General features: G+C 59.7%; 52 protein-coding genes and 1 tRNA gene (1 of these 53 cut by a window edge). 25 read left to right on the forward strand and 28 right to left on the reverse strand.

Annotation, left to right across the window (positions count from 1 at the left end; all coding sequences use genetic code 11):
• Nucleotides 1-250: 250 nt before the first annotated feature.
• Complete coding sequence (locus O2S87_RS00005; RefSeq protein WP_475406898.1) at nucleotides 251-1279, reverse strand: glycosyltransferase family 4 protein; 1029 nt, start codon at nucleotides 1277-1279, stop codon at nucleotides 251-253.
• Nucleotides 1280-1430: 151 nt separating this feature from the next.
• Between O2S87_RS00005 and O2S87_RS00010 the strand changes: the two genes are divergently transcribed.
• Complete coding sequence (locus O2S87_RS00010; protein ID WP_475406739.1) at nucleotides 1431-2108, forward strand: 2,5-diamino-6-(ribosylamino)-4(3H)-pyrimidinone 5'-phosphate reductase; 678 nt, start codon at nucleotides 1431-1433, stop codon at nucleotides 2106-2108.
• A gap of 66 nt (nucleotides 2109-2174) precedes the next feature.
• Nucleotides 2175-2507 carry a thioredoxin gene (gene trxA / locus O2S87_RS00015; RefSeq protein ID WP_475406740.1) on the forward strand — a complete coding sequence of 111 codons (333 nt, stop codon included), beginning with the start codon at nucleotides 2175-2177 and terminating at the stop codon, nucleotides 2505-2507.
• A gap of 102 nt (nucleotides 2508-2609) precedes the next feature.
• Here trxA and O2S87_RS00020 read toward each other — a convergent pair whose 3' ends face one another.
• Together O2S87_RS00020 and O2S87_RS00025 are read right to left on the reverse strand one after the other, a co-directional pair.
• Entirely contained in the window at nucleotides 2610-2747 is a 138-nt protein-coding gene (locus O2S87_RS00020; protein WP_475406741.1) for a hypothetical protein, read from the reverse strand.
• A 74-nt stretch (nucleotides 2748-2821) separates the two neighbouring features.
• Nucleotides 2822-5317, reverse strand: a complete 2496-nt coding sequence (locus O2S87_RS00025; protein ID WP_475406899.1) for an ATP-dependent DNA helicase — start codon at nucleotides 5315-5317, stop codon at nucleotides 2822-2824.
• A 250-nt stretch (nucleotides 5318-5567) separates the two neighbouring features.
• Between O2S87_RS00025 and tbsP the strand changes: the two genes are divergently transcribed.
• Together tbsP and O2S87_RS00035 are read left to right on the forward strand one after the other, a co-directional pair.
• Nucleotides 5568-6386 (forward strand): transcriptional regulator TbsP, encoded by an 819-nt coding sequence (tbsP, locus tag O2S87_RS00030; protein ID WP_475406742.1) that lies wholly within the window; start codon nucleotides 5568-5570, stop codon nucleotides 6384-6386.
• A 61-nt stretch (nucleotides 6387-6447) separates the two neighbouring features.
• The gene (locus O2S87_RS00035; protein WP_475406743.1) at nucleotides 6448-8166 is read left to right on the forward strand and encodes a YcaO-like family protein; all 1719 of its coding nucleotides are present in this window, start codon (nucleotides 6448-6450) and stop codon (nucleotides 8164-8166) included.
• Between the two features lies 1 nt (nucleotide 8167).
• Here O2S87_RS00035 and O2S87_RS00040 read toward each other — a convergent pair whose 3' ends face one another.
• A complete protein-coding gene (locus O2S87_RS00040) occupies nucleotides 8168-9268 on the reverse strand; it encodes a mechanosensitive ion channel family protein (RefSeq protein WP_475406744.1) in 1101 nt (366 codons plus the stop codon).
• Between the two features lie 191 nt (nucleotides 9269-9459).
• Between O2S87_RS00040 and trmB the strand changes: the two genes are divergently transcribed.
• The 4 genes from trmB to O2S87_RS00060 all read left to right on the forward strand — a co-directional run bounded on the left by trmB (nucleotide 9460) and on the right by O2S87_RS00060 (nucleotide 13915).
• A complete protein-coding gene (trmB, locus tag O2S87_RS00045) occupies nucleotides 9460-10509 on the forward strand; it encodes an HTH-type sugar sensing transcriptional regulator TrmB (protein WP_475406745.1) in 1050 nt (349 codons plus the stop codon).
• A 116-nt stretch (nucleotides 10510-10625) separates the two neighbouring features.
• Nucleotides 10626-11870 carry a PAS domain S-box protein gene (locus O2S87_RS00050; RefSeq protein WP_475406746.1) on the forward strand — a complete coding sequence of 415 codons (1245 nt, stop codon included), beginning with the start codon at nucleotides 10626-10628 and terminating at the stop codon, nucleotides 11868-11870.
• A 184-nt stretch (nucleotides 11871-12054) separates the two neighbouring features.
• Nucleotides 12055-12636 (forward strand): MogA/MoaB family molybdenum cofactor biosynthesis protein, encoded by a 582-nt coding sequence (locus tag O2S87_RS00055; RefSeq protein ID WP_475406747.1) that lies wholly within the window; start codon nucleotides 12055-12057, stop codon nucleotides 12634-12636.
• Between the two features lie 214 nt (nucleotides 12637-12850).
• Nucleotides 12851-13915, forward strand: coding sequence for a Gfo/Idh/MocA family protein (locus O2S87_RS00060; protein ID WP_475406748.1), 1065 nt, complete (start codon nucleotides 12851-12853; stop codon nucleotides 13913-13915).
• Here the strand turns inward: O2S87_RS00060 and O2S87_RS00065 are convergent.
• Entirely contained in the window at nucleotides 13912-15969 is a 2058-nt protein-coding gene (locus O2S87_RS00065; RefSeq protein ID WP_475406749.1) for a DEAD/DEAH box helicase, read from the reverse strand. The genes O2S87_RS00060 and O2S87_RS00065 overlap by 4 nt on opposite strands.
• Before the next feature lie 119 nt (nucleotides 15970-16088).
• Here O2S87_RS00065 and O2S87_RS00070 point away from each other — a divergent pair, with 119 nt between their 5' ends.
• Nucleotides 16089-17276 carry a CBS domain-containing protein gene (locus O2S87_RS00070; protein ID WP_475406750.1) on the forward strand — a complete coding sequence of 396 codons (1188 nt, stop codon included), beginning with the start codon at nucleotides 16089-16091 and terminating at the stop codon, nucleotides 17274-17276.
• Between the two features lie 51 nt (nucleotides 17277-17327).
• Here O2S87_RS00070 and O2S87_RS00075 read toward each other — a convergent pair whose 3' ends face one another.
• Both O2S87_RS00075 and O2S87_RS00080 read right to left on the reverse strand, forming a co-directional pair.
• Nucleotides 17328-17501: a hypothetical protein gene (locus O2S87_RS00075; protein WP_475406751.1), complete on the reverse strand. Its 174-nt coding sequence runs from the start codon at nucleotides 17499-17501 to the stop codon at nucleotides 17328-17330.
• A gap of 43 nt (nucleotides 17502-17544) precedes the next feature.
• Entirely contained in the window at nucleotides 17545-18213 is a 669-nt protein-coding gene (locus O2S87_RS00080; RefSeq protein WP_475406752.1) for a hypothetical protein, read from the reverse strand.
• 232 nt (nucleotides 18214-18445) lie between these two features.
• On the opposite strand from O2S87_RS00080, the gene O2S87_RS00085 reads away from it, so the two are divergent.
• Together O2S87_RS00085 and O2S87_RS00090 are read left to right on the forward strand one after the other, a co-directional pair.
• A complete protein-coding gene (locus O2S87_RS00085; RefSeq protein ID WP_475406753.1) occupies nucleotides 18446-19102 on the forward strand; it encodes a trimeric intracellular cation channel family protein in 657 nt (218 codons plus the stop codon).
• A 439-nt stretch (nucleotides 19103-19541) separates the two neighbouring features.
• Nucleotides 19542-20690: a type I restriction enzyme HsdR N-terminal domain-containing protein gene (locus O2S87_RS00090; protein WP_475406754.1), complete on the forward strand. Its 1149-nt coding sequence runs from the start codon at nucleotides 19542-19544 to the stop codon at nucleotides 20688-20690.
• A 143-nt stretch (nucleotides 20691-20833) separates the two neighbouring features.
• Here O2S87_RS00090 and O2S87_RS00095 read toward each other — a convergent pair whose 3' ends face one another.
• The 5 genes from O2S87_RS00095 to O2S87_RS00115 all read right to left on the reverse strand — a co-directional run bounded on the left by O2S87_RS00095 (nucleotide 20834) and on the right by O2S87_RS00115 (nucleotide 25767).
• Nucleotides 20834-22039, reverse strand: coding sequence for an IS4 family transposase (locus O2S87_RS00095; RefSeq protein ID WP_475406755.1), 1206 nt, complete (start codon nucleotides 22037-22039; stop codon nucleotides 20834-20836).
• 1006 nt (nucleotides 22040-23045) lie between these two features.
• Complete coding sequence (locus O2S87_RS00100; RefSeq protein WP_475406756.1) at nucleotides 23046-23198, reverse strand: hypothetical protein; 153 nt, start codon at nucleotides 23196-23198, stop codon at nucleotides 23046-23048.
• A gap of 67 nt (nucleotides 23199-23265) precedes the next feature.
• Nucleotides 23266-24309 carry a tyrosine-type recombinase/integrase gene (locus O2S87_RS00105; RefSeq protein WP_475406757.1) on the reverse strand — a complete coding sequence of 348 codons (1044 nt, stop codon included), beginning with the start codon at nucleotides 24307-24309 and terminating at the stop codon, nucleotides 23266-23268.
• Between the two features lie 220 nt (nucleotides 24310-24529).
• On the reverse strand, nucleotides 24530-25639 hold the full coding sequence (locus O2S87_RS00110; RefSeq protein ID WP_475406758.1) for a tyrosine-type recombinase/integrase: 1110 nt from the start codon (nucleotides 25637-25639) through the stop codon (nucleotides 24530-24532).
• A 55-nt stretch (nucleotides 25640-25694) separates the two neighbouring features.
• Nucleotides 25695-25767, reverse strand: a tRNA-His gene (locus O2S87_RS00115).
• A 145-nt stretch (nucleotides 25768-25912) separates the two neighbouring features.
• Here O2S87_RS00115 and O2S87_RS00120 point away from each other — a divergent pair.
• Nucleotides 25913-26371 (forward strand): DUF5814 domain-containing protein, encoded by a 459-nt coding sequence (locus tag O2S87_RS00120; protein WP_475406759.1) that lies wholly within the window; start codon nucleotides 25913-25915, stop codon nucleotides 26369-26371.
• Nucleotides 26372-26377: 6 nt separating this feature from the next.
• On the opposite strand, the gene O2S87_RS00125 is transcribed toward O2S87_RS00120, so the two are convergent.
• From O2S87_RS00125 to O2S87_RS00135, 3 genes are all read right to left on the reverse strand, one after another.
• On the reverse strand, nucleotides 26378-26791 hold the full coding sequence (locus tag O2S87_RS00125; RefSeq protein ID WP_475406760.1) for a DUF8146 domain-containing protein: 414 nt from the start codon (nucleotides 26789-26791) through the stop codon (nucleotides 26378-26380).
• 167 nt (nucleotides 26792-26958) lie between these two features.
• Entirely contained in the window at nucleotides 26959-28209 is a 1251-nt protein-coding gene (locus O2S87_RS00130; RefSeq protein WP_475406761.1) for an RNA-guided endonuclease InsQ/TnpB family protein, read from the reverse strand.
• 199 nt (nucleotides 28210-28408) lie between these two features.
• A complete protein-coding gene (locus O2S87_RS00135; RefSeq protein WP_475406762.1) occupies nucleotides 28409-29089 on the reverse strand; it encodes an IS6 family transposase in 681 nt (226 codons plus the stop codon).
• A gap of 108 nt (nucleotides 29090-29197) precedes the next feature.
• Between O2S87_RS00135 and O2S87_RS00140 the strand changes: the two genes are divergently transcribed.
• On the forward strand, nucleotides 29198-29530 hold the full coding sequence (locus O2S87_RS00140) for a DUF4234 domain-containing protein (protein ID WP_475406763.1): 333 nt from the start codon (nucleotides 29198-29200) through the stop codon (nucleotides 29528-29530).
• 69 nt (nucleotides 29531-29599) lie between these two features.
• On the opposite strand, the gene O2S87_RS00145 is transcribed toward O2S87_RS00140, so the two are convergent.
• Both O2S87_RS00145 and O2S87_RS00150 read right to left on the reverse strand, forming a co-directional pair.
• The gene (locus O2S87_RS00145) at nucleotides 29600-30220 is read right to left on the reverse strand and encodes an RPA family protein (protein ID WP_475406764.1); all 621 of its coding nucleotides are present in this window, start codon (nucleotides 30218-30220) and stop codon (nucleotides 29600-29602) included.
• Complete coding sequence (locus tag O2S87_RS00150; protein WP_475406765.1) at nucleotides 30217-31149, reverse strand: replication factor A; 933 nt, start codon at nucleotides 31147-31149, stop codon at nucleotides 30217-30219. The genes O2S87_RS00145 and O2S87_RS00150 overlap by 4 nt, the downstream gene beginning before the upstream one ends.
• A 235-nt stretch (nucleotides 31150-31384) precedes the next feature.
• On the opposite strand from O2S87_RS00150, the gene O2S87_RS00155 reads away from it, so the two are divergent.
• Nucleotides 31385-31687 (forward strand): DUF7091 family protein, encoded by a 303-nt coding sequence (locus tag O2S87_RS00155; protein ID WP_475406766.1) that lies wholly within the window; start codon nucleotides 31385-31387, stop codon nucleotides 31685-31687.
• 7 nt (nucleotides 31688-31694) lie between these two features.
• Here the strand turns inward: O2S87_RS00155 and O2S87_RS00160 are convergent, their stop codons facing one another.
• Both O2S87_RS00160 and O2S87_RS00165 read right to left on the reverse strand, forming a co-directional pair.
• The gene (locus tag O2S87_RS00160) at nucleotides 31695-32201 is read right to left on the reverse strand and encodes a Tfx family DNA-binding protein (protein WP_475406767.1); all 507 of its coding nucleotides are present in this window, start codon (nucleotides 32199-32201) and stop codon (nucleotides 31695-31697) included.
• Nucleotides 32202-32278: 77 nt separating this feature from the next.
• A complete protein-coding gene (locus O2S87_RS00165; protein ID WP_475406768.1) occupies nucleotides 32279-32764 on the reverse strand; it encodes a TRAM domain-containing protein in 486 nt (161 codons plus the stop codon).
• 91 nt (nucleotides 32765-32855) lie between these two features.
• Here O2S87_RS00165 and O2S87_RS00170 point away from each other — a divergent pair, with 91 nt between their 5' ends.
• Together O2S87_RS00170 and O2S87_RS00175 are read left to right on the forward strand one after the other, a co-directional pair.
• Nucleotides 32856-33533 carry a hypothetical protein gene (locus tag O2S87_RS00170; protein ID WP_475406769.1) on the forward strand — a complete coding sequence of 226 codons (678 nt, stop codon included), beginning with the start codon at nucleotides 32856-32858 and terminating at the stop codon, nucleotides 33531-33533.
• Between the two features lie 56 nt (nucleotides 33534-33589).
• Nucleotides 33590-33949 carry a response regulator gene (locus O2S87_RS00175; protein WP_475406770.1) on the forward strand — a complete coding sequence of 120 codons (360 nt, stop codon included), beginning with the start codon at nucleotides 33590-33592 and terminating at the stop codon, nucleotides 33947-33949.
• Between the two features lie 60 nt (nucleotides 33950-34009).
• Here O2S87_RS00175 and O2S87_RS00180 read toward each other — a convergent pair whose 3' ends face one another.
• On the reverse strand, nucleotides 34010-34357 hold the full coding sequence (locus O2S87_RS00180; protein WP_475406771.1) for a metal-binding protein: 348 nt from the start codon (nucleotides 34355-34357) through the stop codon (nucleotides 34010-34012).
• A gap of 103 nt (nucleotides 34358-34460) precedes the next feature.
• On the opposite strand from O2S87_RS00180, the gene O2S87_RS00185 reads away from it, so the two are divergent.
• The 3 genes from O2S87_RS00185 to O2S87_RS00195 all read left to right on the forward strand — a co-directional run bounded on the left by O2S87_RS00185 (nucleotide 34461) and on the right by O2S87_RS00195 (nucleotide 38059).
• Nucleotides 34461-35591 (forward strand): tRNA (guanine(26)-N(2))-dimethyltransferase, encoded by a 1131-nt coding sequence (locus O2S87_RS00185; protein WP_475406772.1) that lies wholly within the window; start codon nucleotides 34461-34463, stop codon nucleotides 35589-35591.
• Nucleotides 35592-35712: 121 nt separating this feature from the next.
• On the forward strand, nucleotides 35713-37074 hold the full coding sequence (locus O2S87_RS00190) for a YihY/virulence factor BrkB family protein (RefSeq protein ID WP_475406773.1): 1362 nt from the start codon (nucleotides 35713-35715) through the stop codon (nucleotides 37072-37074).
• A gap of 61 nt (nucleotides 37075-37135) precedes the next feature.
• A complete protein-coding gene (locus tag O2S87_RS00195) occupies nucleotides 37136-38059 on the forward strand; it encodes a phosphatase PAP2 family protein (RefSeq protein ID WP_475406774.1) in 924 nt (307 codons plus the stop codon).
• On the opposite strand, the gene glnA is transcribed toward O2S87_RS00195, so the two are convergent.
• On the reverse strand, nucleotides 38056-39426 hold the full coding sequence (gene glnA / locus O2S87_RS00200) for a type I glutamate--ammonia ligase (protein WP_475406775.1): 1371 nt from the start codon (nucleotides 39424-39426) through the stop codon (nucleotides 38056-38058). The two genes, O2S87_RS00195 and glnA, sit on opposite strands and share 4 nt — an antisense overlap.
• A gap of 125 nt (nucleotides 39427-39551) precedes the next feature.
• Here glnA and lrp point away from each other — a divergent pair, with 125 nt between their 5' ends.
• Complete coding sequence (lrp, locus tag O2S87_RS00205) at nucleotides 39552-40013, forward strand: HTH-type transcriptional regulator Lrp (RefSeq protein ID WP_475406776.1); 462 nt, start codon at nucleotides 39552-39554, stop codon at nucleotides 40011-40013.
• A 64-nt stretch (nucleotides 40014-40077) separates the two neighbouring features.
• Here the strand turns inward: lrp and O2S87_RS00210 are convergent, their stop codons facing one another.
• The gene (locus O2S87_RS00210) at nucleotides 40078-41154 is read right to left on the reverse strand and encodes an aminopeptidase (RefSeq protein ID WP_475406777.1); all 1077 of its coding nucleotides are present in this window, start codon (nucleotides 41152-41154) and stop codon (nucleotides 40078-40080) included.
• Nucleotides 41155-41264: 110 nt separating this feature from the next.
• Between O2S87_RS00210 and alaS the strand changes: the two genes are divergently transcribed.
• From alaS to O2S87_RS00230, 4 genes are all read left to right on the forward strand, one after another.
• Entirely contained in the window at nucleotides 41265-44033 is a 2769-nt protein-coding gene (alaS, locus tag O2S87_RS00215; protein ID WP_475406778.1) for an alanine--tRNA ligase, read from the forward strand.
• Nucleotides 44034-44314: 281 nt separating this feature from the next.
• Nucleotides 44315-44536, forward strand: a complete 222-nt coding sequence (locus O2S87_RS00220) for a DUF8015 family protein (protein ID WP_475406779.1) — start codon at nucleotides 44315-44317, stop codon at nucleotides 44534-44536.
• An 87-nt stretch (nucleotides 44537-44623) separates the two neighbouring features.
• Nucleotides 44624-45622: an ornithine cyclodeaminase family protein gene (locus O2S87_RS00225; RefSeq protein WP_475406780.1), complete on the forward strand. Its 999-nt coding sequence runs from the start codon at nucleotides 44624-44626 to the stop codon at nucleotides 45620-45622.
• Between the two features lie 44 nt (nucleotides 45623-45666).
• Complete coding sequence (locus tag O2S87_RS00230; RefSeq protein WP_475406781.1) at nucleotides 45667-46248, forward strand: mechanosensitive ion channel family protein; 582 nt, start codon at nucleotides 45667-45669, stop codon at nucleotides 46246-46248.
• 29 nt (nucleotides 46249-46277) lie between these two features.
• Here the strand turns inward: O2S87_RS00230 and O2S87_RS00235 are convergent, their stop codons facing one another.
• The 5 genes from O2S87_RS00235 to rqcH form a co-directional block, all read right to left on the reverse strand.
• On the reverse strand, nucleotides 46278-47345 hold the full coding sequence (locus O2S87_RS00235) for an mRNA surveillance protein pelota (RefSeq protein ID WP_475406782.1): 1068 nt from the start codon (nucleotides 47343-47345) through the stop codon (nucleotides 46278-46280).
• 83 nt (nucleotides 47346-47428) lie between these two features.
• Complete coding sequence (locus tag O2S87_RS00240) at nucleotides 47429-48502, reverse strand: guanosine monophosphate reductase (RefSeq protein WP_475406783.1); 1074 nt, start codon at nucleotides 48500-48502, stop codon at nucleotides 47429-47431.
• Nucleotides 48503-48820: 318 nt separating this feature from the next.
• Nucleotides 48821-49927, reverse strand: coding sequence for a DUF4013 domain-containing protein (locus tag O2S87_RS00245; protein ID WP_475406784.1), 1107 nt, complete (start codon nucleotides 49925-49927; stop codon nucleotides 48821-48823).
• 210 nt (nucleotides 49928-50137) lie between these two features.
• Nucleotides 50138-51130: a class II fructose-bisphosphate aldolase gene (gene fba, locus O2S87_RS00250; RefSeq protein ID WP_475406785.1), complete on the reverse strand. Its 993-nt coding sequence runs from the start codon at nucleotides 51128-51130 to the stop codon at nucleotides 50138-50140.
• 95 nt (nucleotides 51131-51225) lie between these two features.
• Nucleotides 51226-53349, reverse strand: coding sequence for a ribosome rescue protein RqcH (rqcH, locus tag O2S87_RS00255; protein WP_475406786.1), 2124 nt, complete (start codon nucleotides 53347-53349; stop codon nucleotides 51226-51228).
• Between the two features lie 88 nt (nucleotides 53350-53437).
• Between rqcH and O2S87_RS00260 the strand changes: the two genes are divergently transcribed.
• Nucleotides 53438-54223 carry a ZIP family metal transporter gene (locus O2S87_RS00260; RefSeq protein ID WP_475406787.1) on the forward strand — a complete coding sequence of 262 codons (786 nt, stop codon included), beginning with the start codon at nucleotides 53438-53440 and terminating at the stop codon, nucleotides 54221-54223.
• A 66-nt stretch (nucleotides 54224-54289) separates the two neighbouring features.
• Here the strand turns inward: O2S87_RS00260 and O2S87_RS00265 are convergent, their stop codons facing one another.
• Nucleotides 54290-56404, reverse strand: partial view of a DHH family phosphoesterase gene (locus O2S87_RS00265; RefSeq protein WP_475406788.1) — the 3' portion only. It continues 66 nt past the right edge of the window; 2115 of the gene's 2181 nt are visible here — the last part of the coding sequence; its start codon lies beyond the right edge, outside the window; the stop codon is at nucleotides 54290-54292.

Below are 56404 nucleotides of genomic sequence, written 5' to 3' on the forward strand. Positions count from 1 at the left end.
CCAGAGACATCCATGTCACACAGCTGTCCATCTTCATCAGCTATTGATCGCCAGCCCCGCGAACGGCGTCCCATTTCCTGGAGTTGATTGGTCAGCTACGGCGTTAGAACTTGTGGGTAAGAGACAGGTCGACAGCGAGCGTGTACGCCGACCCTGTCGTCGAGCTTCCGACAGGACCGCTCATCGAAGGCCAACGGCCCGATGTGATCGTTCGATACACCCCACAGGACCGCTAACGAACAGAAGCTTCTCAGTCGAGAGCGGTGCCGTACACATCGAGTAGGTCGTCGACGACCTCGTCCCACGTTCGCGGCTCGTACTGAGGTGGCCCCTCACGGGCAAGCGCCTCGTCAATGCCGCGGGCGATCGAATCCGAGTCGGTCGTTACCTCGACGAGACAACCGTCCGGTAAGGTTTCGCGGACCCCACTCGGGGTGGCGACAACCTGCGCGCCCGCTGCGAGCGCTTCGGTAATCGTCAGGCCGAACGGCTCGGCTCGTGACGGCGAGATGAAGACGTCCGCAGCCGCATAGTAATCGCCGAGTTCTTCTTCGGCGATGTAACCGGCGAATTTGATCCGATCACCGAGCCCGAGCAGTTCGGTAAACATCTTGAGGTGGTCGGTCTGGTGGCCCGAGCCGCCGATGACGAGCGTTGCCTCGGTGTCCTTGATTTTGTCCATCGCATACAGCAGGTGGCTGATCCCCTTCTGGTCGGTGTGTCGACCGACGAACAACAGCAATGGGCCGTCGATACCGAGGTCGGCTTTGACGTCAAAGCCCGTGGTCTCCAGCGACGAAAAGCCGTTGTGAACGACGTGTGAGTCCGTCTCGTACAACTCAAGGACGTTCTGTCGCGTGATATCGCTCACCGAGATCAGCACGTCGGACTGCTTGGCGAGTCGACGTTCGGTTTCGACCTCGCGTTTAGGTGGGGTGATGTTGCGATCCGACGAGAGCGAATGGAACGACGACACCCAGACGGCGTCGGTTTCGCGCTTGGCCCGAAGGCCCGGACCGTAGCCGAACCAGTCGTTGGTGTGGGCGATATCCGCCTCGGCGGCGAGATCGACGAACCTGTCGCTGAGCCGGCCGATCCGCGAAATGATGTCCCCCTCACCGGTCGGAACGCTGTAAATACCTTCCCTGTCTGTCGGCGCGTACTCTTCGGGCAACAGCAGTTGCACGTCGACGTTCTTGCGTTCAAACGCCTCGAACACTTCACCGACGTAGGTGTCGAGCCCTCCCGTGACGTTCGGCGGAAACCCCCACCCGAGCATAAGTATGCGTGGATCCATAATCCACGTTCGACTACCCCGCACTTATCAGTTGGCCCGTTTGAGATGCAGAATCGTTGCCATTCGCCCAAACAGCCGGTCGACGTACGCAGCGAGTCGAAACGCCGATACGCTCGCCAGCCAACCGTCCGCTATGGATGTCGTTGTCAACGCCGCGATGAGCCTCGACGGAAAGCTTTCGTCGCGCCGACGCGAGCAGATTCGAATCAGTGGCACCGACGACTTCGCCCGCGTCGACGATCTGCGAGCGTCGGTCGACGCCATCGTGGTCGGAATCGGGACCGTACTCGCCGACGACCCACACCTCACGCTCGACGAGAAGGCCCGCCACCAGCGCCGCGAGCAGGGTCGACCGCCCGCACCCGCGCGAGTCGTGGTCGACTCACGCGGTCGTACCCCTCCGGATGGCCGCATCTGCGACAGTGAGGCACCGACCTACGTGCTCGTCTCGACGGCTGCCCCCGACGATCGCCTTGCAGCACTCCGCAACGCGGGCGCAGCGATCATCGTCGCTGGCGACGAGCGCGTCGACCTTCCCGAAGCATTCGACGCACTCGCGGCCGACGGTATACACAGCCTACTAGTCGAAGGCGGCGGCGAACTGATTTTTTCAATTATCGAGAACGGACTCGTCGACGAGATGACGGTGTTTGTCGGCTCGCTGTTGATCGGTGGCCGCAACGCACCAACGCTTGCCGACGGGGACGGCTTCGTCGAGGAGTTTCCGCAACTTTCATTGGACGGAGTCGAACGAGTCGACGATGGTGTTCTCCTGCGTTATACAGTTCCAAACGAGTCACGTAACCGATAACTCGGTCGTGTGGCACAGCGACACAGCCCTACAACTGTTATACCACTTGAGCCTGTACCTACATGTATGAGTACTACAACCGCCGAACCGATCCACGTCACAGACGAAGCTCACTTCGAAGCGCTCATTGAGTCGAACTCGGTCGTGCTCGTCGACTACTACGCCGACTGGTGTGGTCCGTGTAAGATGCTCGAACCGACCGTCGAAACGCTCGCCGCAGAAACCGAAGCCGCCGTCCTCAAAGTAGACATCGACGAGCTCCAAGCGTTCGCCAGCTCGAAAGGGATCCGAAGCGTCCCAACGCTCGAGTTCTACCACAACGGCGAGTCGGTCGACCGCGTCATCGGCGTTCAAGACAAGGACGACCTGTTGGCCGCACTCGACGAACTCACCGCCTGAGTGAGTCGGTTAAACAAACATCGTCGTAAGACCAACAGTAAATCCGAAGGTCAGTACCTCCGCCGAAATGCGACCTATTTTTCACTGCCCAAACAGCCGTCGCTAGGCGACCTGCTTGAAATCGAGCCGGTGACCGGTGGTCGATTCGTGTTCGACCGCTTGCTGTTGGGCGGCCGCAGCGGTTTCGACGATTCGTTCTTCCGCACAGTCTCGACAGACGAGATGGAACGTCGGTGGCATTGGACGAACAACGTCATACATACCACATAGTTACGCGGCGGCTGACAGTACAGTAGGTGGTGCCTACTGCCACGTTAGCCGACACGATCCCAAAACTGGTTGAACTGGCTCCCGAGGAACTCCGGCGTCAGTCGACGGAACTCCCGACGCTCCTGGTCGGCAAAGAACGACGAAACCGAACGTGGTTGGTCAGGGAGATACCGCTGGCCAACTAGTATTCGAACGCCACACTCGTCGGGGCTCCGGAGTACACGACCGATGGCCTGTCGAACCTGTCGGACCGCGGGAATCGTCAGCGCGTAAGTGAACTCGTTTTCGGCGCCGAACCGGTTTCCGTAGGCGTGTCTCACTGCCTGGACACGCGGTGAGCCGATGTTGACCAGCGGGACGCCAAACACCGCTGCCGTGTGGAGTTTCTCGCCGTCGTAGTCGACACCTTCGGTCAGGGTTCCGCGGGTACTCGTAACGAGAACCGCCGGATCATCGCCGAAAAACCGTTGTTTGAGCGCTTGGGTCTCCTCGTGACTCGACGATCGGTCGAGCAGAACCGGTTTGTCGACCTCGTCGCGAAGCCGGCGAGCGGCCCACGCTGCTTCGGCGTAGTTGGGGTACGATAGCAGGATGTTGCCGTGACTTCGGGCGATTTCGCGAGCGACGTAGGCGTAGCGTTCCCTGGTCTCGTTGCGGTTTTCGAGCGTTGGTGGTCCCCGGTTGCGTGCGGTAAACGGCATGACGTCGACGATCCAACTCTCGCGGTTCGACTCGGGAAACTGCAAGTCGTAGCTCCGGCGGTCGACCCGGCGGTTGGCACCCTCATCGCCCGAGGCAGTCCGTGTCGACAGCGATTCGAGGCCGCTGACTGACTCGAAAATCGAGATCGGTTCGAGTGTCGCACTCATTAGAATCCCGCCGCCGAACTCACCGAGGCGCTCGCAGACCTGTTCTGAGGGGATACAGTTGTACATTACCATCGAGGCGTTGTACGCGTTCTGCCACGGGTAGTCGGGGTTCCGGTACTCCGAACGGGTTGGTTCGAGCGTGATCTCGCGGAAGAAGTCGGTGTGGTCGCGAGTCCACCACTGGGCGAATCGGACACCGGTGGCCGTACAGACGCAGTCCCGGCTGATACCCTGTTGGGAGAGCGTGTCTTCGACGGCACTGCCGACCGTACCCAGCGTGCGGAAAAACGCACCGCCGTAGCCCGCGTTGTCTTCGGCCCACACGGTAAACGCGTCGCGTTCGTCGACCTGTGGATCGCGGAGTTCGAGTTCGACGGTCTCCTCGGGAAGCACCTCAGTTATAAATCCGGTGCCGTAGCCCTCGAACCGACCGGCGAGTTCGGTTTCGATTCGTTCGTCGAGCCACTGAATCGCCTCGCCGTAGAACTGGTGGGCGCGTTCGACCGCCTCGTAGGGAACGTCGTGGTTCGACAGATGGGTCTCGACCAGTTCCCTGTTGTCGGCATGCTGTCGAGCGCGTTCGAGCAGGACGCCGAAATCCCGCTGGGCCTGTTTGAGTGTGATTCGACCAACCGTCCCGCTCAGCAGATCACGAACCCGCTCTTCGAGTCGGTGGGCCTCGTCGACGATGACGAGCGTCCGTTCGTCGAGAATCGAGTCGGTGAAGTGGCGCGTTTGGCTGTCAAATAAGTGATTATAGTTGCCGACTACTACCTCGGCTTCCTCCAGTAGGACACCCATAACGCGGTGGGGGCAGGTGCCTGCCTCGACGGCCGCAGGCAGAAACTCGCGGGTCGATAGGACGTGGTCGACACCGTGGTCGAACCCGACCGGCGAGCCCCTGTCGCGGGCGTACCAATCGGCCTCGAACGGACAGTAGAGCGGTGTTTCCTCGCTGTCGGTGAACTCTGCCGGAGCTGCGGGCTGTGCGGTTCCGTACGGTGCAGTTGCCCCGGAGGTTTGGAGAGGGTCGGCGTCGCTGGCCGTCATATCTCGTTGGGCGGCCGCGACGAGTTCGCGGGCCCGGTCGGAATCCCACCAGTGGTCGGTATCGTCATTGGCCCCCTCGATGATTGCCGCTGGCTCGGGACCAACTGACTGATCAGCTTGTGATGAGTCAGCCGTCGACCCGTCGGCCGATTCGCCTACCGATCCGCCATCTGTGTTGCGGTGGCTGCCTGAATCGCCGCTCCGAACCAGCGCTGCCGTCGACTCTCTAAGTTCTTCACACCGTGATTGAACGGTGTTATCGGCCGGAAACACGTCTTCGCGTCCGTACGGACAGAGATCGGATTTCCCGACGAGGCCGACACCCGACAGTGGCTCGTCGAGACCGCGATTGATCGTCCGTAAGTCCTCGATGAACTGCTGGCGCTGCTGTTTGACCGGGGTGGCGACGACGACGTTCTCGAAGGAATCGGTTTCACGGAGGAGGAACGCTGCCGCGGTGAGCGCAGCCATCGTCTTGCCGGTCCCACAGGGTCCCTCCATCGCGAGATAACCGCGGTTGCCAACCGTTTCGATGGCCGCCTCGATGGCGTCGACCTGATTGTCGTAGGGAGTCTCGAAGCCAAAATACCGCTCCCACACCCGGCTCTCGTCGGTCGACACGTTCGATTGGCTTTCGCCCCTAATTGCATTTATATCCTCGGTGTTGACTGCTTGAACCCTTACTACGCCGACAGACAACGAGAACGTCCGTTTTAGGACGGTCCTCATAGTATCGGTTCATTACCATTGTTGCTGGTCCAATATCGTTCGCTACTAGCCAAGAAGCGTTAATTTAGTGGTGGAACTGTTGATGTGGTTGATCTGACCCAGTAATATTAAATATGAGTTCTCTTCTTATACTATACCATAGATGGCCTCAAATTTACTTGAGAGCGATATTAACAATATCCTACACACAGCCCTCACAGAAGCGAGCGACGACTTGTTGCTCGTCGATCCGACCCAGGAGACGGTTCAGGCACTGGTCGACGTAGCGACCGCGTTCGACGGTGAGCTACCGACGGTTCGCATGCTCGCCGACGAACGGGCGGTCAAAGAGACGATGGAAGACTTCCTGATCGCGAGTCGAGCTGCCGATCTGATCGACGACGAACAGCTGTCGATCCGAACGCTGACCGATCCAGCGGCCAACTCGTTGCTTATTTCCGAAGCATCGGTGCTGGCGCTCGTCTCCGCAGGCGACCGGATCGCCGCGCTGTCGACCGACGATCCAGCGTTCGTCGACAGTGCACGCAAAACGTACGACGAACAGTGGAACGACGCCGAACCGTTCGGTCTCCGAACCCCACCGATCACCCGTGTCCGTGAGACGCTCGAATCCGACATTAGTGCGACCGCTCGCGAGGACTTCGATGCGATGCTGGCTGGACTCGACACCGCTCGCGGAAACGGCGACGGTCTCGACGAGGTGACGATCTCGCTGTTGATCGCCGCCAAAAACGACGTGCTCCTCTACGACATCTCCAAGTGGGGAGAAGATGTCGGCATTGCGAGCAAAGCGACGTTCTCACGAACCAAAACCCGGCTCGAAGATATGGGTCTGATCGCGACTGAAAAGGTCCCCATCGATGTCGGTCGACCCCGCCTTCGACTCCAACTCGGCGACGACCGACTCCGCGCGGCCGATGCGGACGACCTCGCCGCCGTTAGCCAGGACCTACTTAACTAGAGCCTCGGTACCTGACAACGCCATCGCTGTGTTCTTTTAACTACCGTCGACACTGTGAGCTATGGAACTCGGACTCGTCGGTAGCGGTCCGGCACTCGAATCGCTATCAGCTGCCTGTCGTGACGTCGACCTCGACGTCGAACACGTCTCACCCAACGCGCTAACGAACGGAGAGCCGGTGGCAGACGTCGGCGCGGTCGTCGCGCCAACCGGTGCCGAGGTGTTCGACGCGGCGTCGACGGCGTTCGACCGGTGGGTGGCCGTCGAGATCGGCGGTATCGGAGGCCAGCCCGTCGACACGATCGAGGCGACAGTGTCGCTGTACAGCCCGGATTCGGGTTGTTACCGGTGTTTACGAACGCGCGTTGGGGTCGCCCAGCAAGAGGGGTCTGAGGACACTCCCCACGGGTCGCGAAGCGAGGTTCGTCTGGCGGGTGCGATCGCCGGTGCCGAACTGATCGGCTTGTTGTCGGGATCGAAACAGGGCGGCCGGATCGTCGAGGTGCCCTGGCGCGAACGAACGCTGTTGGCGGTTCCGGGCTGTGAGTGTGCCGACTCGGCAGCCGTCGACCGTTCGTTCACGCTGAATCATCGATCGGTCGGAATCAACGATGCGCTGTCACGGGCCGAACGGGCCGTCGACGAGCGGCTCGGCCCGATCACGCAGGTCGGCGAGCGCGAATCGTTTCCCGTTCCTTACTACATCGCGACCACCGCCGACACGACACCGTTCAGCGACGCCAGGGCCGCCGAGTTCGCCGCGGGCGTCGACGCGGACTGGGATCGGGCGTACATGAAGGCACTCGGCGAGGCGCTCGAACGCTACAGCGGCGGGGTCTACCAACACAGTGAGTTCGACGGCGGCTCGGAGCACACCCGCTCGAATCCCGTCTCGCCGCGACGGTTCGTCCGGCCCGACAGCTTCGAGACGCCCGACCCGGACCAGCGGATCGAGTGGCTCGACGGGACGGATCTCCGGACTGGTGACACCGTCTCGCTGCCGGCCGAATTCGTCTGCTTTCCGCCGCCGAGTCGGCGTTACCGCCCGGCGATCACCACGGGGCTCGGACTCGGAAACTCGACCATCGAGGCCGTTCTCTCTGGACTGTACGAGGTCATCGAGCGCGATGCGACGATGGTGGGGTGGTATTCGACGTTCGAGCCGCTCGGGCTGAGTGTCGACGACGAGGGGTTCGACGAACTCACCAAGCGAGCCAGCGCCGAGTCGCTCTCGGTGACGCCGTTGCTCGTGACCCAGGACGTCGACGTTCCGGTCGTCGCGGTCGCGGTCCACCGCGAAACCGAGTGGCCGAAGTTTGCGGTTGGCTCGGCGGCTGATCTCGATCCGACCGCTGCTGTGCGATCGGCGCTCGCCGAGGCGCTCCAAAACTGGATGGAGCTCCGAGCGATGGGTCCGGAGGAAGCCGCCGACCAGAGCGGTGCAATCGGCGAGTACGCCGAGTTCCCAACAGCCGTCCGATCGTTCGTCGAGCCCGAACAACGGATTCCGGTCGACTCTCTCGGTAGGCCACGCCTAACGGGCGAAGACGAACTCGATGCAGTCCTCGATCGGTTGGCGGCTGTCGATTTGGCGGCCTATGCAGCGCGACTCACCACCAGGGATGTGGCGCATCTCGGATTCGAGGCGGTTCGGGTGGTGATTCCCGAGGCCCAGCCGCTGTTTACCGGCGAGTCGTATTTCGGCGAGCGGACCCGGACGGTCCCGAACTCGCTCGGCTTCGAGCCGCGGCTCGACCGGCCGTATCATCCGTACCCCTGAGCTACGTCTCAGAGGGTGTGTCGGTCGACCGTGGTTCTGAAGCCCCGTTCGATTCCTCCGACTGTGATTCTTCAGCCGACATCGATCCGTCCGACTGGGTCGGGCTGTCGGACTGCATCGAGCTGTCGACGATGTCGGTCGACGACTCGGCGGCAGGCTGGGCGGCGGCCTCACGGAAGACGACCTGCGCCTCGCCGCTGTTCTCGTCGAACACGAGGTGTTGATGCGGGTACGCCATCTCGACGGTCGACTCGGAGGCGGCAAACAACTCGCGAAGTCGGGTTCTGACCTCGGATTCCACCGTGGCGATCTTGTAGGGTTTCTTCACCCAGTAGCGGAGCCGAAGCAACACGCCGTTGTCGGCGTAATCAGCGATGAGACTGCCCGGACTGGCGGGATACCGTGCGCTGCCGACTCGAATGTCTGGGCCGCCCTCGATGACCTCAGCGGTGTCCCTGGCCGCCAACTGCATCAGTCGACGAGCCTCGGGAATGTCCGATTCGTAGGTGACGAGCACGTCGAGCGAGAGTCGAGTTCGCTCGTCTTCGGCAGAGTAGTTTACGACATCGCGCTCGCGAATGTTGCCGTTCGGAATTACCAGAAAAGTATTATCGAGCGTGAACATCTTGGTGTACCGGATCGTGATATCGTCGACGAACCCCCGGGTGTCGTCGTCGAGTTCGATCATATCACCGATCTCAAACGGTTGGTCGGCCAGCACGAACACCCCGTTGAGGACGTTGCCGACGATGGGAGCGAGAATAATACCGACGACGGCCGAAAACACGGTGACCGAGAGGACAATGTCACCGATTCGCAGACCGACCAGCGAGCCAGCTACGATCACGGCACCGCCGACGGTCAGCCCTCGAATTCCACCAAGGACGGTTTGGGCGACGCTCTGACGGGTAAAACGGCGGGCGACCGTGCGGCCCAACAGCCGAACGAGGAGTTTGGACAACCACACACCGGCGGCAACGACCAGCAGCGCTGCGATGAGTCGGTGACCGGGGAACGCCAGCCAGCCCGGCAGGAACTGTTCGAACCCGTCTGCGGTAGTTCCGCCGTCGACCGTTGCCTGTAGGTGCCCAACGACGTTCATACGGGTGGCTCACAGCCTGTCGGAAAAAACGTTTCCTCCCGTATCGCGAGACAGTCTGTGGGTGACCACACGACTGTCTCGACTCGTTCGCTTGGAGGGATGCGCTCGGCGGTCGACCACTACTGCGTTTCGAACTGGCGTGCAACTCAGTTTATAATAAATTTCATACGGATGCTGCGTGTTGATCCAGTATGGCAGATGACCTCCGGCAGACGCTCGAAGCAGTCGGCGACCGGTTCAACCTCGGCGAGTACGAGATCGACGCCTATCTCGCAGTACTCGAACAGGGCCAACTCACCGCCAGCGAGATCGCTGACCGCACCGACATCCCACAGCCTCGGGTGTACGACACGGTTCGGAGCCTCTCGGACCGCCAGCTCGTCGAACTCAGGGAGTCGCGGCCGATGCAGATCGTCGCGATCGATCCCGAAAACGCGTTCGGAGCAATCCAGACCTCCTTTACCGAGCTGGTCGACGAACTCGCGGCTCGCTACACCGCACCGGCGCGCGAAACCGAGGCCGTCTCGCTGGTCAAATCCCGGTCGACGATACTCCGGCATCTCCGCGAGTGCATCAAGGCCGCCGAGTACGAACTGGTGTTGTCGCTGACGCCGGAGCTGCTGACGCAGTTCGCCGAGGATCTGACAGCCCAGATCAACGCCGGGGTGAGCATCGACCTGCTGTTGACGCCCGCCAGCGCGGCCCCAGACCCCGAGACGTTCGACTACCAGTCGGTAGCGACGACCGTGCGCGCACGGCGGGGAATCACGACGCCCGTGTTAGCGGTCGCCGACGGCGAGTACTCGGTGTACGCCACACAGGACGCCTTTCGTGACGACCGGGATCGATATGGCGTGATCTTCAACCGGTCGGCGCTCGGCTTTCTCATCTCGGGGTTCTTCGGGACGGTGTTGTGGAGCACCGCCGAAACGGTGGCCGTCGACGGCTCCGAACGACCGTTTCCCCGACGCTACGCCTCGATCCGACGGGCCGTCAAAGACATTCGAAGTCTCGGTGGGGAGTTTTACGCGACCGTCAAAGGTCGTGACATCGAGACGGGCGACGATCGCGTGATCTCGGGAAGGGTCGTCGACGTCGCCTTTCAAGACTCCGAAGAGGTCGCCTCACTACGCATCGAAACCGACACTGGAACGATCGAGGTCGGTGGACTCGTCGCAGCGCTCGAATCGATCGAGGGCCGCGAGATCCATCTCGGCCGTGACTGTCCGCCGGAACTGTAACCACAGGAGCTGACAACCCGTCGAACCGATAGATATCTCAGCACTACACCGGTATGTGTTAAATGATAATAACTAATAAACAGAACAATTACTTGCTGGCAGTTGCTTGATCAACTATGAGCGAGCCGATTCGGATTCTCCATGTCGACGACAAAACGTCGTTTCTGGAGCTCACTGCGGAATTTCTCTCCCAAGCCGACGAGCGCTTCGAGATCGTCAGCGAGACGCGACCGGCAGATGGCCTCGACCGGCTTGCGACCGACTCGTTTGATTGTATCGTGAGCGACTATCAGATGCCGTCGACGACAGGAATCGAGTTTCTCGAAGCTGTTCGCGAGAGACACCCCTCACTGCCGTTTATTCTCTTTACCGGTGAGGGCTCCGAAACGGTGGCGAGCGACGCCATCTCGGCGGGCGCAACAGACTACCTGCAAAAACAGACGGGCATTGAGCAGTACGAACTGCTGATAAATCGAATACTGAACGCTGTCGAAAGTCACCAGATTCAACAGGAACTCCACCAGTACCAACTTCTCGTCGGGACGGTTGGTGATCCGATGTACGTACTCGACACTGACGGCAACATCATACTGACGAACACGGCGCTGGCCGAAATGCTCGGCTGTGACCGTGAGGACGTGCTCGGAATGCACGCCGGAACGTTTCTCGTCGACGGTGGCTATCAGGAGGGGAAAGAACGACTGCACGCGATCCTGAAAGATCCCTCGACCGACTGGACAACGTACGAGGTCGATGTCAAACCTATCGACGGACGATTGATTCCGACGGAGATCAATATCGTACCCATTCTCTCTTGTGACAACGAGTACGAAGGAAGCGTTGGCGTCGTGCGTGACATCTCCGCCCGGAGGCGTCGCGAAGAGCGGCTCAACGCGCTCCATACGACGACCAGACAGCTGATAAACACGGAGACGGTTAAAACGGCCGCCGAGATCACCATCGCAGCGGCCGAAGACGTTCTCGAACTGGAGCTCGCCTCGTTTTTTGTGCCATCAGACGACGATCCCGACCGACTCGTTCCGATTGTCTCAACCGACCGGTCGGTCGAACTGTTCGGAACTGTCCCGTCGATACCACGAGGAAAAGGACTGGCTTGGCGGGTGTACGAAACCCAAGAGCCGATCTTCGCTTCGGACATCCGTGAGTATACGGAGACGTTGAATGAAGAGACACCCGTCCGAAGCGAGCTGCTGATCCCGGCCGGCGAACACGGAGTCTTCATCGCGGCAGCGACCACAACCAACGGTTTCGATACAACCGACAAAAAAATCGCACAGGTGTTGGTTGCCACGCTCACACGGGCGATTCAGAACAGTGATGAGTCGACCGCCGACACCTGACTCACCATCGACCGATAGGAACCTGCGTGGGTGCCACTGACGCAGGTCGTGAGAGCCGTGACAGATATCAACCGGATTCCGACTGACACGACGAAAGTCACACTGAGAGGTGACTGTCGTTGCTCACCGCAGGACGGACGACCCAAACAGCCGTTTTATACGCCCGTGTCGACCATATGGCAGTATGAGTGGTGGACAGAATCCAGCGCGAACAGCGACGAGCGATCCAGCCAGACGAACGGCCGACGACCACGGCCACGACATCGTCTCACCGCTGCAGGCCGCAATCCTCACCGTGTCGACCTCACGGGCGGCCGCTGACGATCCCGACGATCCCGGCGGCGATACGATCCAGACGCTGTTCGAGGACGCCGACCACCACATCGTCGAGCGCCGACTGGTCGCCGACGGAATCGGACCGATCCAGCGCGCGCTCGACGAACTGCTCGACGATCCGACCGTCGACCTCGTAGTTGTCACTGGCGGAACCGGGCCAACGGTCGACGACGTGACGCCGGATGCGGTCAGCGAGCGGTTCGACCGTGAGCTGCCGGGATTCGGCGAACTGTTCCGTCAGCTCTCCTCCGAGGAGATCGGTCCACGGACGGTCGCGACACGCGCGACCGCGGGCATCGCCCGCGACACCCCCGTGTTCGTGCTGCCGGGAAGCCGAAACGCCGTCGAGTTGGCGACCGAGGCGATCATTCTCGAAGAGGCTCCGCACCTCGTCGGGCTGTCGACCCGCCATCTCGTCGACGAACCGTGAGCGACGAGTCGCCACAGGCTTTATTATCGCCGCTTGCGGAGTTTCCGTACGGGACGAGTGACGGCTGAGTTCTGTACTGTGGGCGCTGTGCTGTTGGCTTCCCGTCCGCCACCGCTCGGTCTGCGCTAATCGGCACCCGACCGTGATGGGTCGGCCGACTGTGATCACCAGACTGGACCGGGGCTCGACTAACAGGAGCTGTACAACGATAGCAATGCAGTCAGACACACCACCACGACTGGGTATCGTCGGTCTCGGCGGTATCGGTCACTACCACGCCGATCTGTTGACCGACCAGCCAGCTGAACTCGTCGGCGGCGTCGACATCTCAGGCGATGCACGACGCAACTTCAGCGAACAGTACAGCGTGCCGACCTACGAGCAGGCCGACGAACTGATCGAGATCGTCGACGCGCTGTTCGTCACCACACCCAACCGGTTCCACGAGGAGTACACGATCAAGGCGCTCGATGCCGGCCTGGACGTCCTCCTCGAAAAGCCGCTGGCCCATACAATCGACAGCGCCCAACGGATCGTCGAGGCAGCCCACGCCGCCGAGGGGTTTTGCCTGGTCGGATTCAACAACCGGTTCGCCTCGCCGGTCGAAGTAATCAAACAGTACAAACAGGAGGGCCGCTTCGGCGAGATCAGACACATCGAGGCCAACTACGTCCGTCGGCGGGGCATTCCCGGCCGTGGCTCGTGGTTCACCTCGAAGGACGTCGCTGGCGGCGGCTCGCTCATCGACATCGGTGTTCACGCCATCGACCTCGCGCTCCACTTCATGGATTTCCCGACGATCATCGAGGTCTCGGGGACCGCACGCTCGCAGTTCGGCATCCGCGACGACTACGCGTTCGTCGAGATGTGGGGCGACGACATCGGTCCAGACGGGTTCGACGTCGACGATTCGGCGACGGCGTTTATCCGGACCGCCGAGGGTAACACCATCTCGCTCGACATCGCCTGGGCGACCAACCGACCGACCAACGACCGGTTCGTTCTCCGCGGAACCGATGCTGGCGCGACGTTCGACCGTGCGAGCCACGAGCTCACGATCTACGAGGACAGCACCGTCGGTGTGGACCACCTCTCGGACGTCAAAATCAAAACGCGCACCAGCGACACCCACAAAGCCGAACAGCGCTACTTCATCGACCACATCGGCTCGGAAACCACCCCGCCGCGAAACACGGTCGACGAGGGGCTGGCCGTCCAGAAAGTGATCGACGCGATCTACCGTTCTTCGAGCGCTGGGCGAGCGATCTCATTGGATTAAAACTCGTCGGCGAGCTCCTGTTCGGCGACGATCTCGAACGGCGTGAGTCCCTGGCGGATCCCATCCAACAGTCGGAACGCGTCGTCCGGTGCGAGGAAGTGTCGCGTGACGACCCGGCCGAGCGGCGTTGGCTCCAATCCATCAATAAACTCCCATTCGAGCAGTCGACCGATAGAGCGCGTAGTATCGATCTCGCCCAACATCCGGTCGTTGAGCCGCTTTGCTTTCTTGCCAGCGACTGTGATGTTCGCCAGCGTCTCCTCGACGGCGGCGGCCTCGTCGTAGACGTTTCGGACGTCCTCCATCTCCCCCTTCAAAAGCTTGAACGCCACCTCGTCTTCGGTCATCTCCATCGAGTTGTGGTAGGTGGCGTCGGGCTCGATCAGCATGTAGACCGTCCCGCGGTCGTGGTAGTCGGGCCGCCCCGCCCGCCCGAGCATCTGGCTGAACTCCTGGACCGAAAGCCACTCGATACCCATCGCGAGGGTGTCGAAAATCACCTGCGAGGCCGGGAAGTCGACGCCCGCCGCCAGCGCTGCGGTGGTGACGACCGCCGAAAGCTCCTGATCCAGAAACTGTTTTTCGACCTTCTTTCGCTTTCTGTAGTCGAGTCCTGCGTGATAGGGCGCTGAATCGTACTGGAGTTTCCGGCTGATCGTATGGCAGCGTCGACGCGAGTTGGTGAAGATGATCGTCTGGCCCCGATACCCCTTCGAGGATTTCTGGTCGAAGGCGCGTTTGACGAGTCGGTTTTCGAGTCGGAGCTTTTCGCGCTCGTCGGCAAACGTGACGTGGCGTTCGATGGGGATCGGGCGCTCTTCGAACTCGATCAGTCTGGCCTCGAGTCGACCGGCCAACCACTCGGGATTGCCGACGGTCGCCGATAGATAGATCCACTGTGCGCCATCGTAGCCTCCTTCGGTGCGGGCTGCGCGTTGCTCACAGTAGTATTTAAGCCGCGAGATCAGCCCGTCGAGGCGGTGGCCGCGTTCGTCCTCTTTGAGGGTGTGGACCTCGTCGATGACGACCGAGCCGATGTCACCGAGGTTCTTGCCCGTCCGCAGCGCGTGGTCGATCCCCTCGTAGGTGCCGACAATCACATCCGCGCTGGGATCGAACTGGCTGCCCGAGTCCGCGATCCGACTCGCACCGACGCGGATGGTCACGTCGAGGCCGAGGTCGCCGTACTGGGCTTTGAAATCCTCGTGTTTCTGGTTCGCAAGGGCGACCAATGGTACCAAAAACAGCATCTTGCCCTTGCCTTTGAGGGCTCTATCGACCCCGGCCAGTTCGCCGACCAGCGTCTTGCCGGTCGCGGTCGCGCTCACGACGAGCTGATCGTCGCCATCAAGGAGTCCGTTTCGGACCGAGAGACTCTGGACCGGAAGCAGGTTCTCGAACCGGGATTCGGTCATCGACTTGAGTTGGGGATGAAGGTCGAGATCTGCGGTTTTGACCGGGTCGACGTCGTCGACAGTGGCACTGATAACGTCGAATTTGGTTAGGTCGGGATCGAGTTCACCCGAAAGCAGGTCGACGATTCGGTCGAGATCCTGGACTTCGAGGAGGAGGTCTTCGAGCCGATCCTGGGCGGAGCCGGTGAACTGGCCCTTATACGAGAGTTCGCGTTCGAGTTCGGCGACTGCACAGTCCGGACAGATATACTCTCGGTCGGTTTTGATCGCGGTCTCGTCGGTGATTGGTCCGTAGCGACCGGCGTTGGCGCAGAACCGACAGGTTCGGACGACCTGGGCGTCGAGTTGGTAGCCGTCGAGCATCTCCCGGAGCTCTCGGCGGCCCCGTTTGGAGGTCTGCTGTGAGATGCGGATTCGGGAGGCGTTGCGAGCGAGGTCGACGAATTCAGTCGGGTCGCGTGGCTCCTCGCTGCTTCCCTGTTTCCGGCGGAACAACCCCGGTCGTGGGCCAGCGCTCGTCTCTTTGACCTCAAGCGTCCCGTGAAACACCCGAGAACCGTTTTTTCGGGCCACGACGCGGTAGCTATCACCGACTTCGTGGAGGAACAGCGTTCCGACCTGCGGGACCTGCTGAGACACGCCCGAGGGTAAGCAATCGGGGTATATCAGCCGTTCGGCTCGTCGACGAGTCGAAAGAAACGATGCAAGCCGATCAGTCGACGACCAGTTTAATACCGCCTCGCCGACTACTCTCGCGTATGCGTGGCATTCGTCTCGGGAGCGCCTTCGGCATTCCCATCCAACTCAACTGGACGTTCCTGTTTATCTTGCCGATTTTCGCGTGGATTATCGGCTCGGACATCGTCACACTGACCGACCTCGTCAACGACGTGCTCGGCAGTTCGATCGCTCCCGAACCGTTGACGGCGGGCTCGCTACCGTGGCTGCTCGGCTTTGCAGCCGCGGGCGGCCTGTTTTTCGGCGTGCTGCTCCACGAGTTCGGCCACTCGCTGGTGGCGATGCGCTACGGGCTCGAAATCGAGTCGATCACGCTGTGGCTGCTCGGCGGGGTCGCGAGTTTTAAAGAGATTCCCGAAGACTGGCTCAAGGAGTTCAATATCGCCATCGCGGGCCCCGCGGTCAGTGTGCTCGTCGGAGCCATCTCGTACATCGCCTTTTTGCTGACACCGGCGAGTCTCGGACCGCTGCAGTTCGTCCTCGGCTATCTCGCGCTGATGAACGTCGCGCTGGCGGTGTTCAATATGCTTCCGGGCTTTCCGATGGACGGCGGTCGAGTGCTTCGGGCCCTGCTCGCGCGTACGCGTCCACACGCCCAGGCAACCCAGCTCGCCGCCGAAGTAGGCAAGATATTCGCGTTCATGCTCGGGATCTTGGGACTGTTCGCATTCAGCCCGCTGTTTATCATTTTGGCGTTTTTCATCTATATTGCGGCCTCCGGCGAGGCCCAGCAGTCGACGGTCAAAGCCGCCTTCCAGGGGGTTCGGGTTCGCGACATCATGACGCCGGGCGACGAACTCCACGTCGTCGAGCAAGACGCGACGGTTACCCACCTCCTCAGTCGAATGTTCTCCGAACGCCATACGGGGTATCCGGTCGTCGACGCCCGTGGCGATCTCGTTGGGATGGTGACACTCGACGACGCCCGGACGATCAAAGAGATCGAACGCGACGCCTACCGGGTCGAAGACGTGATGGAACGCGAGGTGACCGCTATCGGCCCGCACGTGGATGCGATCACAGCGCTCCGAACAATGCAGGAACACGGCGTCGGTCGACTCCCAGTGGTCGACGACCAAGACACCCTCACCGGGATTATCTCCCGAACAGATCTGATGACCGCGTTCAATATCATCCAGAGCCGCGGCGACAACAGTTCGATTATCAAACCGGGCGGGTCGACGTCGAATCTGCCGCCGGTTCGGTAAGCTCTCGACAGGGCATCGAAATTGCACACAGACAGTCGATAGCCCGTGGTGTCAGGCGGTTCGGTGTTCGAAACCTTCCATCACGACAGCGTAGCCATCGGTACCGAGGTCACGCACTGTATAGGTGGTTGGATACTGACCGTCCTTCGGGTAGCTCTCGGGTTGTGGGATATCCTGTTTTTCGACGCCCGAGAGGTGGTTTTGGAAGTAATCCAGCGTGATCATCGGTTCAACAAAGGAGTTCTCGTAGTCGCCATCACCGTCGACGTCAGCTGCCCCCCCAAATCAGCGTCTCTTTCCACTCTTGGCCGTCGAACTCCGGGCCGTCGGAGGGCGCGAGATGTGCACCCATCGCTGGAATGATCGCACCACCTTCGATTAATCGGTAGCCCTCCGGTACGTTCTCATCGGGTAACTCCTCGACGACGCCACCTTCGATCTCACCGACCGTTTGTGGGTCGTAAAAGTGGAAGTGAAGGTCGAAATGCGGACGGTCGTACACGTCTTCCGGGGTGTGACCCTGTGGATTCCACCCGCAACCAGCATACTGGATCGGTTCCGGCGTGTTCTCAGGGAAGTCGAGACTGAACGGTTGTGACCAAAAGCCGTGAACTTTCTGTCCCTCTGCATCCCCGTTCTCGAACGCTTCAGCATACGGCAGGTCTTCAAACGCCCCCTCCGTAAAGTGAATACCGGCGTGTTTGGGCTTGCCAGACGGCGTTACCGACGAGAAAGTCGAGACCGTCCCGTTGCCTAGCTCGATAGAATCGCCCCACTCGGTGATCCCTTCCGGAGGAAAACCACCGTCTGAACCAGTGTGTTGCTTCGAGCCGCCTTTGTTTCCAGGCTTTGCTGCTGTGGCACCACTCAGAACAACGCTTCCGACAGCAACACTACCAGTACGCTTCAGAAAGGTTCGTCTAGTGTCATCAAACATGCGCTCGATTAATTAGATTTTCTACACTTGAATCTGTCTTTTGAAGACAATATCCGTTGGTTATTGGGACAGATGTTCGACATGTCTGTGTTTCATCGCAAGGCTTGTATCACAAACCGGGTATTTGGGTTCGAATACGGCGATGGTAGAATACTCTCGATTCGTCGACGTTGTTGACGACGGCCGTCGCAAGACGCGCCACTCAAGAGAGTCGCCGTCAAACCCGAGCGTAGTGAGCCAGGAGTTCATCGCAGTACTGTTCGGCGATCCATTCGTCATTATGAACACGATCGGGTTGGTCGCATTCGCCTTTGTGGGGTCATCGAAGGCCATCCGAGAGGAGTTCGATCTGTTGGGGATCATAATCGTCGGGCTGGCAATGGCGTTTGCTGGCGGCGCAACGCGCGATCTTCTCGTTACGCGGGTGCCGTTAGCGCTGGAGTCTCCAATCGAAATCAGTCTGGGATTCGTTGGTGTTGGCCTCGCAATCGCACTGAGCGCGGTGCTATCGTCTCCGGAAACACACCCAGTCACACTTGTCTCGGATGCGATCGGACTGGCGGCGTTTACCACAACGGGTGCGATTGTCGCCACTGAGGCCGGTATTTCCGTATTCGGCATCGTTGTCATCGGAATGATCAACGCCGCAGGCGGCGGTGCCTTTGCGGATATTCTACTCGATAGACCGCCGTTCATTCTCTTCAGGGATTTCTATGCGAGTTGTGCGGTCCTCGGTGCGAGTGCGTACTGGGTCGTCGGGACTGTCGGAGTGACTGGAAACACGGCTGCGGCCGTCTGTGCAATCGCAACTGTTACGACTCGGCTCGTTGCGGTCACGTACAACTGGAACCTGCCGACAGTGCAGAATTTAGGACTCCTGCGTGAGTAATTCGATTACAAGCTGTAAGTGAATCTGTGTTCGCACTTTTTGTGAGAAGCAGAAAACACCCAACGTAATCGACGGTAGGTCCAGGTGCGAGAATCGAACCGGAGCCAGACGGTCGACCTCACTTCGTTCGGTCGCTGCGACTGGCAGGGTTCGATCTCTTACAGATGGACTTTCGTCTCCTCACGTTGTTCGGAGACAGAAAGGTCCAGGTGCGAGAATCGAACCCGCGTCTCAGCCTCCACAAGCGCCGTCGGACGCAAATGCGATCCTCCGGCGCTGTTGTAGTCGGACGAGCCTAACCCGGTTCTCAGGTAACACTCACGGGGTCGTACTATATAAACAACCGGCTCACAGCCGCGAGGGTTTACTGAGGTTCAAATGGTTTGATCAGTCGTATCGAGTACCTTGATATGATCCTATTGAGAACATATTCGTATTCATGGATGAGGAAGCGGTGAAAGAGTACGTCAATCAAGCCCAATCCACCATTGAGTCGGCCCCACAAATGCAGGAAGCCACGACGAAAGCGGCAGTGCTACGAGATTTTCTTGATCTACTCAATTGGGAGATACCCGCAGATACGCAGTTGGAATACTCTGTAAAAGCATTCAATCGAACCTACAAAGTTGACTACGCGCTGATTCTGGAAGGAACGCCAGTTGCCTTTCTCGAAGCAAAGGGCGTCGATACATCACTGACACAGAAACACCGCAAGCAGTTGAGGGCCTATCTCAAGAACGAAGATGTGAATTGGGGTATCCTCACTAACGCAAAGGAATACGAATTTTATCGGCGCGAGGTCGTTGACTCAAAGGTTCAAGTAAACAATCTAACTTCTGCACAGCTCACGGATCTCCCTGCAAACATGACTATTCTGAGAGCCTTCACCAAAGACGCGATCCAGTCAGGAGAGTCAGAGAAGATTGCAAACCAGATTCGTGAACTGAAGAATTCTCTGAGGACTTTGGACAGCGAGAAGGGGGAGATCGCGGATCAGATTACAAGTCTTCTCACTGACCGTATCTCAGAGACAATCAAACCGCACGCAGAGTCTCAAGCCAAAGAGATGATCGACAGGCTGAGCCAAGACATAGAAAACGAGATTGATGGCGATAGCGATCTCCCAGTAGATCCAGAACCGGTTGATCCGATTGAACCATCGGGAGATAATAAGCCGACTTCTGATGGCGAGTACTGTATCGAATTTGTAAGCGGCGGGAACGCGTTTGTTACATTCAGCTCGAAAATGCAGGTTGAGGCATTCGTTGACGCGGTTGAATATCTGGTTGAGAGCCACGACCTCATTGAGAAACTGGAACCGCTCCCATACATTCCGGGGAGAACGCGGCCCATTATACACGACAAGAAACGGTACGAGGGGACTGAGATACTCCAACCGTGGGAACTGTCAGACGACTATTTCATTGAAACAAATACGAGTTCTACACAGAAACAGCGGGACCTCAGACGCTTAGCAGAGCGATACGATTTTAACGTGGAATTCAGTGGTGGCTGGTTGTCGCGTTTCGAGTTGATAAAGCCACCGAGGAAACGACTTGATCCAGAAGAGGTTGAGTGCGCTAACTGAGCGAGAATATCTCGATCAGACAAGGTTGTAACCGATCCGGAGCAGTGAATGAGGCGGTTTCCAGTATCAGTACAGCGTATTTCGACTTCTCTAGCCAAAGCCGTCGCTGTCGGCGACGGCTGACCCAGTTGGGTGAGACGAACTCAGCCGAACGTATCCAGCGATTTGTTCCAGTGCGTCCGGACTTTCTGAATGGTTCGCGGCACGCCACCCTTCACCGGGTGGCGTTGCCGCAGCCAGTAGATCAGAACCAGCCCAATCAACGCAGCGAACAACTCGAACAAGACGCCGTTTAGCGATTTTGAGTGGAAGTTCTCGATGTTCAGATACTGTTTCAGCTCCCGAAACAGAATCTCAATCACTGTCCGGAGCGTGTAGATGCTGATCACGTCAATAGGATCGTACGCTGACGACGCCAGCGTCGTCAGGTACTCGATCTCTTCTTCATCTGGTGTTTCCAAGACGATCCGACGAAACTCTTCACCAGTCTCGGCGAGTTCGATTCGGTCATCACGGATCTGCCTTGTTTCACTCTCGTTGGTGACTTCGACGTTCTGGACGCGCTCCAGAACGTCGAGCCGAGCATCTGACTGCAGCAGTGTGACGAAGTCATCGTCGCTATGTTTGATTTCACAAAACCGGAGATAACGCGTGTATCCACGGTCAAAGACCCAGATGATCGAGTCGAGGTCTGCGAAGACCTCGACATCGTCCTTGAGGTGATCGAACTGCGGACTTTCGTGAGTATCGCCTTCTGTGACTGTTGCACCGAGCGGGTGCTTGTGTTCACCATCCACGCGTGCAGCACAGTGAAGCTCAAGTCCGCCATCGTCTGTGTCAATTTTGTAGGTCTGCTCGTCGTCTCCGACGAACTCGTCTGAGACGACGACTGAGCGTGTAAGTTCGAGGTTTGTTGCATCGACAGCAACAACGCCGCGGGTAAGCCACTCAAGCCTTTTTCGTTGGACGGCTCGTTGATGATACAGCTGTGGCGTGTGGAGTAACGCGAAGAGGAAGCGAACGACCGCGCGGTAGTCGCGGTCGTTCGTGTACCGAGAGAACGTTGAGGCAGCCATTGCCTCGAGTTGGTCGTTTGTCTCGGTCTTGTCCGCAAGTTCAGCGAGAGAACTTGATGGATCAAGTCCCTCGCGGACTGCGATTTTGATGTGGTTGTCGAAGTCGTGAGTTGAACTGTGTTTACCGATTTCGAACTGGTCGGCAATGGATTCGCTGTCGACTGCGTCGAGCAGCGAGTACAACTCACTCGAAACGGAGTGGGTAGAATTGAAATTTCCTGGATTCGTTTCTCTTGGTGACGGCCCTAATCTTTGATCACTAATCACAGACATCAGGCCGTCACTACCGGCTTACGCCGGTTTTAAATACTCGAAACGTAACAGGTGTGAGCAGTCCCGGAGCTGTAGACGAGTACCGAGTGGTGAGTGAGACTGTAGCACTGGTTCGTTGATTGTCGATACACCAGAGTGGGTTATTACACCACTCGATTTTGGACTGTCGATATACTACGTTGGTCACCTCGAAAATTTCCAAGATTTTGGCAACGCAAAGGCCGAAATATGATTCTTAAACAACAGGCCCGATGGAGAATTATCCTCAGTAATAACTGGGACGCATATTGGCAGAAAACAGTAGAGAACGCGCGTGAGAATTACCCGTATCCAGACAGGTTTGGATGTTCTAACGGATTCACAAAAGGAGGTCTGAAACACATATTCTACCCAAAATCACGATCAAATCGTCTAATTACCGTGGCGCATACTGTCCTCAAATCCGAGAAGTCGTATTTAAACCCCTAAGAGGGTATATTAAAGGGCGTATATTCATACGGTTGAGGGAGCGGCGTCACAGGCTTAATTAGGATATTAGAGGGAACAATTGAGGTAGCTCAATACAGCGGGAACGCCCCGACTCTGCTGGGGTCAGGGGATATGCCGAACTGGGGAGTCGGTGTTCCCGCTGGGTTGGGCCTTGGATGAGACAGGCGGTTCCCGCTGTATCGGGGTCTGGATAGAACAGGCAGTTCCCGCTGAACTGGGCACTGGTATTTGGCATTCCCAGTAGGAGCTGTAAGGGATTCTACTGACAGACTCAACGATCTCCGATCTCATCTACTGATTCATTTCCGGAAAATGGCCGTTCTCGGTAACCAGCCGAGTGAGCCGACGACCGGCGACTGGATGGGCCAACCAGATCGAACCCAAATGAAGCCTACCACGGGTCATTGCCCGCAATATCCTATAGGGGGCCGAAAGAATATAACAGTTTCTCGAAAGGTCTGGAAGGGGCCTTCTACGTTTCAGTCCCGAACCGGGAAGTGCCCTTCTGGGTTGGCCACTACAGGCTAACGCCGATGAGGTACAGGTCGATATCGTTGCAGAAGTCCTGCATCAGCTCCTCTTCGTGCTTTCCAAGCTCACCGCTCTTGATAGCGGAAACCACGGCCTCTTGGACGAGTACAGCCTGCATCGGAGACGGCTTGAGTGCCATACCTTCCTAACGAGCGGACAGAATATCAACCTATCGGATATATTATAGAAGGCCCCTTCTGGGATTTTCAGACGAGGTCTCGGAACTCTTCTCTTCGGTCTAAGGCGTCTTGTTCGGTTCGGGCGTCATAGTGTTTTGTTAGAACTTCTACGGACACATCTACTCGTTCCGAGAGTACTTCTTTGGGCCAACCTCGGTTGAGGTGATCAGTGATTGAGCCACGCCTGATCGGGTGCAATGAGAAGTTGTCTGGGCACGAGAAGGCCTTTTTCTTACTTCGAGCAGATTCGCAAGACTCGATCTCACGTCCATCGGGGCAAAATCCAGCATAGACACAGGGACGAGAGATGGCGACAGTATCCTTATACAGCACTTGTCGGGAAACGCGGCGCGATGGGGTCGTAAACAACGGTCGGCGTCCGTAGTCGTCTTCAACGCGGTCTCGGCGGCCTTCGATATAATCTGTAAGAAGTTCTCGGAGGTCTTCCGAAATCATGATTGTTCGTTCGCTCTTGTCCCGATTTTTCAGCGGCGTTCCCTCATTGATCCGATTCCGAAAAGAGACCGTAGGTTTCCCGTTCGTAGGGTTCCTCCTCAGATCATCTATGTCGATAGACACAGCTCCAGAGACCCGACAGCCCGTTTCCCACATGAACCGGAACGCTGTGTGTGTCCGGGTGGCATATTCGTAGGTAGACAGTGTTTGAAGTATCTGTTCGGCCTGTTCACGGCGAACGGTTTTGCTACTGACTTCTTCACGTTCGGTTGTTTCGGGCACTCGTACTCGGTCAGTGATTCCCGGCTCAATAAGGCCGGAGTTCTCGCACCATTTGAAGAACACCCGAGCGTGCTTGACCGTGTTTTTCGCCGTTATCTGCTTGATGTTCTCGGCTTCCCGTTTCTGTACCCACAACTCAATGAGGTAGCTGTTGACTTCGCCGATCACCTCGATGCCGTTGTTCTCACAATATTCGACAAAATGCTTTGTCGGGAACTTGTAGGCTCTGTGTGAGGACTCCTTGACGTTTCCACGCTTGGCGTTCAAAAACTGGCGGCGTGCGGCTCTCGGTGTGAGTTCCTTACTCGGGTCTCTGTTTGGTTTTGATCTCATGGATTTCCTTATTCAGTAAGGCCGCTGGGTAGCCCTCTGGGTGCGACCGAAAATATCAGTCGGGTTCACGACGGCCCAACGAGCCATCTGAGAAGATAGCAAGATATGGACGGAAGACGAGTGAGAACCGTCTGGTTCGAAACGGTAACCCACGCGATAGCCTCTACAGGCCTTATCGGGGATTACAAGCATCCCTCGGAGGAGATTTCCTATTCCATCGTTATCCCATCCGGTTCAACGCATCTCGTCGATCTTCAACCGGAGCCTGATCGTATCGCATAGTCGTCTGTGGACTTCTGTGGCGGAGCTGAGCCTGTGCCGCCCCTAAGTCTTCTTCTCGGGCCATATAGGTCGCCGTCGAATGGCGGATTGAATAAAACGTGCGACCCTCTGAAGGAATCCTTGCAGTCTCACAGACTTGACGAAACAAGGGGTTCAAAGAGTAATGCTTGTACGGATTCCCGGAACGATTGAGCCACAACGAATCAGAATCCAGATACTTATCGTACTGTTCTCTCTCGGCCAGCCATCTTCCGAGTGCGTTCGCAGTGCGATCCGTCAGTGAGACAGTCCAGTTATCCGTATTTTTCGACGAATCCTCTTTCGGAATGCGTAGGAGAGCGTTGTTAACGTCAACCCACCCTACTTTGGCCCGTTGGACCTCTATAGGCCGTAATCCTGCATCGAGTGCTGTCCAAAACAAGCTCGGGATCTTCCACGAATTGGCCCGTTTGAACTCATCCGGGCCTATGTCTCGTTTCGGTTTCTCAAACCGCTGTGCAAGGTGTATCTTCCATCGGTCGCGTTGTTCGGGGGTTAGGTTGTCGTAACTCGGAACGCTCCCAAACTCAAGCACAGCCTCTCTGACGGCACTTCGTTCCTCCCGTGTGAGGTAGTCTTTAGGGTTGGTATTCCCCGTGTTCGTACTGAAGCTAATCTCTGGTTCCCATTCTTCGCCGTCAAGGGCATATGCCCGCCACCGGAACAACATCTTGACCGCCTTCAAATGGCTTGCTTTGTTCTCCTGTGAGGTTTCTCCGTAGGCAAGCTCCCTCATGTAGGCGTCGGCGTGATCGTGGGTGATCTCGGTCGTATAGCGTCCTTCCAGCTCTTTCCAGACGTACCGATAGAATTTGTCGAGCCGGTATGCCCGCCCGTTCGCAGTATCGTAGGCGTATCCCTCTCCGTGTTCGGGGTCTTTCCCGATGTTTACCATCCAACCGATGAGGCGTTCTCGGTGTTCTCGATAGTCCGTCAACTGCCGTTCTGACAGGTAATTTTCGGCTGGTTTTGTGACCAGTCGGATACCCGCCTTTTGAACTTGAGTCATATGGTTCTCCTGTTGATGAGAACCGGGAAAAACGCCACACGGCGTAGCCGTGTAGGTCCAGGTGCGAGAATCGAACCCGCGTCTCAGCCTCCACAAGGCTGAAGGATAGTCCACTACCCCAACCCGGACACGCACTCATGGCTACTCTACTCGTAAAGAAATACGTTACGACTCGGGGTTCTCCGCGGGGAGGTCTGCCACGGCCCGCGTCGACACCCTGCCAGGGATCGAGCGCGACGTTTTTCACGCCCGACGACCTCCAACGAGGTAGCTGTGGCCATCACGGACAAGATCTACGTCAAAAACCACCGACAGCTCGCCTCCCAACTGGAGACGAGCTTCCCGAAAAGCGCCTTCGCCGGAGCGACACTCGACCTGCTGTTCACCGGCAACAGCCTTGCGAACCTCGATTCGACCACCCAGGACCGCGTGCTGGATTTCGCCGAGGACTTCCTCGATTGCGACTGCAAGGCCCACCCCTACTGCGGCTGTGCCGAACGCAAGTTCATTTCCTACCTCCTCGAACTCCGCGCCCAGGGCTTCGGTCCCGACGACATCGTCCACGTGATGGGCGACGATTACATGCTCTATGCCTACTCGGGCGACATTCTCTCGTTTCTCGATCAGTCGATCCGAACGCTCGAAGCCGCCGAAGCACTCGCGAAAACCGAAGTCGACAGCAGTCGAAGCCAGGAACTCGCCGACGCGAAACGCCAACTAACGAACGGGTAAAAAGGGTTATCCGATCTGGAACGACGGCTCGTCGGCGTCGGCGTCCAGATCTTCGAGGAAGATCACATCCTCGTTGTCCTCGTCGTCGACCTGCTCGCGGAGGTGCGTGACGTACTGTTTGTGCTCCTCTAGCTGCTCGCGGAGGTGATCGGCTTCGAGTTCCAGTCGCTCGTGTTCACGGATAAAGCTCTTCGGTACCTCAACGGTCGGCGGGAACTGTTCGCTGTCGGCCGCCGCATCGGTGCCGCGTCGTTCGTGTTCCGGGACGACTTCAACGCGGCCGTCGTGGTCGACCAGCATGTCGACGTAGTCGCGAAACACGGCCGAGAGCGAAATGTCGCGCTGTTCGGCGATCTCTCGCAGCGTCTCGAAGGCGTCCTCGTTGACCCGAAACGAGATTGTCTTGTTTTTATTTCCCATCTGTACGGATCTCTCTGTGCACAAAAGGACGCTGGGGTTACTTAATCATTCGTCAGACGGCTATCGAAACAGACCCGTTGACAGTTGAGCTATCCGTTTCAGTATGTGACATCCTCCTCGTCGTAAACGACGGGGCTTCCCGTACCGCAGTTGGGATATTTGCTGGTTTACGATACGGCCTGTTCTCTCGTCTGAAACGTCCCGCTTTCGCGGTCGAACATGTGTACCGATGGCTGTGCCACACAGCCGTTACTCCTATCCTCGCCGTGAGGACTCGGAGTTATCTTCTGTCTCATGTTTTCGGCTCCGTTACAATCGGCGTTGCCGACCAATCCACAGGATGAACAGACATACAAGCCACGCTCAACACGGTTACTGTCGGTCGTATCCCCACAGTTACAACAGGTCTTTGAGGTGTTCCACTCGTTTTCTTTCAGTACCTCAACGCCACGTTCCTCACCCTTGTAGGCGAGATACTGGTAGATCCGGTCGAACGCCCATGTATGCAACTTCTTGTTACCGGTCTTTCCCCAATCAGAGTCCCGCACATCTTCGGGCCAGCTCACCGCGAGCGTCCCGACACCACGCTCAACACACTCGTCGATGATCGCTTGCGAGAAAGTGTGGTAGAAGTGCGTCTCCCGTTCTGAGAGCTTCTGACGTGCCCATTCTGACCGCTCTGAGGGGCCGTTCTCGCCTTCCGTGGTGTACTCTGCCCGCTTGAAGTAGTGTTTGTCTTGTTTCAGTGAGTTACCGGGATACAGCACGTATTCGTCGGGGAACGCCACTGTTGCGATATTTTTGATACCGAGGTCGATACCAGCCACACCGTCACCTGCTGAATCGGATGTCTCGATGTCGACCTTACACACAAAGTGGATTTCCCACTGTTCACCGTTCCAAACAGCCCGCACCTGTTGGACTCTCTCGACCTTATAGAGATCAACGTCCGGGCGTGTCTGGTACTCACAGAGAATGAAGTCCGACCAATTTTCTTTCAGGTTTGCACCTTTTGAGAGCCGGACACGGTTGTTTTCAGGGTCGTGTTTGAACCCATCTTCTTTGAACGTGATCGTGGATCGTGGGCGGCTATCACCGTGTTTACGGTAGCCGGGTGGGTTTGCCCGATCATCCGTTTGTCGCACGTCGAACCATGACTGGAAGGCACCAGACAGTTCTTCAATAACTGCCTGACTTGATTGGGAGTTTAGATCCTTCCAGCAGGGTCGGGTTTTCATATAGGCTTTGAGTGTACCTTCGTTGGGAATCTCGCCGGTCGCCTCCCACACCCGATCTACGGTCCACCGTGCAACGTTCCAGAGTTTCGAGGCGGAATCGCCGAGCGAATCAAAGCCATCACAAACCTGTTGCTGGTTCTGAATGGAAGCAACGTAGGTCCGAGTGGCCTGAATCGCCATACATAGGCTATGTAGGTATTCCAACTTAATGGTGTTGGAGAGCGTTGAATATCCAGAGAGAATGTCGTCGGTGGATTGTATGACTTATGTCGGCTTCACGCCCGGCGTAAACGCCGGGATTCTCGCCTTGAGGATAGATAGATATTGAGAACAGAAATGTTAATACATTTTATTGGTATGTACTGTTTTGAGGCACTGTCTAGTTAGCAACCTCCTCTGCTGGCGGTCGATCACCTAGCGTTTGATGCGGTCGCTGGCGGTTATAATAATGTACAAACTGTGAACACCAACTGCGGACGCTCGACCGACTGCCCACCCACGAATTATGAAAGCGGTCGATCCGCATTTTGAGCGTCTGAAACCACTTTTCGATCAGGTTTCGGTCTGTATAATCACGCCGACCGCTGAGTCCTAATCGAGCAAGGGCAGTCTGATAGCCGAAGCCATCGACGAGAAACACGGCCTCGGAGAGGTCGTGTTTCTCGGAGAGTCCATGGAGAAACGCAGCAGCTGGATCCGTGCCGTGGGATCCGAACAGATCGACACCCAAAACCAACTTAGTGTCGAGGTCTATTGCAGCATACAACCAAGACCACTCACCATTGATTTTGACAGCGGTCTCGTCTACAGCGACCCGCTTCGGCTGCGCCTCAGGCGGGTCGGGCACGCTGTCAGCTACTCGATGTACCCACTGAAAGATCGCCTGATGAGAGCGTTGAACGCCGAACAATCGAAGAATCTCTTGTGTCTCTCTAAGCGAACAGCCGGTCGCGTGGAGCCGGACGGCGAACGCCCTGACGGGCGTCGCCGTCCGCTCTCGCTCCCAACATTCAAGATTTGCCGTGTCTAACGACTGTCTGAGCAGTTCTGGGGATAGCATCAACAACTCAAACCACGAACTGCTCGCTTCTCAAATTGGCTTAACTAGACAGTACCTGTTTTGAAGTAATTTCAAAGTTTTATATTGTTAGCAAAAATGACAGTAGCCATGTCGCAACCCGCTAGCGTCACGAACTCGTCAGCATTCGAAGCAAAGTCCCTCGGAATCCAGGTCGGGTTATCGATCGTCACGCTTGGCCTGTACTCACTGTACTGGGGGTACTCTGCTGCCAAACAACTGGACGAAGGCACGAATCGGAGTCTGACACCGATTTTGGCAGTTATTCCACTGGTGAACATCATGTCGTTCTGGCAGATATCCGATGCTGCAGAGGCCATCACCGAACAGAGTAAAACCGTAATATTCCTGCTGTTCCTGTTTGTCCCGCCAGTTTCGTGGTTCTGGGTCCAGTCCGGGATGAACGACACGGCCACACACTGAACGAACAACTCCATTTTCGAAAAATAAGTGCGTCGACAGTAGCCGCGAGATGTAGACAGTTGGATCTGCCTACTGACTACTGTCGACCGGCTGTTCGGCCTGCTGGCCGGACCTGTCGTCTTCGAGACTGTCCAACGCCTCGGTAATCGTCTCGACGTACGATGAGAGGTCCTCGCCGTACTGCTCGCGGGCCATACGGGCGTACTCGTTGGTCTCATCGTCGAAGCTGTCGATCCGTTCGAGCGTCCGCTCGGCGGTTTCGGCGACCCAGCGGTCGCGCGTGGCAGCGTCGACCGGCGTGATCGACTCTGGGCGCACCGAGACCGTGATGTTGCCGTCGTCGGTCTCGTACGTTCGGGGTTTGCCGACGACCGCGACGTAGGCCGGTGGCTCCAACTCCCGCAGGGTGCTGGCGGCCTCGGGCTGGTACTGACCCGCGTAGACGAAAAACGTCCCCGTCGGGTCGACGATCCGGCCCTGCCAGTACTCGTTGTCGGTGCCGACGTCGTCGGTCTCGGTCAGCGTACCGACGAAGAAGATGCGGTTGGCCTGCTCGCCGGTCGGCAGCAGGGCGTACACCGGCGCGCGGTCGTCGTCGGACTCCTTGAACGTGTAGCTCGCGTCGTTGAACTCCTCGGCGAAAACGCGCTGGGCGACCTCGCGGGTCGGAACCGACTGATCGGAGCTCATGCGACCGACCCCGCGTTGGAACGCAGTTCATCGATCGACGTTGGCCCGTCCAACTGCTCGAATTCGTTCGCCAGCACGTACCGGCCGAGCGTCGGACCTGTTACGCGGTAGTAGCGTCCCAGAATGTCGACGCGGATGCCGTCGGCGACGACCGAGGTGTCAAGGGCGTCCATCGCCTGCTGTTTGGCTTCTTCGAGTTCGATACCGGTGAGCTCCTCGGTGGCCTCACGGTTGAAGATCACGTCGTGGACCTCTCGGCCGTCGTCGAGAACGGCCTTGATCCGGAGATCGAACTCGCCTTCGACCTCGCCGTGTTCCGAACAGCGGCCGTTCTGGAGCACGCGCGTACAGCCGTCTTCGGGACAGCGCTTGATCAGGCCACTGCCCGACTGTACGTCGACCAGTGCGCCTTCGACGGTCGTCGAGTTGTCGCCGACCTCGATCTCTTCGTCGAGTTCGGTGATCGTCGTCGTTCGGTTGAGCTTGACCGAGTAGTCGCCCTGGTACTCGTCGGTAACGACGTTGGCAAGTTTGTAGCTTGTTCCTTCCTCCAACTCGTCGAGTTCGGAGGTCGTAAACGAGACGAACTTGATGCGGCCCGATTCGTCGCCGACGAGCCCGACTTGAGCAATCGATTCACTGCGGGGCTCCCACAGATCGACGACCTTCACGGTAATGTCGACCCACTGTTCGTCTTCGTCGATCTCGTCGACTAAGACGGCATCAGCGCCGCCGCGGCCGAGCTCGTCGCGGTCGAGGCCTGCCTCGTCGAGATAGCTATTGGTGACGCTTCGCCGCGCTTCGTCGACGGGGACCTTGTACTCGGTCACCAGTCGCTGGAGGCGTTCTTCTACGTCGTCTGTACTCACGTCGATATGGTCCGAGAACTGTTCTGCAATCTCGGCTGCGTGTGTCCGCAACTCTGTCATAGTATCACTGTCTCCACCTTGTATTCATTGGGAGACATACGACGGTTCGAGCTTCATGGTATAAAAGCTACCGGGGGCAACAGCCGAGCAGAAAACCGCATGACTGCGGCGGGATCGACTGGAGAGGAGATCCGAATATTTCAGTCGAATTACTGCCGAGGCCACGGGCAGAAATCCGGTCGGCGTGCACTGCAGCCAGCAACGGAGCTATACTATCGGCGGTCGACAACGAGGTATGGACGAGCGTCTCGAACGGTTCGTACGCGATCGGCTCCGGATTCTCGGCAAGGAGTACGAGCGTACACGGCAGGCCTACGCCGAGGGGAAAGGCGACACCAGCGCCAGCGCCTCCGAGGCAGTTGCGGAGCTACCGGTCGACGATGCCGGCCGCGCCCAGCTCGTCTGTCGGCGCTACGCCGAAAAGCGAGCCGTCGACCTCGATTCCGAGGCGAGACCGGCCTGTTTTGATTCCGATCACACTGACTGCCAAGGGTGCGTTGAGGACATTCGCGACGGTCTGATCGAAACCTGGGAGTAGCCACCGCCTACTCGCCGGAGCGACGGACCCGAACCTCGCCGGAGTCAGTAACCCCAAGCAGGAGTCGTTCGTGAACCGCGCGGCCGTCGATCGCGCTACTGGCAGCATCAGTAATGAGCGTCATTAGCTCGGGGGCAGTATACGGGACTTTCACCGCGGCTGCGTCGCAGGCGTCGTACACTTGCGTGGGGACATCGAACAGATCGGTCCCGGCCGGGATCTCGATACGCACAGGGGCGGAAATCGCCTCGGCGAACGCGACCGTTTCACGGGCGCTGGCGATGTTTTCGCGCGCGCTAGACTCGATGTTGGAGACGTTTGCCCGTGAGGTACCGAGCCGGTCGGCGATATCTCGCTGTCGCATCCCTCGCTCGCGGAGCGCGAGCACCTCGGCTTGGCGGCGTGTCAGCACGTTCGTCGACGCGTCGAAGCCCGCTCGCTCAAGGAGTGTGTCGACATCGAGTTCCGCGGTGTCGGCTGTCTCGGTCTGCGACCGGTCGGTTTCGTCTGGCATGGCTCTGGGTTCGCAAGCGGCCGGGAAAAAGCTACAGTTCCGACTGTCCACCGGTCGGCCGTACTACAGCGACCGTCTCAGCGGCCCCAGAAGTTCTCACGGCTGCCGAGCTGCTCGCGGTCAGGTCCGCGCCGACCCGTTCGGTCGCGGCCGTCGCTATCGTCGTCGCCGTCGGTAGCGTCGACGCTCTCATCGTCGGTTTCGGCTTCGTCCTCATCCTCGTCTTCAAGCGGCAGGCGTTCGACGATCTCGCTCGCACGGGCGTGGTTCGACAGCACGCGGTCGATGCGGACCACAGCCCGAGCCTCGGGAAGCAGACCATCGATAAAGACGATAAAGCCGTCGTCGGTCCGACCAACGCCAGCGCCGCTTTCGTGCATATCGGTGACGTCGACGACGACCTCTTCGCCGACTTTGATCGGCTGTTGTTTCAGCTCTCTGATCGGCATCTCGTAGTGGTTACACCACTCGGCACCGCCACGATCACCGTAATGCTGACAGCCCATTCCTTTAATCCGCTCGGAGAAACTGGGGCAGTCATCCGCCAGTGGACAGTTCGCCATATCAATCCGTAATCAGGGGGCCGTCTAAACGCTTCCGCTGGCTATTCTGCGGATCGAGTGACTCTTTGACTGGTCGGTCCAATACTGACGCATGAACCGCTACGCACCTGAGTTGGCGCTTGTAACGGGTGTTTTGCTCGGCACCGTCTTCGGCGGCTTCGTGCTGTTTTCGCTCGGTGAGTTCTACTCTGCGGCCGTCGTCTGTGCGCTGTTTGCCTACCCGTTCGCAGCGTACGCGATCCACGTCGACGACGAGCCGTCGACGGTGTTACCGCCGCGCGCGGTCACCGTCACGGCCGGGCTCGTGGCAATCGGCGTCGTCGTCGACGTTCTCAGGCTGTTCGGCCCAACCCTCCAGTCGCTGTTGTTCGGCATACTGCTGGGTCTCGGTGTGTTTCTACCGGTCGCTGTCTACGCCGTCAGCGACGGCACACCGCCACGGTGGTTCGGTCCGCGGCGAGCCGAAACCAGCTGTGGACTACTCGCGGGCTTACTGCTCGCTGGCGGTATCTACGCGGGAGCAGCCGTCGAAGGCACCGTCAGTGCGGTACTGGTGTTCGTCGCCGGAACGGTGTTCGCGGCCCGCTCGACCGGCGTGAGCCGTCGACGCCGTCGTCTCGTCCCGGTTGGTGGGCTGGTCGGTGCGGCCGGACTGGTCGCAGCGGGTCTCGTTGCGGGTGGCTCGCTCGATCCGTGGGTGGTTGCAGCGCTCGGGAGCGCGTTCGGACCACTGTTGTATGTCGTGATCTCGACGGCCGCCGGTCGGTAGGTCGGCGCCTCACCGCCAGGAGTAAGCTCTATATAAATACTCCACACAGTGATTGTATGGCATTTCGGACGCTCGTCGTAGACGACTCATCATTTCAACGAACGATAATTTCTGACAGTCTCGATGATCGTTTCGACGTGGTTGGGACCGCCGAAAACGGAGCACAAGCCGTCTCGAAGTTCGAATCACTCGACCCGGCGGTGATCACACTCGATATCGTGATGCCGGAGATGGACGGTATCGAAGCCCTCACGGAGATAAAAAGCCGATCCCCGGAGACGATCGTCGTCATGTGTACAAGCGTCGAACAGGAACAGAAGATGCGGGAGGCTGCCAAGGCCGGCGCTGACGGGTACGTCACCAAACCGATCTCATCGAATAAACTGCTCGCCGAGCTCGACTCAATACTCGAGTAGCTATTTCCTACCGACGTCGAAAACGACAGTAGTCCTCGATTAATCGTTGTTTATATACCGTCACATGAACTCTCGGACGTCCGAGTACCACATATCGTGGTCGTCGACGACGCCGACGCGCTCGGCGATGTCGACTGCCAGCGCGTGCCAGCACTGCTGAGTCGGATCGTCGGGGTCGAGGTTGTACTGGCTGTCCTTGCAGGAACAGCCGCCGTCTTCGACAACGTACTCCTCGTCGTAGCCAACGACGACTGTGAAATCGCGGTACCGCTTGACCCGGCGTTCGGAGACCGCGTCGATTGCCCGTACGCCGCGGTCACCGTGAATCGAGAGGATGGCAGTGGCGATCTCCGGCCGTAGCTCGCCAGCCGCCGCGAGCGCCGCACGCCAGTCGTCGATCCGGTTCACAACTGGCCCTACTCACACCGCCATCAAAACAGGTTCGGTGCGACCTTCCAGTCTCACTGAGGGGGTTCGCATCCTTTTTTGGCTCGCTTCGCCGAGCGGATGTATGCAACTCTCCGAAGGCGGCCTCGATATCGAGGTCGACCAGCCGCGCGACGGCACCCGCGAGGGCAGCGGCGACGGCGTCTTTTTCAATCCGACGATGGAGCTCAACCGGGATATCACGGTGGCCGTGCTCCGTGCCTACCGCGAGCGCGAACCCCGCGTTGACACCTACCTCGACGCGATGGCCGCCTCCGGGATTCGGGGTGTTCGGGCGGCAAGCGAGGGGTATTCGGTGACCTGCTGTGATCTCGACAGCGAAGCGGCTGAACTCGCCGGCGAAAACCTCGCTCGCAATGGGCTTGCGGGTTCCGTCGAACACCGGAACGTCAACGCCCTGCTTCACGAGTCGATGTTCGACGTGGTCGACCTCGATCCCTTCGGCACGCCGATTCCGTTCGCTGACGCGGCGTTCGCCACCACGCGAAACCTCGTGTGTGTGACCGCGACCGACACCGCGCCGCTCTGCGGGGCGCACCTCCAGAGCGGCATCAGAAAGTACAGTGCGGTGCCACAGAACACCGACTACCACCCCGAGATGGGCCTGCGGACGCTGCTTTCGGCACTGATCCGAACCGCCGCGCGTTACGACGTGGCCGCCACGCCAATCTGTTCGCACGTCTCGCGGCACTACGCCCGGACCTACCTCGAACTCGACCACCGAGCGACCGCTGCGGACCGCCTGCTCGAATCGCTTGGGTACATTCATCACTGCGAAGAATGTCTCTCTCGGGAGTACGAATTCGGTTTCTATCCGACATCCGTTCCCGAAACGTGTCCAGTCTGTGGGAGTAACCGGACCCTAACCGCAGGGCCGCTTTGGCTCGGGCCGGTCGCCGACGGCGAGTTCACGAGGTCGGTCGTCGACCAGCTCTCGGCCGAGATGGGAACTGCCAGCCGTGCCGAACGTCTGCTGTCGACGGTCGCGACGGAGCTCGATACGCCGACGCACTACGACCAACACCGGCTCTGCAAACAGTGGGGTGTGCCAGCAAACTCGATGAACGACTTTCTCAGCGATCTGCGGGCGGCTGGCTTCGCGGCCTCACAGGCCCACTACAGCGGCACCGCATTCAAAACCGAGGCCACAGTCGCCGAGATCCGGGAGGCTGCTGCCCCTGAGCCAGATACCTGACACGTAGCCGCAAACTACTAGTTTATATTTAATAAATACTGGTGGTAGCTACCAGCTACTGCCACGAAGTGTGTCTAAAATACCCTCGATACTATTGGGGCGCTTGCGGAACTAGCGGACAATGACCTCCGGAACCGGCTCGGGGCTGGCCACAGCGAAGGCAGTGGTCCAGACGGCTCGCGAGCAACAGATCACGTTTTTGGCAGCCAGCGTCGCCTACTACGCGTTCGTGTCGCTACTGCCTGCGTTGCTGTTGGTGTTAGTGGTGGCCTCGACGATTGCAGGAGACGCGTTCGCCGAGCAGATCGTCGGACTCACCCAGGAGTTTCTGACACCCGCTGGCGAGGACGCGATCGAGGGAGCGCTCGCGGACGCGCCCGGCCGTGGTGGAGCGACCGTCGTCGGGGTCGGAGTGCTCGTCTGGAGTACACTCAAGGTGTTCCGTGCGCTCGATACCGCGTTTCTCGCGATCTACGGAGAGACCGAGACGTCGAGTTTCGTCGGCCAGGTCACCGACGCGCTCGTCGTGATCGTTGGTATCAGCGTCGGCGTCGGTGCAATGATCGCGGCCGGAACCGTGTTGGCGGCACTGCCGCTGGGACCGGCGGGTCAACTTGTGAGTTTTCTGGCGCTGCCAGCCGTGCTGACAGTGGCGTTTCTGCCCATGTATCGCCAGTTTCCGAACCCACCGATTCCGATCAGACAGGCGGTTCCCGGGGCCGTCTTTGCGGGTATCGGGTGGATGCTTCTGCAGGCGGGTTTTCAGATCTATGCTGCCGGTGCGGGCCAGTACGAGGCCTATGGTGTAATCGGCGGGATCTTGCTGCTGGTCACGTGGCTGTATTTCGCTGCGGTTATCCTCATTCTCGGTGCAGTGCTCAACGCCGTCCGTGCCGGAACAACCGCTGGCGGCCCGCCGTTTAGCCCTCGGACCGATGGAGGCAGCGAACCGTCCGAACGGACGTCAACCGACCGGCAGTTACAACACGAAGGCGGCCGAGCATCTGGACATATGTCGTCTGAGGGAAGCGAGGAGGCGTCGACCGAAACCGACGCCGGAGCGCCGACGAGTGTCGCCAGTAACCGAGAGCGCGTCGAACCACGCGGAGCTCCCGATATCGGCGAGATCGACGACCGTATCGACCAGCTTCGCGCCGAGTTCGACGCCTTCGAATCCGACGTCCGCGAGCGCACGGTCGACAAACCCACAGTCGAATCCGAACTCAAGCGATACGTTCGCTCGAAGATGCGACGCGGTCATGCCCGCGGCTGGGGGCCGTATCTCGTCCTGTTGTACGGGACTGCGATGACCCTTGGCGCGTTTTATTATCTCCAGAGCGACTGGGTCGCCATTCTGGCAATGCTCATTATCTTTCTGTCGACGCTGGGGCTGTACGTCGTGTTCGTGGTCGTCGGCGTCGGTTTGAACTTGCTAGGTGTTCCGGGCAAGGCGATCGACATGGCTCGCGATCGACGGAACTGAGTGTCAACCCGTTCGAACCGAAACCGAAAGCTTAGCTCTCGGCGCCCACACGAATCAAAGAATGCTGGCTACACTACTGTCGACACCGTTGGTATCGCAGTGGGAGCTGTTCGTCGCAGTCTTCGCACTGATTACGCTGGCCGGAGACGCCTGGTTCGTGCTGGTTGGGCTCTCGGTGTTGTATTGGATCGGTCCACGCTACGTCGAGAACGCTCGATCGGTCGCGGTCGTCTGTGTCGGCCTCGCAACGCTTGCGCTCGCCACCGTGCTCGCTATTAAAACCGGGACGGCCATTCCACGGCCGGCGATGATGCCGATCGATCCTGCAGAGCTGCCGCCACTGATCAGAACGTTTGTTGGTGGCGAGCTTGAATCGGACGGATTTACGTTTCCGAGCGGCCACGCGACCGCCTCGACCGTTGTCTACGGCGGGGTTGGCTACCTGCTTTCGATCGGGCGTCGACGGCTCCGGTATCTCGTCGCCGCGAGTGCTATCGTCCTGATTAGCCTCTCGCGAGTGGTTCTCGAGGTTCATTACCTCCGAGACGTCATCGCAGGTATCGGTCTCGGGTTGGTGCTATTGGCGATCGGTATTTCAGTGGCCCGCGACGGACGTCGACTCCGCGCGGACCGTGTGTTTGCGGTCGCTGGGGTCGCATCGGTTATCGGCATCGGCATTGCCGTCTCCGCAGGGCATCCCGAAGAGATCCAACAGGCCGCCATCGGAGTCGGGACGGCCGTCGGCGGGGTCGTTGGGTGGCACCAGTTGGGCGACCGGCTAGAACTGGCCCCACCGGTGTCGCTTCCAATCGCGGTCGTCGGGCTTGCAACCGCCGGATCACTGTGGATCAGTGCGTACGCTGGCGTGGTGTCGACGGCTCCAGCGGTGGTCGTGAGTGCGATCGCGGTTGGGATTATTCTGTTGTTGCCACTGATCTCGGAGCGTCGCAATAAAAGTGTGAAAACGGAGACGGTCGAGTTTTAGAACGTTTCGAGGTACTCGTCGAGTTCCCACTGCGAGACGTCGATCCGGTAGTCGTCGAACTCGGCGGTTTTGGCTTCGACGAACTTCTCGCCGACGTGCTCGCCGAGACCGCTGTAGATGACCTCGTCGGCTTCGAGCGCATCGATCGCTTCACCGAGGTTGCTCGGTAGCGTCTCGATACCGTACTCTTCGCGCTTGGCCTCGTCGAACTCGTAGATGTTCTCTCGAACTGGGTCCGGGGCTTCGAGGCCACGTTCAATACCGTCGATACCGGCGGTCAACAGTGCTGCGAACGCCAGGTACGGGTTACAGGACGGATCGGGGAACCGAGCTTCGACACGCGAGGCCGCGGGGATACGAGCGGCCGGCTTGCGGATGAGCGCCGAGCGGTTGCGGTCCGACCAGGCGACGTAAACGGGTGCCTCGTAGCCGGGGACCAGGCGTTTGTAGCTGTTGACCGTCGGATCGGTAACCGCGCAGATAGCTGGTGCGTGGTCGAGAATGCCTGCGAGGAACGAGTGAGCGACGCTGCTGAGGTTGAACTCGTCGTCGTCGTCGTGGAACGCGTTCTCGCCGTCTTCGAACAGCGAGATGTGGGTGTGCATTCCCGAACCGTTGATTTTCGGCACCGGCTTCGGCATGAACGTCGCGTGCAGGTCGTGCTGTGCGGCGATCGCACGAACGACCGTCCGGAAGGTTGCGACGTTGTCGGCGGTGGTGAGTGCATCGTCGTACTCGAAGTTGATCTCGTACTGCCCTTCGGCGACCTCGTGGTGACTGGCTTCGATCTCGAAGCCCATGTCTTCGAGCGCGAAGATGATGTCACGCCGGACGTCGCTGGCCAGGTCCTTCGGTGCGAGATCGAAGTAGCCACCCTGGTCGGCGAACTCGGTGGTCGCATAGCCGTCTTCGTCCTGTTTGAACAGGAAGAACTCCGGCTCGGGGGCGACGTTCACATCATAGCCATGTTCCTCGGCACGGTCGATAGCCTGCTGGAGCACATAGCGTGGGTCGCCTTTGAACGGCTCGTTGGTCGACGTGTTGATGATGTCACAGATAAGGCGTGCAGAGGCGCTTTCCTCGTCCTGTCTCCACGGGAGAATAGCGAACGTCTCGGGGTCGGGTTTCAGGCGCATGTCGGACTCCTGAATCCGGACGAATCCCTCGATCGACGAGCCGTCGAAATAGATCCCGTCGGTGAAGGCCTTCTCAGCCTGTCGGGCAGGAACTGAAACGTTCTTGACTACACCGAGGATATCCGTGAACTGTAGCCGAAGGAAGTCGATTCCTTCTTCTTCGATTTCGTCAATAACTGCCTGTTCTTTTTCCGTCAATCCACCATCAGTGGCAACGTTTTCTTCCGTCATGTTGTGGACGTTTGCATCAATCACTGCCAGTATAAAGATCTTGTCGCTTAGTGCAATTACGTCGGCGTCAGTGAGAAATTGGATATTCGTAAAATTCTAATGCCCCCGGCGAGTGTACAACTGTAATGACGTACGAAAACTTGGACGCCAAGTTGATCAATGCACTACTCGGAAACGGTCGCGCCAGCCTCAGAAGTCTCGGTGAGGAACTCAACGTGTCGGTCACGACCGTCTCGAACCACCTCCGAGATCTCGAAGCCGAAGGCGTCGTCAACGGCTACACGCCGATCGTCGACTACGACGCGCTGGGCTACGACGTCACCGCCGTCATCCATCTCAAAGTCGAGGGGAGCGCGCTTCCCGAGATCACCGAACGGCTTCGTGACCAGAAACAGATGGTCAGCGTGTACGAGGTAACCGGTGACTACGATATCATCGCCATCGGGAAGTTCACCGATACGGATGGTATGAACCAACAGATCAAAGAGCTGCTGACCGATGTCGACATTCGCGAATCCAACACGAGTGTTGTTCTCAACGCTGTCACCGAAAACGAACAGTTCGAACTCGATCTCAACGACGAGTAGTAGGCTTCGACTACTATTCGTCGTGACCTTCTACTGTCGGTGAGTGAGAGCCGTCTGGGACGGTTCAGTCCTCGAAGACGAACCGGCCGTTTTCTTGGACGATCTCGCCGTCGAGTTCGATTCGGGAGTTGCGGCTCATGTCGACGATCATGTCGACGTGTTCGGCCGACTCGTTTCGCTCGTTATCCTCACCCACTGTCTCGTTGTACGCCGAACCGACAGCCAAATGGATCGTATCGCCCATCTTTTCGTCGAACAGCATGTTGTAGGTGACCTGGTCGATCGCGCGGTTCATCCCAACGCCGAACTCGCCGATTCGCCGTGCACCGTCGTCGGTGTTCAGAATCTCGGTCAGGAGGTCCTCGCCACTTTCGGCGCTGTGGTCGACGACCTCGCCATCGTCGAAGGTGAGTCGAACGTCTGTGATTTCTCGGCCCTGCCGATAGAGCGGAATATCGAAGTAGACCGAGCCGTCGACGCTGTCGGCGACCGGGGCGGTGAACACCTCACCACCCGGGAGGTTCTTCTCGCCGTAGTCGTTGAGCGTCTGGTTGCCTGCAACCGAAAACGAGAGGTCGGTTTCGTCGCCCGCGACGATCCGGACGTGCTCGGCTTCGTCGAGTCGGTCGACCATCTGAGCCTGAAACTCGCGTTGGGCGTCCCAGTCGAGACTCACGGCATCCCAGACGAAGTTCTCGTAGCCCTCGGTGCTCATCCCTGCGAGTTGAGCGTGGCCGGAGGTTGGGAACTGGGTGAGACACCAGCGTTTCGAGAGTCGTTCTTCTTGAACTGGTTTGACCGCCCGGCGGTAGGCGGCGTTGTTTTCGGGTGGGACGTCGCTGGTCTCGGTGACGTTCGCGCCCCCGCGGGCGATGATGAATACATCCGTTTCCTCGTAGAGTGCCTGCTGGTGCTCGGGCGTTTCGTACTCCTGGCCTCCGGCTTGAAGGTAGGCACGAGCGGCCCGCTGGGAGTGGGCGACCCAGAGGGGAATCGCGCCGCGTTCGCCACAGTATTCGTGGAGGGCGACCGCGAGATCCTCGGCTTCTTTCGGCACTTGGATAACGACGTGGTCGCCCTCCTGGATGTCGACTGAATGGTCGACGATGGTTTCGGCGTGTTCACGGATTCGTGGGTCCATGCCCGGTATGGGAGTTGCTCGGTAAAAGGGACGTTGTCTGTCGGGGAGTTGACGCCGCCGTTGGCCCGTCGTCGGAACGCTTTTGGAGTGCGATGGGCCACAGAACAGTAATGAGTAGCTTAGATCAGGAGTACCGTCTCGACTATTTCGAGCGAGAAAACTTCGTCCGACGGGAGTGTTCGTCGTGTGGGGCACACTTTTGGACACGCGACCACGACCGCGAGCTGTGCGGCGAGCCACCGTGTGAGGACTATCGCTTTATCGACGATCCGAGTTTCGACGAGGAACACACGCTCGAAACGATGCGTGAGGCGTTTCTCTCGTACTTCGAGGACCACGGCCACGAGCGGATCGAACCTTATCCGGTCGCCGCCAACCGCTGGCGCGACGACGTGCTCCTCACGCAGGCTTCTATCTACGATTTCCAACCACTCGTCACCAGCGGCCAGACGCCGCCACCGGCCAACCCGCTCTGTATCTCTCAGCCCTGTATCCGGATGCAGGACATCGACAACGTCGGTAAAACCGGTCGACACACGATGGCGTTCGAGATGATGGCCCACCACGCGTTCAACGCCCGAGCCGAGGCCGCCGAGGAGTACGCCTACGAGGGGGAGGTCTACTGGAAGGACGAAACCGTCGAATACTGCGACGGCCTCTTCGAGGCGGTCGGCGCGGATCTCGACGAAATTACCTACATCGAAGACCCGTGGGTCGGCGGCGGTAATGCGGGACCTGCAATCGAAGTCATATATAAAGGCGCAGAGCTGGCGACGCTCGTCTTCATGAGCATGGAGCAGGACCCCGAGGGCGACTACGAGATGAAGGACGGCAACCGGTACTCGAAGATGGACACCTACATCGTCGATACCGGCTACGGGCTCGAACGCTGGACCTGGATGAGCCAGGGCACCCCCACGGTCTACGAGGCGGTCTACCCCGAGATGATCGCCTTCCTCAAAGATCACGCGGGAATCGATCATACTGACGAACAAGAGGAACTCATCCACCGGGTCGCCAAACTCGCGGGGCACATGGACATCGACGAGGCCGACGATATGGACACTGCGAGAGAAGAGATCGCCGACCGGCTTGACGTCCCCGTCGACGGACTCACCGAACTCATGCGTCCGCTCGAAGACATCTACGCGATTGCGGACCACTGCCGAGCCCTTGCGTATATGTTCGGCGACGGGATCGTCCCCTCGAACGTCTCGACGGGCTATCTCGCCCGGATGGTCCTGCGGCGAACCAAGCGACTCGTCGACACTGTCGGCGTCGACGCCCCGCTCGACGAACTCGTCGACATGCAGGCCGCTCGGCTCGAATACGAGAACCGCGATACGATTCGCGACATCGTTCGGACCGAAGAGGCCAAGTATCGCAAAACGCTCGACCGCGGTTCTCGGAAGGTCGAACAGCTCGCCGATGAGTACTCGGGAACCGACGAGCCGATTCCGGTCGACCAGCTGATCGAGCTCTACGATTCGCACGGGATTCAGCCGGATATGGTCGCCGAGATCGCCGAAGGTCGTGACGCAATTGTGGAGATTCCCGACGACTTCTACTCGCTCGTTGCAGCACGCCACGACGAAGCGGGCGGAAGCCAGACGAGTTCCGAACAGGACAAACGGCTCGGCGAGCTTCCGGAGACGGACACCCTCTACTACGACAACCAGGATCGCATGGAGTTCGAGGCGGTCGTACTCGACGTGTTCGAGGTCGACGAAGGCTACGACGTCGTGCTCGATCAGACAATGTTCTACCCTGAGGGCGGTGGCCAGCCCGCCGACCACGGAACCTTGACGAGCGAGGAGACCACCGCCGAGGTCGAGGACGTCCAGATCGTCGACGGAATCGTCCTCCACCGAACCGACCGAAACCCCGGCAAAGGCGAGTTCGTCCGCGGCCAGATCGACAGCGAGCGTCGGCGTCGACTCATGCGCCACCACACGGCGACCCACATCATCGGCCACGCGACCCGCCACGTGCTGGGTGACCACATCCGCCAGGCCGGTGCACAGAAGGGAACCAACTCCTCACGGCTGGACGTCAGACACTACGAACGCATCACGCGCGAGCAGGTCAAAGCGATCGAACGGCTCGCCAACGAACTCGTGATGGAGAACGTCCCGGTCAAACAGGAGTGGCCCCACCGCAACGACGCCCAGGAAGAACACGGCTTCGACCTGTATCAGGGCGGTATCCCGCCGGGAACCAACATCCGACTGATTCACATCGACGAGGACGTCCAGGCCTGCGGTGGCACGCACGTCAGCCGAACCGGCAAGGTCGGCGCGATCAAGGTGTTGAAAACCGAGCCCGTCCAGGACGGCGTCGAGCGGATCGTCTTCGCCGCGGGCGAGGCAGCCATCGAGTCGACCCAGCGCACCGAGGACGCGCTGTACGACGCCGCCGACGTGCTCGACGTGAATCCACAGGAGGTTCCCGAGACAGCTGAACGCTTTTTCACCGAGTGGAAAGACCGTGGCAAGCAGATCGACCGACTCAAAGACGAACTCGCCGAGGCTCGTGCTGCCGCCGAGGCCGACACCGTCGAGATCGGCACCGAGTCGGCCGTGATTCAGCGGCTCGATGGCGATGTCGACGAACTCCGGGCGACCGCGAACGCGCTCGTCGAAGACGGCACGATCGCCGTGCTCGGGAGCGGTGAAGGCGGCAGTGCGGTGTTCGTCGTTGGCGTGCCCGAAGGGGCGGGAATCAACGCTGGCGAGGTCGTCGGCGAACTCGCCGGTCGCGTTGGCGGCGGCGGTGGCGGACCGCCGGATTTCGCCCAGGGCGGTGGCCCGGATGTCGACGCGCTCGACGAGGCACTCGAGGAGGCCCCCGAGATCCTCCGGGGCGTCCTCAACGCCTAACGATCAGTCGACTATTTGTTGTTTTAGGCCCGTTCTGTACCTGATTCGCTGAGCATAGCGGCTGGCCGACACAGCAGACGTGATAGGTAGTATTCAATATCCGTTGAAACGATATTCACGACTATTCGACCCACTCAGACCGGTAAAAACGTCCGTTTCAAACGCGCTATAGCCATTATCTCTCTATAACTTATGGGTGACTTTGGAAAATTCACCGCAGTGGCTGTACATCAACTACCGGAAAGGATTATATACCCCGTACCCATAGTATAGAATGTATTATGACCCGTTACTACGACTACGTGCTCGGCCTTATTCCGGCTGTGATGCTCGGACTGACTGCGATTCTGTTCCTCGTGGGCATACAGCTGACAGTGGCCGTACCAGTCGGAGCCGGGGCAGCAGTCCTCATCATTGGACACGCACTGTTCATCAACGTCCCCGGCCAGTCCGAACCGATGGCCGAGCCGAGATCGAACGTGCAGCCGACGAACGCCGATTAATTCGGTCGAGATTTTTTCTTCGGACCGTCGCATTCTATCGAACTGACGGCTGTGTGCTTTTTGTCAATCGCCTCCATCGCTGTGTATATGACCGACACCCTGTTTCTCAGCAGCAGCGAACTCGCGACGCTCGCCGAGCCAGCCGACTACGTCCCAGCGGTCGACGAGGGCTACCGTCAGCGTGGCGAGGGCGCACCTGCCGAGCCCCGTACCAAACTCATCAACGGCTCGCCACCGGGGATGTTCACCGAGTATGCGGCGATTCTGCCGGAGTCAGGCTACATGGGCGGCTACATGTATTCGGCCGGCTTCGACCAGCGGGATGCGTGGTTCATGACGCCGCTGTTCGACGCCGACAGCGGGGCTCCGCTCGCGCTGCTCGACGGCGCATCGATGAATCCGTTCAAAACGGGGGCTGCCGGCGCAGTCGCCGTCGACCACCTCGCCAGAGCCGACGCCTCGACAGTGGGGATCATCGGTTCTGGGCCTCAGGCTCGTGGGCAACTTCGGTCGACGGCAACTGTCCGCGACCTGTCGGGCGTTCGCGTCTACTCTCCGACCGAGGCCAACCGCAAGGCGTTCGCCGAGGAGATGACCGAGACGCTCAACTGCGAGGTGGCTGCAGTCGACGCCAGCGCTGACGCCGTCTCCGAGGCGGATATCGTGATTACGGCCACCAACGCCGCCGATCCGGTGTTCAATGGAGAGCTGTTAGCGCCAGGGACGCACGTCACTGCGATGGGCCAGTACACGCCCTCGAAACGCGAACTCGATACGACGACCATCGAACGCGCGACGTACGTCCCGGACCTCCGCGAGCGGGCCATGCAGGACGGTGGCTCGTTTATATACGCCGTCGAACAGGGTGTCGTCGACGAGTCGTATATCCACGCGGAGTTGGGCGAGATCGTTGCGGGTACCGCTGAGGGACGCGAGAGCGACGACGAGATCACCCTGTTCGACAGCGGTGGCACCGGCATCGAGACGGTTGCGGCGGCCGGAATGCTCTACGAGCGAGCACTCGACAACGACGTCGGGTCGACGATTTCGTTCGCACCAGCCAGTGAGGCACTGACTGGCGACTGAGTAGGGTCAGTATACTATTACGGTAGACGTCGACTACTATCGGTATGCTCCTGCAACTACCGTCAGATGTTCCCGAGCGGATCGTCTCGGCGTTCCTCGCAGATCTCGTCGAGATCCTCCCGACACTGTTGTCGGCAATCGTCTTTCTTACCCTCGCGTATATCCTCATTCGAATTATTCGATCGGTGTTACGGTCCGTTCTGGGTCGGCTGTATGCCGCCGAACAGCAGCTCATCGTCGACCTCGTGGTGACCGTCGTGAGCCTGTTTCTGTGGTTCGGCGCGGGGCTCACACTGTTCAACATCGTCGGCATGGACGACGTGGCGGCGAGCCTCGGGACCGCAACCGGCTTCGTCGCCCTGGGTATCGCCTTCGCACTCAAGGAGATGATCGCCGACACGGTCGCGGGAGTCTACCTGCTGCAGGATCCGGACTTCAACGAGGGCGATTTCGTCACCACGGCCTCGGTGACCGGCACCGTCATCGGCATCGATCTGCGTAAAACGCGAATTCGAAGCGAGGAGGGCGATCTCGTCGTGCTTGCGAACCGTGATGTCGAAGAAAAATGGGTCCGAGAAACCGAGCCAACTCCTGATGGATCGTCGACCAGCCCCGATGCGAAGTAAGGACACGCTTTTAAGCGCCTATACAGGTGCTACTGGAGTCGGTAGCGAAGCAGCGCCGCAATGCCACCGAGGTTTTTCAGCTGTTGGCCCGGCTGGAACTCCGCCGAAAAGACGGTGATCTCGCCGCCCTTCTGTTCGACCGAATCGATGATCTCGTTGACGTCAAGCTCCCAGTCGCCCTCGTGTTGCCGTTCGTCGCGGAGCCGCTCGTCGAGAATCAAGAGCTCCTCGACCGCGCCGAACTCGGCGGCCTCGTGGACCTGCTCGATTCCGTACGCGGCTTTCGCGCCGTCGCCGATTCGCTTCATCAACTCGTCGATCGTCTCGGCCTCGCGGGCGATCCGGGTCTCGTCTTGGACCTCCTCGACAGCCCCTCGTTTGAGCACTTCGTGGACGCCGCGACCGCCCGCACTGGAGGTGTCGACCACCGTAATCAGCTCCTCGAGATCCCGGTAGTTCTCGACGATGTAGTCGCGGGCATCCTGTTTCGTGAATCCCGGCCCAGCGAGGATGATCGCGTCCGTGTCGACGTGGCTCAGGGCGCTTGCCAGCTCGCCAAAGAGCTCTTCGCGAGGTCGCGAATACTCGCCTTTACCAGTTGGTTTGGTAAAGGAGGCATACTCGTCGACGCCGTACTCCTTGACGAGGTGGATGTAGGCTTCGCCCTCCTCGACGGTGGCGATGGCGACGTCCGGGTTGTCGGCGGCGGCCTCGGCCTCCTCGATGCGTTCGACCTGGTCGGCCTTGAACTGCTTTTCGATCGTGAGCTCTTCGTGGGTTTCGACGTTGAGCGTGTGGTGGAGCCCGAGTTGGTCCTCGCGGGAACAACCGGTAATGACGCCTCCTACACGCAGGCGGTTGGCAAAGCGGGCGAACTCGACGTTCTCGACTTCGATGGTGACCGAGAGATGTTCGCGCTGGCCGCCGGTGTCGCGCATCTGGTCGTCGTTGCGCTGAATGCGGCGCGTGGTGTCGCCGGAGACGAGATCCCCCGGTTCGAGAACGTACGAGAGGTGCCAGAGGTCGTCGACGGTTTCGGGCACGAGCGTCATCCGCTCTCTGCCCGCCTCGCCGCGACCGCGGCTCGCGATTCGCATACCCGCTTTTCAGGCGGGCAGCTAACAACGCTTGTGTTCTGAACCCGTCGGTATCCGCATCTCTCGAACCGACATGCCTCGGTTCAATCCGACTGGACCGCCTGCGCAACGGACTGTTTGTCGACCGACGACTCAACGAGTACACCGTGGGCGCTCTCGCGCGCTTTCGCGCCCGGCGAAACCTGTACGAAGACGGCGTTGGCACGCGCTTGGCGGATCGTGTGCCCACCGCAGTAGCTCAGCCCCGAGCGGATGCCGCCCAGGAATTCCTCCGTCAGGGGTCCCAGCGGCCCTTTATACGGCGTGAGTGCTTCGACACCCTCGCCAGCGTCGACGGTGAGCTCCTTGTCCTGACGGTCGTCGTTGGCCGCGACCGACGCCATTCCGCGCGAGCGCTTGAACCGCTCGCCGTTTCGAGAGACGACGCGACCGGGTGCTTCGTCGGTGCCGGCGAAAAACCCGCCCATCATCACCGTGTCGGCACCGGCCATCAACGCCTTGGCGGCGTCGCCCGGGCCCGTAATTCCGCCATCGGCCATGATCGTCACGCCGAGTTCGTGGGCCTTGTCGGCACACTCGTCGACGGCGGTCAGTTGCGGGTAGCCCGCTCCGGCGACCTCACGAGTCGTACAGTGAGAGCCAGGACCGACCCCGACTTTCACGCAGTCCGCACCCGCCGCTGCCAGATCTTCGACGGCCGCCGGTGTCACCACGTTTCCGGCAATGAGCTCCGGGGTGAACTCGGTGTGGATCTCACTGACCGCATCAAGCGCACGTTCCATGTGTCCGTGGGCGACGTCGAGAACGATGGCGTCGCCGCCAGCGTCGAGAATGGCCTCGGTACGGTCAAGATAGTTCTCGTCGATGCCGACCGCAGCGGCAACGCGGTGCCCGTTCTCGGCAACTCGACGGACCTGGTCGGCCTGCTTGTCGATCGATAGAAATCGGTGGATCACGCCGAGACCACCGAGTTCGGCCAGTGCGGTGGCCGTCTCGGCCTCGGTGACCGTATCCATCGCCGCGCTCACGATTGGGGTATCGAGGCTCAGCGTCGGCGTCAACTGCGTCGACAGATCCACGTCGCTCCGGCTGTCGACCGCCGAGCGCTGTGGAACCAGCAATGCATCTCCGTACGAGAGTCCGGTGCGGATCTCCATTTGTAACCTTGACTACGAAGGGTCGTCTGTCACTTATCTGTGTGGCTTGCGGACGTGACTGCCCGAGCACGAATCTTTTAGACGCTGAGTTGCATATGTTCAAGGAACACACGCCACGTTGTGGAACTCCATTTGTAACCACTCTGTTCCCGTGGCGTGTGGGTTTACCCGGCCGAGCGGCAGCGTTGGATCGCTGTTGCTGGCAACCGCGGGCGCCACGCAGACTGCCGTGTTGGTCGACTCGTTTACGTATCCACGAGAATACGTTGAGGAGTCTAGTTGTTGTGTTCAAAAAGCGGTGGTGACCGTCGACACAGGCTACTGTGACTCCGACTCCGGCACTGACGTCGACTGTGAGTCTCGGTCGTCGACGCCCCAGACGAAGCCGTGATCGTCGTCGTCTGACTCGGAGTCGGCGTTCGGTGTCGCAGTTTCGGTGGTCGGCGACACCGACTCGGCGCTAGGGGATTCGATTTTCCGAAAAGCGCTAGTCGAGCCGTTAGAGATAACGGTGCGACCGGTCTGCACTGCGGCGGAGGCCTCTGTCAGACTGCGATCCGTATCGAAGCCTGCGGAGTATGTGGCGGGTCCGACCGATTCTGCTCCGGCGTCGACCCGTATACTGCCCGCGAGTTCGGGGTAGCTCTCGGTCAGACCACCGATAGCCCCCTGTCCGGTGGCCCACGCGGCCGAGACGCGGGAGACGAACTGGACGTACACGCTGGCGACCAGCACCGCCAGCACGAAAATGGCTGCCAGAGAGGGCGATACAACACCGAGGGCGACACCGACCACCAGCAGCGACACCAACACGGCCGGCCCACCCACGAGAATACCCATCGCGACGAGCCACCCCGAAAGATACTCCGGCGTCGACGCAACCCGGAAAACCCGTCGAACGTCGAGTGAGGCTCGTAGCGAGTCGGTCACGCCAAACACAGCGTGTGCGGCGGGGCTGATATATAAATAAACCAGTCCATAGATGAAGAGCCCGAAGCTGCTAACCGAGATGGCAACCCCAGCCAAAACCTGTGGCGTGTCCTCGAAGCCGGGCGGCGAGACGAACGTTGCAGCAATCGCCCCACCGACGAGTCCGGCCAGAACGGCCGCTGGAAGCAAATAGACCGTCGAGATGAGCGAGGACTTCGAGCCGATCCGAGCGAGCGACCCCCAGCGAACGAACGACGGAACGGTCGAACGGCGACGAACGGACCCTTCGACGACGGCCAAGAGATACCCCCGCATCACGAGACTCGGGAGCACGACCAAGGGTGTACTGGCGAGACCGACTGGAGGCGCGACTGCCAGCAGGCCGATCCAGACGAGAACCAGCGCCGTCGACAAAAGCGTGAGCACCGACCCAACGAGAATCGTCCCGATGGGGTCGTTGGCTCGGTGCGTCACGCGGATCGACTCACTCAGCATTTGGTTTACCAAGTGGCCGCCTGGGCTTATGTACTCGGGTCAAGACAGTGTCATCCCCTGTATCTCTCCGCCAATACACTGAAGAAAAACCAACTCGGAAAGAACCAGTGACGGCCGAACCAGCGACGAACAAACGAACACCGGACGTCCATCTGTACAGCTCTCAACTACCTGTGTCGGGTTTAGCTACGTGTGAGTGCCGTCGACCGCTCAGTTGAACCTGCTTCGACCGGCACTTCCAGCGACCGTCGCGAGATCGGCGTACACATCGGCAATGCGCTCGCGGATATGTCGACCGGCGACACGCGGATCGAAGCGGTCCTTGTTCGGTGACCAGTCGACGTCGTTGAAGAAGCTATCGCGGTGGTCTTCGATCCCCTCGGGCGGGACGATCTCGTCGGCATCCTCACGGTAGAGATCGAACGCCGTTCGGGTGTACTCGTACTGGTAGCGGGTGTCTTTGTTGACCTTACAGATCCCGTGCTGTAGCATCTCCTGAAGTTGGTCGGGCTGGACGCCCGACGAGCCGTGGAGGACGAGCGGCGTGTCGAGGCCGTGATCCCGCAGTGCCGCCCGGATCTTTTCGGTCAGTTCAGGTTTGAGTTCTAGGTCTCTTCCTTTGGCAACCCCGTGTTGGGTACCGACCGAGATCGCCAGCAGATCGCAGCCTGTCCGGTCGACGAACTCGACGGCCTGTTCGGGATCGGTATAAAAGGCCTCCTCGGCGACGATCTCGTCTTCGACGCCTTTGATTTTGCCGAGTTCGGCTTCGACGAGAATGTCGGCGTCGGCGGTATCGACCCGATCGACGACCCGCTTGCTTCGCCGGATGTTTTCTTCGAACGATTCGTGAGAGGCGTCGATCATGATCGACGACGGAATCCCGAGATCGATCTGTCGGTCGATGGTGTCGAGATCGGTCTGGTGATCCATGTTGAGAAACACCCCGATGTCGTACTGGTCGGCAATGAGCTCGATGTAGGTTCCCATCGCTTTGAGGCCCGCAATCGGATCGCCGTTGCCGGCGAACGAGCAGGCCCCGTTGCTCAGCTGTAAGAGCAGGTCCGAGTCGACACGCGCTGCGCCCTGAATCAACCCGATCATCGTGTTCGGTTCGGCGATATTGCTCGCGATCAGCCCGAACCCCTCGTCGAGTGCGTCGTCGTACACCGTCGCCAGATCAGCGCCACCATGAAATGTCATCCTAAGTCACCTCTGTAACGATTAGTTTCAAACAAAATAAACCCCCATCGTAACCGAGCGCCCAACGTGGTGGCGTCTGGTGATTGGCCGCCCGATCAGTCGTCGACGATCTCGCTGCCACCGGCTGGCAGATGCTCCTGAATCAGATCGGCGCTTGCGACCTTCCGAACGAAGCTCTCGTCGGCAAAGCGCTCGCGAAGCGCGCGGTAACAGCGCTTTGCCGTGTCGTTCTGGGCGTACTTGCCGGGTTGGAGTCGGAGATGGGTGGCCGCGTTGGCCTCGACCGCCGCGGTCGGTCCACCGACAACCCGCGTTTGGGGCTCGCACTGGATCCCCACCGCGAGGTCGACCTCGGTGTCGTCGAAGTAGGTTCGATCCCCGCGAATCACGAAGCTCCCCTTTTCGATGTACTCGCCGCTTTCGGGGGTTTTCGAGACCTGGTCGGGGTCGACCATGTAGACGTCGCCGGAGTACTGGCCAGCCTTCCAGACCGACGAGTGCGAGACCGCAAACGTGGCGGCCTGTTCGAGCGTCGACTCCGGAAAGTCGATCTCTTTGGCTGCTTCGCTCGGCCCAGTGGCCTTGAGGATCGTCACCGGCGCGCCGTGGGCCTGGGCGTGGAAGAACTTGTCTCCACGACTCATGTACTTCTTCGTCAACTCCTCGTTTTGGTCGGCGTTCCGGCCAGCGATGACCAGAAAGCCGTCGGTCGTGTGGAACCAGCGAAACCGTTCGTACCACTGTTCGTTTCGCTTGATTGGAACTGATTTGCGAGCCGTCCAGTCGACCTCGTCGTACTCCTCGTCGGTCTCGTCGCCCCCATCGTCTTCGTCGGCGCTGTCCTCGGCTTCCCACGCCTCGCGTCGAGCTTTGACGGCTTTGAGGTCCTTGCGAGTGTTCTCGATGGCCGCTTTCGCACCCGCCTTTTTCTCCTCGACGCGTTTGGCTTCTTTATAAAGCTGGTCGGCATTTTTTTCGACACCGGTGGTCGCGTCGATCGTCGCGCGCGTCTCGCCGACGTCGACCGTGACGGTCCCGTTCGATCCGTCGACACCGACGACGGCTTCGGCGGCGGGGATGCCCTGTTCGGCTCCCACCTGCAGCGTCTCGTCGATCTCGTCCCACGGGACGCCCTCGGCGCGGGCGTTCTGGATGGTCACGAGAATCTCGTCGACCAGGTCGTAGTTGGCGTACAGCGCTTCTGCCTTGGCTCGCTCGGCGTCGGCCTGCTCGTCGAACCCCTCGATGGCCCCCTGTTGTTGGTCGATAATCCGCTGTTGTTTGGCGATTTCGGCCTCGAAGTCGGGGCGACTCGTCGTCGGTTCGGTGCTGTCGGTGTCGTCGGCCGAGCGGTCGAGTCGGAAGAAGTACTCGTCGACCGCCTCGTTGAAGCTATCAAACGGCTCCTCGTCGAGCCCTTCGGCTTCGTGTTCGGCCAGCGCGAACGGCGTGACGTCGACAACTGCGCCATCATCGAGATACAGTCGCGGCTCGAAGCTCCCGGATCTGACGCGCGTCGAGAGCATGTCGAGCGCATCGTACACCGCCCGAAACGTAGACTCGTCGGCCTCGTCGATACCGAGGGTCTTGTCGACGCCCGCCCGCGTACAGACCTCCTCGGCGTACAGCCCACCGAGGTTGAGTTGGGTCGCGAGCGTCCGAACCACATCGGTCGTCGAGTCGGCCATCTGGCGGGCGAAGGCGTCGTAGCTCACCGCGAGCGGGTTGATCCGTGAGTCGGGGAACTCATACTGCGCGCCGGGGGCGACCGTCCGTGATTTCAGGCGAACGGTTTCGAGGCTCTGGACGACCTCGCCGTGTTCGTCGAGCACCGCGATGTTGCCCTGGCCGAAGAGTTCGGCCACGATTTTCGTGTTGACGTCGGGGCGCTCGAACTCGAAGACGAGAATACGGTCGAACTCGTACTGAGAGACGCCCGCGAAATCAGCGCCACCGAGGCGGTTCCGCAGCATTTTGGCGAAGTTCGGCGGTCGACCCGGCGCGTCCGAGACGTGGTCGGGGTCGGCCATGTGGGCGCGTTTGACGTCGCCGACCTCGATCATGAGTTCGATGCGCCCGCGGTCGAAATCCCGCATTTTGAGCCGCAGAAGATCGTCGCCGTACAGATACGCCTTGTCGACCTTTGCGTCCTCGTACCGGCCCAGCTCGGTGACGAGTGCCGCAAGGTCGATGCTCGAAAGCTCCCGCTTGGGGTCCATAGCGTGAGTTCACCACGACGTCGAAAAGGGGTGTCGCTCCGCGGTCCGGTGGCAGCGTTTTTTATTCCTTGGGTACGGCAGTCGAATTATGGTAACCGTGGTCGACGTGACGGCTATTGCCCTGCTGGCTGGCGCGGCCACCGGGATCGGCGCACTGCCGATACTGATCACCGGGCGGGTGAGCCACCGCGTCTACGACGGCGCGCTCGGTCTCGCCGCCGGGATCATGGTCGGGGCCGCGGTGTTCGCGCTGGTCGTTCCTGGACTTGAACTCGGGACGCTCACGGAGGTGACCGGCGGCCTGCTCATCGGCGGGGCGTTCCTCTTGGCGGCCAACTGGGCGATTCCTCACGCACATATGCTGTTCGGCGGTACCAACGGCGATGAGTTCCCCGAGTCCGAATCCGTCGAGGAGATCGACGACGACCTCCGCCAGGCCGTCCTGATCGGGAGTTCGATCACGATCCACAACGTGCCCGAAGGCCTCGCGGTCGGGATCGCTTTTGCCAGTGGTTTTGAAGAGGTCGGCATCGCGCTCGCGGGAGCGATTGCGGTCCAAAACGTCCCGGATGGGTTCGCGATGGCCGTCCCCGCGAGTCAGACCGGGCTCTCCAAAGTCAAGACGATTATCTACACCACGCTATCAGGGGCGATTCCCGAGCCGATTGCTGCGGCGGCTGGCTTTGCACTCGTCACCGTCGTCACTGGGATTTTCCCAATGGCTGCGGGCTTCGCTGCGGGAGCGATGATGGCGGTCGTCTTCCGCGAACTCATCCCCGAAAGCCACAGTCACGGCTATGCCGATACGGCCACGATCACGTTCATTCTCGGCTTTGTGGTGATGGTGGGCGTCGACGTGGGATTGGCTGTCTGAGGAGCGCTTTCGCTCTGTGGTCGTGTCGTCGAACGTCCCACAAAACAGGCGGCTGCGACGGTTACGCTACTCGAACTGTTCAGCGGCGGCGTTGAGCACGGCGTCCTTGGCGGCTTCGCGTTTGCCAGCCAGGAACTCGATGCGGCCCTCACGGACGCCGCGTGCGGTGACGGCGGCCTCGGGTGCGTCCTCGGCGGCCTGCTCGGCGACAGCGCGAATGTCGAGCGGTTGGGTGCTGCGGAGGTAGAGTTCGTCCATCCCGATGCCGATGGTGACGAACTGTTCGCCCTCGCGCTCGGCGCGGTGGAGTTCGTCAAGCAGGAGTTCGGTCGAGGGGAAGTCGAAGCGGTGGCTGAACTGCTCGGTGTCCAGGACAGCCATCGAGACGCCCGCCCGCTCGTCGGCCTCAAGATTGGCCTGGGCGGTCGCAAGCTCGGTGTCGAGTTTCTCGCGGAACTGCTCGGCGATGTGGCCCGCCAGGCCACCGGCGTCGTCGAATAGCAGGTCAGTGATGAGTTCTCGTTTGTCCTGGTACGACTGGTAGTAGGCTTCGAGAGCGACCGCTTCGCGGATGTTGGTGACCTGCTCGGCGTCGTAGCCTGCCTCCTGGGCGGCCGTGGTGTAGGCTTCAGGTGTCTCCTCCCAGTAGCTCACTGCGGGGAGGTGCTGCATGTCCTCGCTGACGTCGGTGTTGAGCGCGGCCGCGAGCGTCGCAGTCAGCGCGCCGACCGAGAGATCAGCCGCCTTTTCGCCAGCAGTGACGACCTGCTCGGCGACGTCGTCGACGTCCGTGTCAGCAGCGATCGAATCGAGGACGATTCGCTCGGCACCGTACACGCCGAGGAGTCCGAGTCCGTCGGCCGAATCAGCGGTGCTTGCGGCACCAACGAAGCAGAACAGCGGCAGTTTCTCGTCGTGACGGTCGCGGTCCTGAAGCATTCGTGTCGCGTCGTTGGTCGCGGCATCCATTCCGTAGATCGCGTTGTCAAGCGGTCGACGGACGATGTAGTGGTACTCGGCGTCCGAGCGGGCGTGTTCCTCGCGGACGAGCGGGAGAACAGCACGTTCGATTGCGGCCCCGGCGACGTAGCCATCGGCGGTCGCGGGGTGACGGATAACGACCGGGCGGGATTCGAGGACTGCGCGGCGGATCGCTTCGGCCACGTCGAGCAGTGGTTCGGAGATTGCCGCAACCGCGTCGTGGTCGCCGATTGGGTCGAGGCTGTCGGGGCGGGCGCGGTCGCTGAGTGCGTCGGCGAGTCGACCGGTTACCGCCTCGCGTTCGTCGTCTTCGAGCACGACCAGTTCCTCGGTTTCGACCTGCAGTTCGCCGCGGCGGCGTTCGACCTCGCCGTCGAGTCGGACGATGTCGCCGAGTTCGACCTCGGGGTAGGCGCGAACGCCCGCTTCGACGAACGCCGCACAGTCGACGACTCCCGTCTCGTCGCGGAGTTCGAAAACGGTCGGGCCGCCGGTCTGGCGGATCGAAACGATCTCGCCGTCGAGTCGGACGCGCTCGTCGATCAGATCCGAGAGCGCTTCGACGCTCGTCTCGTCGTAGCCTTCGTCGACGGACTCCGAGGCGTGGGCCTCGCGTTTGGAGACGGTAACTGCGCCGCCCGACGCGTTGCCGCTCGGCGTGTTGGTCTCGGTGCTGGCGCCGATGACGGCCTCTTCGGTTTCGCTCGCGGTGTCGGCACCGTGGCTCGGTGTGAACGACTCGGTCTCGCGATCCTCACCGCTGGAGGCCTCCACGCTTTCGGTTTGTTCGCTGTCGGTTTGCTCGCTCGTGTCGACGGGTTCAGCGTTGGCAGAACTGTCGTTTGTTTCGTCAGCTTCGTCTTCTTCGCTCGCTTCGTCGTCACTCTCGGGCAGTTTTTCGTCGGTGCCGTCGAGAATCAGTTTGCCACGGAACTCGCGTTCGGACTGTCGGATCGATTTGCCGAGGTCGATGTTGCCGTTGTCTCGGACGTTGTTGACCCGGACACAGACGGTGTCGCCGGGCTCCCAACTCAGGCTTTCGAGCCGGCGGTCGAGCTCGCTGCGGTGAAGCAGGCCGGTGACGCCGGGCGCGAGATCGATGAAGACGCCGAAATCGGCGTAGCCGTCGACCGTTCCCTGATAAAATCGGTTGTCGATAAGCTGCGATGCATGGTTTCCACGGAACTCGAAAATAACGTC

It is taken from the genome of Halohasta sp. A2, from assembly GCF_056175805.1.

Excerpts from the sequence above, each read along its gene's own strand:
- O2S87_RS00135 (WP_475406762.1), bottom strand. The coding sequence starts at position 29,089 with ATGCTATCCCCAGAACTGCTCAGACAGTCGTTAGACACGGCAAATCTT.
- O2S87_RS00020 (WP_475406741.1), bottom strand. The coding sequence starts at position 2,747 with ATGCCACCGACGTTCCATCTCGTCTGTCGAGACTGTGCGGAAGAACGA.
- O2S87_RS00080 (WP_475406752.1), bottom strand. The coding sequence starts at position 18,213 with ATGTTTGATGACACTAGACGAACCTTTCTGAAGCGTACTGGTAGTGTT.
- O2S87_RS00070 (WP_475406750.1), top strand. The coding sequence starts at position 16,089 with ATGCGTGGCATTCGTCTCGGGAGCGCCTTCGGCATTCCCATCCAACTC.
- O2S87_RS00040 (WP_475406744.1), bottom strand. The coding sequence starts at position 9,268 with ATGAACGTCGTTGGGCACCTACAGGCAACGGTCGACGGCGGAACTACC.
- O2S87_RS00090 (WP_475406754.1), top strand. The coding sequence starts at position 19,542 with ATGGATGAGGAAGCGGTGAAAGAGTACGTCAATCAAGCCCAATCCACC.
- O2S87_RS00235 (WP_475406782.1), bottom strand. The coding sequence starts at position 47,345 with ATGCGAATCGCGAGCCGCGGTCGCGGCGAGGCGGGCAGAGAGCGGATG.
- O2S87_RS00230 (WP_475406781.1), top strand. The coding sequence starts at position 45,667 with ATGCTCCTGCAACTACCGTCAGATGTTCCCGAGCGGATCGTCTCGGCG.
- O2S87_RS00220 (WP_475406779.1), top strand. The coding sequence starts at position 44,315 with ATGACCCGTTACTACGACTACGTGCTCGGCCTTATTCCGGCTGTGATG.
- O2S87_RS00225 (WP_475406780.1), top strand. The coding sequence starts at position 44,624 with ATGACCGACACCCTGTTTCTCAGCAGCAGCGAACTCGCGACGCTCGCC.
- O2S87_RS00055 (WP_475406747.1), top strand. The coding sequence starts at position 12,055 with ATGAGTGGTGGACAGAATCCAGCGCGAACAGCGACGAGCGATCCAGCC.
- O2S87_RS00125 (WP_475406760.1), bottom strand. The coding sequence starts at position 26,791 with ATGGGAAATAAAAACAAGACAATCTCGTTTCGGGTCAACGAGGACGCC.
- lrp (WP_475406776.1), top strand. The coding sequence starts at position 39,552 with ATGACGTACGAAAACTTGGACGCCAAGTTGATCAATGCACTACTCGGA.
- O2S87_RS00160 (WP_475406767.1), bottom strand. The coding sequence starts at position 32,201 with ATGCCAGACGAAACCGACCGGTCGCAGACCGAGACAGCCGACACCGCG.
- O2S87_RS00190 (WP_475406773.1), top strand. The coding sequence starts at position 35,713 with ATGACCTCCGGAACCGGCTCGGGGCTGGCCACAGCGAAGGCAGTGGTC.
- O2S87_RS00145 (WP_475406764.1), bottom strand. The coding sequence starts at position 30,220 with ATGAGCTCCGATCAGTCGGTTCCGACCCGCGAGGTCGCCCAGCGCGTT.
- tbsP (WP_475406742.1), top strand. The coding sequence starts at position 5,568 with ATGGCCTCAAATTTACTTGAGAGCGATATTAACAATATCCTACACACA.
- O2S87_RS00060 (WP_475406748.1), top strand. The coding sequence starts at position 12,851 with ATGCAGTCAGACACACCACCACGACTGGGTATCGTCGGTCTCGGCGGT.
- rqcH (WP_475406786.1), bottom strand. The coding sequence starts at position 53,349 with ATGGACCCCAAGCGGGAGCTTTCGAGCATCGACCTTGCGGCACTCGTC.
- O2S87_RS00175 (WP_475406770.1), top strand. The coding sequence starts at position 33,590 with ATGGCATTTCGGACGCTCGTCGTAGACGACTCATCATTTCAACGAACG.
- O2S87_RS00260 (WP_475406787.1), top strand. The coding sequence starts at position 53,438 with ATGGTAACCGTGGTCGACGTGACGGCTATTGCCCTGCTGGCTGGCGCG.
- O2S87_RS00195 (WP_475406774.1), top strand. The coding sequence starts at position 37,136 with ATGCTGGCTACACTACTGTCGACACCGTTGGTATCGCAGTGGGAGCTG.
- O2S87_RS00010 (WP_475406739.1), top strand. The coding sequence starts at position 1,431 with ATGGATGTCGTTGTCAACGCCGCGATGAGCCTCGACGGAAAGCTTTCG.
- O2S87_RS00105 (WP_475406757.1), bottom strand. The coding sequence starts at position 24,309 with ATGAGATCAAAACCAAACAGAGACCCGAGTAAGGAACTCACACCGAGA.
- O2S87_RS00035 (WP_475406743.1), top strand. The coding sequence starts at position 6,448 with ATGGAACTCGGACTCGTCGGTAGCGGTCCGGCACTCGAATCGCTATCA.
- O2S87_RS00150 (WP_475406765.1), bottom strand. The coding sequence starts at position 31,149 with ATGACAGAGTTGCGGACACACGCAGCCGAGATTGCAGAACAGTTCTCG.
- trxA (WP_475406740.1), top strand. The coding sequence starts at position 2,175 with ATGAGTACTACAACCGCCGAACCGATCCACGTCACAGACGAAGCTCAC.
- trmB (WP_475406745.1), top strand. The coding sequence starts at position 9,460 with ATGGCAGATGACCTCCGGCAGACGCTCGAAGCAGTCGGCGACCGGTTC.
- O2S87_RS00050 (WP_475406746.1), top strand. The coding sequence starts at position 10,626 with ATGAGCGAGCCGATTCGGATTCTCCATGTCGACGACAAAACGTCGTTT.
- fba (WP_475406785.1), bottom strand. The coding sequence starts at position 51,130 with ATGACATTTCATGGTGGCGCTGATCTGGCGACGGTGTACGACGACGCA.
- O2S87_RS00155 (WP_475406766.1), top strand. The coding sequence starts at position 31,385 with ATGGACGAGCGTCTCGAACGGTTCGTACGCGATCGGCTCCGGATTCTC.
- O2S87_RS00245 (WP_475406784.1), bottom strand. The coding sequence starts at position 49,927 with ATGCTGAGTGAGTCGATCCGCGTGACGCACCGAGCCAACGACCCCATC.
- O2S87_RS00140 (WP_475406763.1), top strand. The coding sequence starts at position 29,198 with ATGTCGCAACCCGCTAGCGTCACGAACTCGTCAGCATTCGAAGCAAAG.
- O2S87_RS00165 (WP_475406768.1), bottom strand. The coding sequence starts at position 32,764 with ATGGCGAACTGTCCACTGGCGGATGACTGCCCCAGTTTCTCCGAGCGG.
- O2S87_RS00100 (WP_475406756.1), bottom strand. The coding sequence starts at position 23,198 with ATGGCACTCAAGCCGTCTCCGATGCAGGCTGTACTCGTCCAAGAGGCC.
- O2S87_RS00240 (WP_475406783.1), bottom strand. The coding sequence starts at position 48,502 with ATGGAGATCCGCACCGGACTCTCGTACGGAGATGCATTGCTGGTTCCA.
- O2S87_RS00210 (WP_475406777.1), bottom strand. The coding sequence starts at position 41,154 with ATGGACCCACGAATCCGTGAACACGCCGAAACCATCGTCGACCATTCA.
- O2S87_RS00170 (WP_475406769.1), top strand. The coding sequence starts at position 32,856 with ATGAACCGCTACGCACCTGAGTTGGCGCTTGTAACGGGTGTTTTGCTC.
- alaS (WP_475406778.1), top strand. The coding sequence starts at position 41,265 with ATGAGTAGCTTAGATCAGGAGTACCGTCTCGACTATTTCGAGCGAGAA.
- O2S87_RS00075 (WP_475406751.1), bottom strand. The coding sequence starts at position 17,501 with ATGATCACGCTGGATTACTTCCAAAACCACCTCTCGGGCGTCGAAAAA.
- glnA (WP_475406775.1), bottom strand. The coding sequence starts at position 39,426 with ATGACGGAAGAAAACGTTGCCACTGATGGTGGATTGACGGAAAAAGAA.
- O2S87_RS00110 (WP_475406758.1), bottom strand. The coding sequence starts at position 25,639 with ATGACTCAAGTTCAAAAGGCGGGTATCCGACTGGTCACAAAACCAGCC.
- O2S87_RS00005 (WP_475406898.1), bottom strand. The coding sequence starts at position 1,279 with ATGCTCGGGTGGGGGTTTCCGCCGAACGTCACGGGAGGGCTCGACACC.
- O2S87_RS00185 (WP_475406772.1), top strand. The coding sequence starts at position 34,461 with ATGCAACTCTCCGAAGGCGGCCTCGATATCGAGGTCGACCAGCCGCGC.
- O2S87_RS00130 (WP_475406761.1), bottom strand. The coding sequence starts at position 28,209 with ATGGCGATTCAGGCCACTCGGACCTACGTTGCTTCCATTCAGAACCAG.
- O2S87_RS00095 (WP_475406755.1), bottom strand. The coding sequence starts at position 22,039 with ATGTCTGTGATTAGTGATCAAAGATTAGGGCCGTCACCAAGAGAAACG.